Source organism: Lentimicrobiaceae bacterium, from assembly GCA_023227965.1.
Classification (GTDB): Bacteria; Bacteroidota; Bacteroidia; order Bacteroidales; family JALOCA01; genus JALOCA01.
Window position 1 is genome coordinate 1 of sequence record JALOCA010000018.1, and the last position, 57,671, is coordinate 57,671.

General features: G+C 37.6%; 47 protein-coding genes and 2 tRNA genes (1 of these 49 running past the window's edge). 14 read left to right on the forward strand and 35 right to left on the reverse strand.

Going from position 1 to position 57,671, the window contains the following annotated elements; translation table 11 throughout:
* The 6 genes from M0R21_07520 to M0R21_07545 all read left to right on the forward strand — a co-directional run.
* On the forward strand, window positions 1–180 hold a 180-nt coding region (locus M0R21_07520), incomplete at its 5' end, for a hypothetical protein (GenBank protein MCK9617672.1).
* A 231-nt stretch (window positions 181–411) separates the two neighbouring features.
* Window positions 412–4,932: a C25 family cysteine peptidase gene (locus tag M0R21_07525; GenBank protein MCK9617673.1), complete on the forward strand. Its 4,521-nt coding sequence runs from the start codon at window positions 412–414 to the stop codon at window positions 4,930–4,932.
* Between the two features lie 260 nt (window positions 4,933–5,192).
* Window positions 5,193–5,264 (forward strand) — tRNA-Met (locus M0R21_07530).
* A gap of 52 nt (window positions 5,265–5,316) precedes the next feature.
* Complete coding sequence (era, locus tag M0R21_07535; GenBank protein ID MCK9617674.1) at window positions 5,317–6,195, forward strand: GTPase Era; 879 nt, start codon at window positions 5,317–5,319, stop codon at window positions 6,193–6,195.
* 66 nt (window positions 6,196–6,261) lie between these two features.
* A complete protein-coding gene (gene der, locus M0R21_07540) occupies window positions 6,262–7,566 on the forward strand; it encodes a ribosome biogenesis GTPase Der (GenBank protein MCK9617675.1) in 1,305 nt (434 codons plus the stop codon).
* Between the two features lie 86 nt (window positions 7,567–7,652).
* Entirely contained in the window at window positions 7,653–8,033 is a 381-nt protein-coding gene (locus M0R21_07545; protein MCK9617676.1) for an RNA-binding S4 domain-containing protein, read from the forward strand.
* A gap of 29 nt (window positions 8,034–8,062) precedes the next feature.
* On the opposite strand, the gene M0R21_07550 is transcribed toward M0R21_07545, so the two are convergent.
* The 12 genes from M0R21_07550 to M0R21_07605 all read right to left on the reverse strand — a co-directional run bounded on the left by M0R21_07550 (window position 8,063) and on the right by M0R21_07605 (window position 22,356).
* A complete protein-coding gene (locus M0R21_07550; protein MCK9617677.1) occupies window positions 8,063–8,893 on the reverse strand; it encodes a hypothetical protein in 831 nt (276 codons plus the stop codon).
* A gap of 57 nt (window positions 8,894–8,950) precedes the next feature.
* Window positions 8,951–10,696: an amino acid permease gene (locus M0R21_07555; protein ID MCK9617678.1), complete on the reverse strand. Its 1,746-nt coding sequence runs from the start codon at window positions 10,694–10,696 to the stop codon at window positions 8,951–8,953.
* 304 nt (window positions 10,697–11,000) lie between these two features.
* Complete coding sequence (locus M0R21_07560) at window positions 11,001–11,675, reverse strand: DUF5916 domain-containing protein (protein ID MCK9617679.1); 675 nt, start codon at window positions 11,673–11,675, stop codon at window positions 11,001–11,003.
* Between the two features lie 92 nt (window positions 11,676–11,767).
* Window positions 11,768–12,484 (reverse strand): hypothetical protein, encoded by a 717-nt coding sequence (locus M0R21_07565; GenBank protein MCK9617680.1) that lies wholly within the window; start codon window positions 12,482–12,484, stop codon window positions 11,768–11,770.
* A 472-nt stretch (window positions 12,485–12,956) separates the two neighbouring features.
* Window positions 12,957–14,198, reverse strand: coding sequence for a peptidoglycan DD-metalloendopeptidase family protein (locus M0R21_07570; protein ID MCK9617681.1), 1,242 nt, complete (start codon window positions 14,196–14,198; stop codon window positions 12,957–12,959).
* A 73-nt stretch (window positions 14,199–14,271) separates the two neighbouring features.
* Complete coding sequence (locus tag M0R21_07575) at window positions 14,272–14,853, reverse strand: indolepyruvate oxidoreductase subunit beta (GenBank protein MCK9617682.1); 582 nt, start codon at window positions 14,851–14,853, stop codon at window positions 14,272–14,274.
* A 111-nt stretch (window positions 14,854–14,964) separates the two neighbouring features.
* On the reverse strand, window positions 14,965–16,575 hold the full coding sequence (locus M0R21_07580; protein ID MCK9617683.1) for a thiamine pyrophosphate-dependent enzyme: 1,611 nt from the start codon (window positions 16,573–16,575) through the stop codon (window positions 14,965–14,967).
* A 132-nt stretch (window positions 16,576–16,707) separates the two neighbouring features.
* Window positions 16,708–19,686, reverse strand: coding sequence for a translation initiation factor IF-2 (infB, locus tag M0R21_07585; protein ID MCK9617684.1), 2,979 nt, complete (start codon window positions 19,684–19,686; stop codon window positions 16,708–16,710).
* An 83-nt stretch (window positions 19,687–19,769) separates the two neighbouring features.
* Complete coding sequence (nusA, locus tag M0R21_07590; protein MCK9617685.1) at window positions 19,770–21,005, reverse strand: transcription termination factor NusA; 1,236 nt, start codon at window positions 21,003–21,005, stop codon at window positions 19,770–19,772.
* Window positions 21,006–21,020: 15 nt separating this feature from the next.
* Window positions 21,021–21,467 carry a ribosome assembly cofactor RimP gene (gene rimP, locus M0R21_07595; protein MCK9617686.1) on the reverse strand — a complete coding sequence of 149 codons (447 nt, stop codon included), beginning with the start codon at window positions 21,465–21,467 and terminating at the stop codon, window positions 21,021–21,023.
* 85 nt (window positions 21,468–21,552) lie between these two features.
* A tRNA-Gln gene (locus M0R21_07600) sits at window positions 21,553–21,625 on the reverse strand.
* A gap of 146 nt (window positions 21,626–21,771) precedes the next feature.
* A complete protein-coding gene (locus M0R21_07605) occupies window positions 21,772–22,356 on the reverse strand; it encodes a hypothetical protein (GenBank protein MCK9617687.1) in 585 nt (194 codons plus the stop codon).
* A 266-nt stretch (window positions 22,357–22,622) separates the two neighbouring features.
* Between M0R21_07605 and M0R21_07610 the strand changes: the two genes are divergently transcribed.
* The 3 genes from M0R21_07610 to M0R21_07620 all read left to right on the forward strand — a co-directional run bounded on the left by M0R21_07610 (window position 22,623) and on the right by M0R21_07620 (window position 29,993).
* On the forward strand, window positions 22,623–25,814 hold the full coding sequence (locus M0R21_07610; GenBank protein ID MCK9617688.1) for a hypothetical protein: 3,192 nt from the start codon (window positions 22,623–22,625) through the stop codon (window positions 25,812–25,814).
* 278 nt (window positions 25,815–26,092) lie between these two features.
* The gene (locus tag M0R21_07615; protein ID MCK9617689.1) at window positions 26,093–29,155 is read left to right on the forward strand and encodes a DUF2723 domain-containing protein; all 3,063 of its coding nucleotides are present in this window, start codon (window positions 26,093–26,095) and stop codon (window positions 29,153–29,155) included.
* Window positions 29,156–29,324: 169 nt separating this feature from the next.
* Complete coding sequence (locus tag M0R21_07620) at window positions 29,325–29,993, forward strand: acyltransferase (protein MCK9617690.1); 669 nt, start codon at window positions 29,325–29,327, stop codon at window positions 29,991–29,993.
* On the opposite strand, the gene lgt is transcribed toward M0R21_07620, so the two are convergent.
* Both lgt and M0R21_07630 read right to left on the reverse strand, forming a co-directional pair.
* Complete coding sequence (gene lgt / locus M0R21_07625; protein ID MCK9617691.1) at window positions 29,990–30,784, reverse strand: prolipoprotein diacylglyceryl transferase; 795 nt, start codon at window positions 30,782–30,784, stop codon at window positions 29,990–29,992. The two genes, M0R21_07620 and lgt, sit on opposite strands and share 4 nt — an antisense overlap.
* 37 nt (window positions 30,785–30,821) lie before the next feature.
* Window positions 30,822–31,919 (reverse strand): hypothetical protein, encoded by a 1,098-nt coding sequence (locus M0R21_07630; GenBank protein ID MCK9617692.1) that lies wholly within the window; start codon window positions 31,917–31,919, stop codon window positions 30,822–30,824.
* 171 nt (window positions 31,920–32,090) lie between these two features.
* Here M0R21_07630 and dprA point away from each other — a divergent pair, with 171 nt between their 5' ends.
* On the forward strand, window positions 32,091–33,194 hold the full coding sequence (gene dprA, locus M0R21_07635) for a DNA-processing protein DprA (GenBank protein MCK9617693.1): 1,104 nt from the start codon (window positions 32,091–32,093) through the stop codon (window positions 33,192–33,194).
* Here the strand turns inward: dprA and M0R21_07640 are convergent.
* The gene (locus M0R21_07640; GenBank protein ID MCK9617694.1) at window positions 33,179–33,874 is read right to left on the reverse strand and encodes a PrsW family intramembrane metalloprotease; all 696 of its coding nucleotides are present in this window, start codon (window positions 33,872–33,874) and stop codon (window positions 33,179–33,181) included. The genes dprA and M0R21_07640 overlap by 16 nt on opposite strands.
* A 346-nt stretch (window positions 33,875–34,220) precedes the next feature.
* Here M0R21_07640 and rsgA point away from each other — a divergent pair, with 346 nt between their 5' ends.
* The gene (gene rsgA / locus M0R21_07645; GenBank protein ID MCK9617695.1) at window positions 34,221–35,144 is read left to right on the forward strand and encodes a ribosome small subunit-dependent GTPase A; all 924 of its coding nucleotides are present in this window, start codon (window positions 34,221–34,223) and stop codon (window positions 35,142–35,144) included.
* A gap of 10 nt (window positions 35,145–35,154) precedes the next feature.
* Window positions 35,155–35,961: a 4-(cytidine 5'-diphospho)-2-C-methyl-D-erythritol kinase gene (ispE, locus tag M0R21_07650; protein ID MCK9617696.1), complete on the forward strand. Its 807-nt coding sequence runs from the start codon at window positions 35,155–35,157 to the stop codon at window positions 35,959–35,961.
* Here the strand turns inward: ispE and M0R21_07655 are convergent, their stop codons facing one another.
* Complete coding sequence (locus M0R21_07655) at window positions 35,962–37,038, reverse strand: LptF/LptG family permease (GenBank protein ID MCK9617697.1); 1,077 nt, start codon at window positions 37,036–37,038, stop codon at window positions 35,962–35,964. It lies immediately after the preceding gene.
* A complete protein-coding gene (tgt, locus tag M0R21_07660) occupies window positions 37,038–38,168 on the reverse strand; it encodes a tRNA guanosine(34) transglycosylase Tgt (GenBank protein MCK9617698.1) in 1,131 nt (376 codons plus the stop codon). The genes M0R21_07655 and tgt overlap by 1 nt, the downstream gene beginning before the upstream one ends.
* 75 nt (window positions 38,169–38,243) lie before the next feature.
* Between tgt and M0R21_07665 the strand changes: the two genes are divergently transcribed.
* Window positions 38,244–39,377, forward strand: a complete 1,134-nt coding sequence (locus tag M0R21_07665) for a glycosyltransferase (GenBank protein MCK9617699.1) — start codon at window positions 38,244–38,246, stop codon at window positions 39,375–39,377.
* 374 nt (window positions 39,378–39,751) lie between these two features.
* On the opposite strand, the gene M0R21_07670 is transcribed toward M0R21_07665, so the two are convergent.
* From M0R21_07670 to M0R21_07705, 8 genes are all read right to left on the reverse strand, one after another.
* Window positions 39,752–40,426, reverse strand: a complete 675-nt coding sequence (locus M0R21_07670) for a DUF2490 domain-containing protein (protein ID MCK9617700.1) — start codon at window positions 40,424–40,426, stop codon at window positions 39,752–39,754.
* Window positions 40,419–41,138 carry a DUF4956 domain-containing protein gene (locus M0R21_07675; protein ID MCK9617701.1) on the reverse strand — a complete coding sequence of 240 codons (720 nt, stop codon included), beginning with the start codon at window positions 41,136–41,138 and terminating at the stop codon, window positions 40,419–40,421. The genes M0R21_07670 and M0R21_07675 overlap by 8 nt, the downstream gene beginning before the upstream one ends.
* On the reverse strand, window positions 41,125–41,883 hold the full coding sequence (locus M0R21_07680) for a polyphosphate polymerase domain-containing protein (protein ID MCK9617702.1): 759 nt from the start codon (window positions 41,881–41,883) through the stop codon (window positions 41,125–41,127). Before M0R21_07680 ends, M0R21_07675 begins: the two co-directional genes overlap by 14 nt.
* 15 nt (window positions 41,884–41,898) lie before the next feature.
* Window positions 41,899–42,468 (reverse strand): hypothetical protein, encoded by a 570-nt coding sequence (locus M0R21_07685; GenBank protein MCK9617703.1) that lies wholly within the window; start codon window positions 42,466–42,468, stop codon window positions 41,899–41,901.
* Window positions 42,468–42,869 carry a hypothetical protein gene (locus M0R21_07690; protein MCK9617704.1) on the reverse strand — a complete coding sequence of 134 codons (402 nt, stop codon included), beginning with the start codon at window positions 42,867–42,869 and terminating at the stop codon, window positions 42,468–42,470. The genes M0R21_07685 and M0R21_07690 overlap by 1 nt, the downstream gene beginning before the upstream one ends.
* A 452-nt stretch (window positions 42,870–43,321) precedes the next feature.
* Complete coding sequence (locus tag M0R21_07695) at window positions 43,322–43,651, reverse strand: nucleotide pyrophosphohydrolase (protein MCK9617705.1); 330 nt, start codon at window positions 43,649–43,651, stop codon at window positions 43,322–43,324.
* Window positions 43,648–44,358, reverse strand: coding sequence for a response regulator transcription factor (locus M0R21_07700; GenBank protein MCK9617706.1), 711 nt, complete (start codon window positions 44,356–44,358; stop codon window positions 43,648–43,650). Before M0R21_07700 ends, M0R21_07695 begins: the two co-directional genes overlap by 4 nt.
* Before the next feature lie 2 nt (window positions 44,359–44,360).
* Window positions 44,361–45,671, reverse strand: a complete 1,311-nt coding sequence (locus M0R21_07705) for a HAMP domain-containing histidine kinase (protein ID MCK9617707.1) — start codon at window positions 45,669–45,671, stop codon at window positions 44,361–44,363.
* Window positions 45,672–45,951: 280 nt separating this feature from the next.
* Between M0R21_07705 and M0R21_07710 the strand changes: the two genes are divergently transcribed.
* On the forward strand, window positions 45,952–46,335 hold the full coding sequence (locus M0R21_07710; protein MCK9617708.1) for a thioesterase family protein: 384 nt from the start codon (window positions 45,952–45,954) through the stop codon (window positions 46,333–46,335).
* 13 nt (window positions 46,336–46,348) lie between these two features.
* On the opposite strand, the gene M0R21_07715 is transcribed toward M0R21_07710, so the two are convergent.
* The 10 genes from M0R21_07715 to M0R21_07760 form a co-directional block, all read right to left on the reverse strand.
* Entirely contained in the window at window positions 46,349–47,218 is an 870-nt protein-coding gene (locus tag M0R21_07715) for a PhzF family phenazine biosynthesis protein (protein ID MCK9617709.1), read from the reverse strand.
* The gene (locus M0R21_07720; GenBank protein MCK9617710.1) at window positions 47,215–47,565 is read right to left on the reverse strand and encodes a DUF3795 domain-containing protein; all 351 of its coding nucleotides are present in this window, start codon (window positions 47,563–47,565) and stop codon (window positions 47,215–47,217) included. The genes M0R21_07715 and M0R21_07720 overlap by 4 nt, the downstream gene beginning before the upstream one ends.
* Before the next feature lie 11 nt (window positions 47,566–47,576).
* A complete protein-coding gene (locus tag M0R21_07725) occupies window positions 47,577–48,110 on the reverse strand; it encodes an N-acetyltransferase (GenBank protein ID MCK9617711.1) in 534 nt (177 codons plus the stop codon).
* Between the two features lie 2 nt (window positions 48,111–48,112).
* Window positions 48,113–48,634, reverse strand: a complete 522-nt coding sequence (locus tag M0R21_07730; GenBank protein ID MCK9617712.1) for a hypothetical protein — start codon at window positions 48,632–48,634, stop codon at window positions 48,113–48,115.
* A gap of 90 nt (window positions 48,635–48,724) precedes the next feature.
* Entirely contained in the window at window positions 48,725–51,106 is a 2,382-nt protein-coding gene (locus M0R21_07735) for an ABC transporter permease (protein ID MCK9617713.1), read from the reverse strand.
* A gap of 22 nt (window positions 51,107–51,128) precedes the next feature.
* Window positions 51,129–53,531: an ABC transporter permease gene (locus tag M0R21_07740; protein MCK9617714.1), complete on the reverse strand. Its 2,403-nt coding sequence runs from the start codon at window positions 53,529–53,531 to the stop codon at window positions 51,129–51,131.
* 9 nt (window positions 53,532–53,540) lie between these two features.
* Entirely contained in the window at window positions 53,541–54,239 is a 699-nt protein-coding gene (locus M0R21_07745; GenBank protein ID MCK9617715.1) for an ABC transporter ATP-binding protein, read from the reverse strand.
* Window positions 54,240–54,263: 24 nt separating this feature from the next.
* Complete coding sequence (locus M0R21_07750) at window positions 54,264–55,514, reverse strand: HlyD family efflux transporter periplasmic adaptor subunit (protein ID MCK9617716.1); 1,251 nt, start codon at window positions 55,512–55,514, stop codon at window positions 54,264–54,266.
* Between the two features lie 399 nt (window positions 55,515–55,913).
* Entirely contained in the window at window positions 55,914–56,597 is a 684-nt protein-coding gene (locus M0R21_07755; protein MCK9617717.1) for an MBL fold metallo-hydrolase, read from the reverse strand.
* Window positions 56,598–57,083: 486 nt separating this feature from the next.
* Window positions 57,084–57,671, reverse strand: the final stretch of a protein-coding gene (locus tag M0R21_07760; protein ID MCK9617718.1) for a S41 family peptidase. It continues 819 nt past the right edge of the window; only the last 588 of its 1,407 coding nucleotides appear in the window; its start codon lies off the right edge, out of view — the gene reads right to left on this strand; its stop codon occupies window positions 57,084–57,086.

The following is a 57,671-nucleotide window of genomic DNA, read 5'->3' on the forward strand; positions in this document are numbered from 1 at the left end:
GGCAGCTCACTCGAAACTAATTATGGCTATCTTACCAACCGTGGATTCAACGACTGCTATGTAAATTGCAGCGGAGAGCTGGATGTAAGAGTCGAAAACGTTGGGAATGTATATTACTCAGGAAATCCGCAGCCAGTAAAATATGTTCGTACCGGAAAAGGGAAATTAGTAAAACAATAAAGTACCTAACGTGAACTAAAGTCTGTCTATGGCAAGTAGGTTTGGAGTGTCGAATGTTTAGTTTATTTAGGCACTGATTCGTTAAATTATTTTTCTGAAAACAGTTTATTATTGTTAAAATTTACCATATTTCGTTAAAAAAGTTGCAAATATCCTTTTTATATATAGATTTGTAGCTCTTTATTTTAAAAAAATAAACAACTATTATTAATTATAACAATTTACTAATCAATGAAGAAACACTTACTTTTTACCGGAATCAAAGGTTTATTGATTCCGGCTATGGCATGTATTCTGTTACTTTCCTCTTCGGTTTTTGCAACTAATGTAAAACTGATTGCCAATGGCAAAACCAAACTGGAAGTAAAAGAAAATACCTACAACACACTGAAAGTGGAAAATTCTCTTTCCAGCATCAATTTTTTTGATGTAAAAACCGAAATGGGCAATTTTACCGAACTCTCAGCCGAAGGTTACACCTTCAGCATGGAAATTGGATGCCCCAAACTACCCGTGAACCATAAACTGATAGAAATTCCTTTCGGAGCTACGGCAGACGTAAAGGTACTCAGCTATGAGGTGAAGGACTACAATCTTTCCGATCTTGGAATAAAATTCAGGCTGATGCCATACCAGGGACCCGTGTCGAAAAACACTGCCGATGTTAAACCATTTCAGTATAATGCAGCAGCTTATAGCCGTAACGGCTTTGGCGACGCTCCACTTGCCACAGTTGACATCATCGGAACTTTACGCGGTACCCGCCTTGGCAGATTGAACATTGCCCCTGTGCAGTACAACCCGGCAACTAATACTCTTCGTGTTTACTATAACATTTCTGTTCAGGTAAATTTTGCCAATGCAAATATTTCCCAAACAAAGGAAATGAAAAAAATGAACAACAACTCTTACTTTAAAGCCATTGACAAACAATTGCTGAACAGTAAGGCTGATAAAACCCGCGACACCCTTACCAAATATCCAATAAAATATGTGATTGTATCTGCTCCTATGTTTCACGATGCTCTCCAGCCTTTTATCCAATGGAAAACGAAAAAGGGCTTTACAGTAATTGAAGCTTATACCAACGACCCGGCAGTAGGAACAACTACTACCTCCATTAAAAATTATTTACAAGGTTTGTACGAAAACAGCACTCCATCCGATCCTGCTCCTACCTTTGTGTTGTTTGTAGGTGATGTAGCTCAGGTCCCTGCTTTTTCCGGTGAAACCGACTCTCATGTAACCGACCTGTACTATTGCGAATATTCAGGAGATGTTTTACCTGAAATTTACTATGGAAGATTTTCTGCCACTACTGTTGACCAATTGCAACCACAGATTGACAAAACCCTCGAATACGAACAATACCTGATGCCCGACCCAAGCTATCTGAACGAATGCGTAATGATAGCTGGTGTAGATGGATCAGGGCATTCTCCTACCTATGCTAATGGACAGATTAACTATGGAACTACCTATTATTTTAATGAGGCTCATGGACTGGCACCTCACGCCTATCTGTTTCCTCAATCAGGAAGCAGTGCGGCACAAATTATCCAGAACGTAAGCGACGGCGTTTGCTATGCCAATTATACTGCACACGGAAGTCCAAGTGGCTGGGCAGATCCTGAATTTTCCATTTCCGACATTGCCACCCTGCAAAATAATCATAAATTTGGGTTAATGGTTGGCAACTGTTGCGAAACCAGCCCTTATGATGGCGATTGTTTTGCTGAAGAACTTCTCCGGGCAAACGGCAAAGGCGCCCTTGGCTATATCGGAGGATCCAACAGTACTTACTGGGACGAAGACTACTGGTGGGGTGTTGGACACAAAGATGTTGTAACAAATCCTGTTTATGATGCAAATCACCTTGGAGCTTACGACCGTACTTTCCACGATCAGGGCGAACCTGCTACCGAATTTTATACTACCCAGGATGAAATGATTTTTGCAGGAAATTTGGCTGTTACAGAATCAGGTTCTGACCTAGTCGAATACTACTGGGAAATCTACTGCCTGATGGGCGACCCCTCACTCTCAGTTTATTTTTCCCAACCCGATGCAATGAACATTACTTACCAGGGATTGATGCCATTGGCTTCCACTACCTTTACCGTAAATGCCGAACCTTATGCCTATGTTGCTATTTCTAAAGACGGAGTTCTTTATGGCACTGCTCAGGTTGGCGAAAGTGGAATCGTGGATGTACCCCTTACTCCCATTACAGTTCCCGGCACAGCCGACATAGTGGTAACCAAACAAAACCGTCAACCATTTATTGGGACTGTAACAGTTGCCTCACCCGACGGACCTTATGTATTGTACAATGAATATGCCATTGACGATGCCAGCGGAAACAACAATCAACTTGCCGACTATGGCGAAAACATCATGCTGAATTTGACTTTGGAAAACGTTGGTAACGGCAATGCTACAAACGTTTCTGCAACCCTTGCTTCCACCGATGAATATGTAACTATTACGGATGACAACGCAAACTGGGGCGATATTGCCAGCCAGCAAACCTCAACACAAAACGGAGCCTTTGCCGTTACTGTAAGCGAAAACTGCCCCGACCAGCATAATACCACATTTGACATTACCGTTACCGACGGTACCGAAAGCTGGGTTTCTCACTTCAGCATGAAACTGCATGCCCCTGTTCTAGGTGCAGGAAGTCTTGCCATTGCCGATCCTTCAGGAAATAATAACGGAAGATTAGACCCGGGTGAAACTGCCGATCTTTCCATGATAGTTGCCAATTCGGGAAGCAGCGACATCAGCAATTTAACCGCTACACTTACTTCCACAAGCAGTTACGTTACTGTTAACAATGGCACTTCAAATATTGCTTCCATACCACAGGGTGGAAATGCTACTCCGGTATTCAATGTTTCGGTAAATGCAGAAACACCAATCGGAACCGTAATTGATTTTTCACTTACAGTTACCAATGGAAACATTTCATACAATAAAACTTATTATACTCCAGCAGGCCTTATCCTTGAAGATTGGGAAAGCGGAGACTTCAGTAACTATCCATGGACATTCCTGGGAACTCCATGGACAGTAGCAAATACAGGTGCTTATGAAGGAAGTTATACCGCTGTTTCCGGTGATGTTGACGATAACGAAGGCTCTGAAATGATACTAAATTATACCGTAGCCGCCGACGACAGCATTTCATTTTATTACAAGGTATCTTCCGAACCTGATTATGATTATCTGCAATTCTATATTGATGATACACAAATTGCAGAATGGAGTGGTGAAGTTAGCTGGTCGAGAGCAATTTATCCTGTAACAGCAGGAGCACATACTTTCAAATGGTATTATTCAAAAGATGTTTCGCAAAGCAATGGCAGCGATTGCGGATGGGTAGATTATATCATCCTGCCTCCTCCTGTAAATACTGCCCCAACTGCTTATGCCGGTCAGGATGCTACAATATGCGAAGGCGAAACCTACCAGCTTAATGGTGCTGCTACCAATTTTGCTTCAGTTTTATGGACAACTTCAGGAAGCGGTAGTTTTGATGACTCTGGTATTTTAAATCCTGTTTATACTCCCAGCCAGGCTGATATTGATGCTGGTGGAATTGTTCTTACTCTTAGTGTAACAGGAAATGGAAAATCAAGCGCAACCGACAATCTAACGCTTACTATCAATAAAACTGCAACTGCCGGTGCAGGTACCGACATAACTATATGTTCAGGGAATACCGTGCTTATCAATGATGCGGTTGCCTCCAACTATTCTACCATCGAATGGACAACTTCCGGAACAGGTACATTTGATAATGCTACTATTCTGAATCCGACTTATACCCCAAGTGCAGAAGATATTACTGCCGGAACAGTAACACTTAATCTTACAGCAAACGGTTTTGGTGATTGCGGAAATGCCACTGATGATATGCTAATTACTATTAATCAGCTTCCTTCTGCTACTATAAATGGTAATGCCGATATTTGTACAGGTGAATCGGCTGAATTGCAGATAGCACTTACGGGTTCAGCTCCATGGTCGGTGATTACTTCCGATGATCAAACATTAATCATTACTGAATCTCCCTACACATGGACTGTTACACCTACTTCCAATACTTTGTTTTCACTTGTAAGTGTAAATGATAATTATTGCGAAGGAACAGTTTCGGGGGAAGCAACTGTAAATGTAAAATCAATACCCGAAGTTCCTGCTATGCCTGCTAATGCTGTATTAACTGATTCATTGGATTTGGTTTATAATACTACCCTCGATTATTCTATAAATGAAGTTACGGATGCCACAAGTTACGAATGGATGATTGAACCTGCCAGTGCAGGAACAATAACTCAACAGGATTTAACGGCTACTGTTACCTGGAACCAGGATTTCCGTGGAATATCAGCAGTAAGTGTTAAAGCCATAAACGATTGCGGCGAAAGTGCTTTTTCCGATGCCAAAGAAGTAAAAATCTATTCTACTACTGGTATTAATAATCCTTCTGCTATGATAGGTGTAAATATTTATCCGAATCCCAATAATGGTGAATTCAAATTAAATATCTATTCAAATGAATTACAAATTGCAGATATTCGACTTGTTAATACTTCCGGTAATATAGTATTTGAGCAAAAAAATGTTACAATCACCACAAACTTTTCACAACAATTAAATTTGAACAACCTGAAACAAGGTGTTTATTATTTAATGATTGAAAATTCTTCTATAAGAGCTGTGCGGAAAATGATTGTATATTAAAATATTGGTTTTCATCTTTAAACCCTCTGCACTTGCTACAGAGGGTTTTTTATTTCTATCAATTAAATAATTTTATCCGGGTTACCGGATTATTAGACATATCTTTTTTAAAAATATTTTTTTTCGTTATAAATAAAATACCTTTTCATTATAATTTATTTCTATTGAGAGAAATACATAATTTAAAGTAAAATTTGGAAAACCGGAAAAAAGCATTACTTTTGCGGGCTCAAACAGAAACAAGAATATAAAAGATATACTGCGGGGTGGAGCAGAGGCAGCTCGTTGGGCTCATAACCCAAAGGTCGTAGGTTCGAATCCTGCCCCCGCTACTAAAAAAGGCTACTGAGTTTCAGTAGCCTTTTATGCATTAATCTTCGCTCCATGAATCATAAAGCAGGTTTTATCAGCATTTTAGGCAGTCCAAACGTAGGGAAGTCAACCCTGATGAACGCTTTAGTAGGCGAAAAACTGTCTATCATCACCTCTAAAGCACAAACCACACGCCACCGGATTATGGGTATAGTAAATGGCGATGATTTTCAAATAGTGTATTCCGATACACCAGGCATTATCACTCCTCATTATCTTTTGCACAAAGCAATGATGAAATTCATTGACAAAGCAATGGAAGATTCCGACCTGTTTTTGCTGGTAACCGAAATGCACGAAGACTTTCCGCATCAGGACTTTCTCGAAAAACTAAAAAGCCTTAGCATTCCGGTGATAGTTCTGATAAACAAAATTGACCTTTCCGACCCTGCCGGGGTAGAAAAAAAGTTTACAGAATGGCATGAAAAACTTCCCCAAGCCGACATCATACCCGTTTCGGCTCTTTATAAAGCAAATCTGGAAAAAGTACTCGAAATAATCCTCGAAAAACTCCCTGAAAATCCACCTTTTTTTCCTAAAGATGAACTTACCGACCGCAGTATGCGCTTTTTCGTTTCGGAGATGATACGCGAAAAAATACTCCTGCTTTACAAAAAAGAGATACCCTATTGCACCGAAATAGCAATTGATTCATTTAAAGAAGAAGAAAAAATAACCCGGATTTCGGCTACCATTTTCGTAGCCCGTGATTCGCAAAAACCTATTTTGATAGGGCACCAGGGCAATGCCATCAAAAAATTGGGAACAGAAGCCCGTAAAGAAATTGAAGCCTTCCTCGAAAAACATATCTTTCTCGAACTAAGTGTGAAAGTAAATAAAGACTGGCGCGACAGCGAACGCGAACTGAAACGCTTCGGTTACGAAAGTTAGTATCTTTGTTTGTAAATACCCGTAAACAAATAAGTTTCCATTACAATAATTTGTGAAAATCAACACATGAGCAATATAGTAGCCATAGTAGGACGACCCAACGTTGGGAAATCCACCCTTTTTAATCGCCTTACGGGTAGCCGCGAAGCAATTGTTGACCCTACCAGTGGTGTAACACGCGACCGGCATTACGGAAAATCGGACTGGAATGGCATAGATTTTTCGGTGATAGATACCGGGGGATACATCACCGATTCCGACGATATCTTTGAAGAAGAAATCAGCAAACAAGTGCAGCTTGCCATAGATGAAGCCGACATCATTCTTTTCATGGTTGACGTAAGAGAAGGGCTCACCGCTATGGATGAAGATGTTGCCCACTTAATCCGTAAAAGCAAGAAAAAAGCCTTCCTCGTTGCCAACAAAGTTGATACTCCTGAACGTATCAACGACGCAGGCGAATTTTACCGGTTGGGTCTTGGAAATGTATTTTGTATATCTGCAGCCACTGGTAGTGGCACCGGCGATTTGCTTGACGAAGTGGTGAAAGAATTTTCAGCCCTTCCCCCCGGAGAAGAAACAAACCTGCCCCGTATTGCTTTTGTAGGAAAGCCCAACGTAGGCAAATCCTCCATGATAAATGCATTGCTGGGTAACGAACGCAACATTGTAACACCCATACCCGGAACAACCCGCGATGCTGTTTTTACACGCTACAATGGCTTTGGCTTCGACTTTATGATGGTAGATACCGCAGGGATACGCAAAAAAGGAAAAGTACACGAAAACATCGAATTTTATTCGGTGATGCGCTCGGTTCGTACTATCGAAAACAGCGACGTCTGCATTTTGATGACCGATGCCATTTCGGGTTTCGAGGCACAGGACCTCAATATTTTCAGCCTTATCCAGCGAAACCACAAGGGAGTGGTAATAGTAGTAAACAAATGGGATTTGATAGAAAAGGAAACCAACACTCACAAGTCATTCGAAGAATATATCCGCAGCCGGATAGCTCCCTTCAGCGATGTACCCATTGTTTTTACTTCCGTACTTAACAAACAGCGTATCCACAAAACGCTCGAAACGGCACTGAAAGTACATGAAAACCGCAGCAGGAAAATCAGCACTTCGCAGCTTAACGAATTACTGCTCCCGATAGTGCACGACACGCCCCCACCCATAAACAAGGGAAAAATGATTAAGGTAAAATACATTACTCAACTACCTACTTACTACCCTTCTTTCGTGTTTTTCTGCAACCTGCCGCAATACATCAAAGATCCCTATAAACGTTTTATCGAAAACCAGCTTCGCAAGCAGTTTGATTTTACAGGAGTGCCCCTGGAAATTTATTTCCGGAAAAAATAATTCTGATGCACGTTTTTTCAAAATGGACAATTTTTCACAGAAACCGGCAATGAAACACTATAATTAATAATACTTTTGCCCTGAAGATGGAAAACACTGTACGCATTGACAAATGGTTATGGGCTGTTCGGATTTACAAAACACGCAACCAGGCTACGGAAGCCTGCAAGGCAGGAAAAGTGAAATGGGAAGAACAAAACTGCAAACCTTCGCACGAAGTAAAACCTGGGGAAATATATACTGTACAAATTACTCCGCTAACAAAAACCATACGAGTGCTGGCATTGCTGACTAACAGAGTGGGTGCAAAATTAGTACCAGAATACCTGGAAGACCTTACACCCCAGGCAGAATACGACAAGCTGAAATTGCCTAAGGAAACATTTTTTGTCCTTCGCGACCCGCGAACTGGCAGGCCTACCAAAAAAGAAAGAAGGGATATTGAAAAGCTTTCTTCCGGGTTGTAAATAATGCTTCACCCCTAAACACATAGTTTTTATTTTTTACTTTCCGGATAAAAATCATACACATAAATGTAGTTACGCATATATTTACTGTCCTGCATGTCGTGTTCTTTAGAAGCAGATAAAAGATTTTTGCTCCCATAACTGAAAACGTCAGTCCACAACAGGTTTCCTAACCTTGCCAGGCTGACTTCGATAAGATTGTTTTGTGCATCAAAGAAGTAAACATAGGTATTTATCAACACCCAATCCTCTTCAAACCATTTAAACACCAGGCGTTTATTTATATTATTCATGACATCGTAACTATAATTGGTCATATTCTGCAGGCTGCTGTCGCCTGAATAAGAATAACTTTCAATCAGAAATCTCTTTTCGTTATATTTAAAGGAAGAAATCAGTGAAATACTTCCATCAGATGCAAACTGGACAGTTTTTTCTTTCAAACCCGTTTCGTCATATGAATACTCAGTGTAATAAGTTTCCGTGGTGTCGGCTAAGGCAAAAGTGGTGCGTTCGCTTGTTAGCCGCATCGTATTGTCGTAAATGAATTGAGTTTCCGATTCTGTATTTCCCTTGTCAGAATATATTGTTTTTTTGATAATATTTCCCTTAGCGTCGAAAAACCATTCCTTTGCCACATTTTTATCTGCACTGTTTATGGCTTTAACACTCCTGATATGATTTTTTAATATCTTGTTTCGTTCGGAAACCGGATTGAAACTGCTATCATCATAAGGGTTTACCTGCTGGGCATAGCCGTGCAATACCGGCAAAAATAAAATCATTGTTAAAACTATAAATAACCGCATCCTGTTCTCAATATAGAGAAAAGTGTTTGTCCGGGAGAAAATATTTTCCATGATACTGATTTTTCTATTGCAGAAATAACAAGAGTGCACACATAAAATAAATTACTATCAGGTATGTACCTCCCTGAGTTTGCTGTGTTTGTTTCCATAGGTAAAATACAAAACCAGTCCAATGGCAAGCCAAATCAGGAAACGCAGCCAATTGGTAATTCCAAGCTCCGACATCAGGTAAAGGTTAGTAAGTAAGCCCAGCATTGGAATCAGAGAAAAGGATTTTATCACAGCAAAAATGGTTAAAACAAGAGCAATACAAAAATACATTAAAGTTGGTATTTTATGTTTAATGCTGCTCCAGGTAAAAAATGTATCGCTTTGGTTTTGATTAAAGGCAAAATATTTTCGGATACCTTCTTCATTTACAGAAAACAAAATGACCATAGTGATAATCCACAACAATGGCAGCCAAAAGCGGCTGCTAATATAAGGAACATGAAAACTCCCTTTGTATTTATTGGAATGGTCAGGGCTATCCATTAGTAAAACTCCACCTGAAACCAAAACGAATGCGAACAAAGTTCCAATGCTGGTAAGGTCAGTAACTTCGGTAAGATTAAGAAAAAGAGAGGGAACGGCAACCAAAATTCCGGCAATCACGGTAGAAAAAGCAGGAGTTCGGAAACGCGGATGCAACCTCGAAAAACGTTTGGGGAGCAATCCGTCGCGACTCATGCTCATCCAAATCCTGGGTTGCCCCACCTGGAACACAAGTAACACGCTTGCCATTGCTATAATGGCACTTACAGCTATTACTCCCGAAAGTTTTGTAAGATGAAGTTTTGAGAAAGCATAAGCCAGAGGATCGCCAACACCCAGTTCGCTGTAATGCACCATGCCTGTAAGTACCAGGCTGATGAGTACATATAAAACAGTGGTGATGCCAAGTGAAAGTATCATTGCCTTAGGCAAATCCTTACGTGGATTTTTACATTCCTCGGCAGTGGTTGAGATGGCATCAAAGCCAATGTAAGCAAAGAAAACTCCGGCAACTCCTTTCAACACACCACCTATGCCGTTTGGGGCAAAAGGGCTCCAGTTTTCGGCTTTCACATAAAAACAACCCACACCGATAATCATTAGCAAAACGGCAAGTTTCAATGCTACCATTAGGTTGCTGGCAACCTTGGTTTCATAAATCCCGATGTAAACCAGGGTAGAAATACAAACCACGATAGAAAAAGCGGGTAGATCGGCAATGATGCGTATTCCACCAATTACCGGAGCTTCGGTCCAGGCATGCCATGCTTCCTGAAGTGCAAACGACAATTCGTTGAATGGTATTCCTTTTGACATTTCCTGCAGGGTTTGGTGATATCCTCTCGAGGCAGTAAGAAAATCAACTGTAAAATATTCAGGGATATGAATACCCAGTCCGCTGGTTAAACCGGTGAAATAGTCGGACCAGGAAATTGCAACGGCAATGTTTCCCACTGCATATTCCATTATTAAATCCCAGCCTATAATCCAGGCTATCAGCTCCCCGAAGCTAGCATAGGCATAGGTGTAAGCACTTCCGCTGATGGGAATCACCGACGAAAATTGCGCATAACACAATGCCGAAAAGCCACAGGCAATGGCAGTAAAAACAAAAAGCAGCGAAACTGCGGGTCCACCATGGGCTGCAGCAGTGCCGATGGTACTAAAAATTCCGGCTCCCACTACGGCAGCTATTCCCATCGCAGTAAGGTCCCTTACGTTAAGATTACGCCGCAAACCGGTATCCCTGCCTTTTTCTTCCTGTGCATCATGCAGGATACGGTCTATGGTTTTTCTGCGAAAAAGTTCTCTGGCAGACATGCACTGGTAATTTCGGCTAAAATATCATGTTTTTATTAATTTTAACCAACACACGGATTTTTATCCCGAAAATAATTCAGAAAACCTTCCTATCCATTAAAAAACCATTCCTGATAGGTACTCCTGCCAAAGGCTTATACCCTGAAACGGTAGGATAATTTAATAAGGAAGATATTGTAAGGATATATTCTGAAGACATCCTTCATATCGCTGTCGAAGGCAAAATTGCCATTACTCCATGAATCGCTGCGGTTTTGCGACCAAACCAGAAAGAGGGTTGAACCGGGAATGTATTCCCAACGGATTACGAGATTAGATAAAAAATCAAGAGCCTTGAAATCGGGTTTATCGAATGTATAGTCAGTGGTACGGTATTTTCAATTCTGCTATCCAGCCCAGACTGTCTACCGTAGTTTTTACATACCAGATGGGGTCGAAGGTCATATCTTTCTTCCTTACCATATTGAACATTGTCAATATATTGAATTTCTGATTTATTGATATTATACGAAGGAGAAAGGCTAAACCTGAGAGCATCCACAGGGCGATAACTGATGCCGATGCCGAAATCGTAATTATGAGTCCAGTCGTCGAAATCAAAGTAAGCAGAGTTATTAAAATCGAAGGTAAGTTTTTTACGACTATCGGTAGAAACCGACCACCAATAGTTCCATCCACCCGGTACATACATTGACGGTCCTCCCCTCAGGATGGAGTTATCACGGTTGTTCCCGTCAATATTTACACCCCCGTTTGCCCACCAATAATTGGTAAACTGAGAACCTAAATTAACATTTCCGCCATAATAGGTATTGTATCCGCCAAAATCCCAACCTGTCCATTGGTTAAAGTTAAGGTTTATCTGGCGGAAAATGCTGAAAGGAGTGTACTGAGTATGAAATATTGCCATCAGCAGAGAGATCATATTATGATCCTGAATCAGGCAAGTTTTATCTACATTATTATTACGTTGGAGCATCAGGAAACAGGGTAATGGACGAAGAATATACCCCGCTATAAATTTCTTTTTCCTTAATCATAAAAAAGCCGCTCTTTACCGGGCGGCTTTTTTTATTCTTCTGCCTTTGGCTTGTTTTCGCTTTTCCGCTTTACTTTTCTTCCATGATACAGAATGTAAATTTTTCGGTGTGCTTCATCTTCGGCAAATGCAAGCTTGGCAGCCCTGCATATAGGAGCTATGGTATCGTAAAGCGCATTAAGGGCAGCAACCCGGTGCTGTGTATCGCTTAGCCTGATTTTTTTCCCTTGTTCCTGCAGAGTGCTTTCACCGCTAAGGTTTTGATTTATCACTTCGAGATCCGTTATGAGTGTAGCTTTCATCCCTGCCTGCAACATTACCTCCCGGTATTTTTTTATGGTAAGAATAAGCTGCGTTAAAAAAGGCATCATCAGTAGCTGGCTGGCACGTACTTTCCCATAGTCCGAAGCCCCAAACTCATTCCATATGGCAGGTTGTCCGGGGAATGCTTTGGTAAAATAAAATTTTGCAGTGCCATACAGCCTTCGGGCTTCTGCCATCATGCTGTTAATATTGGTAGTCTTTAATTTGGTTTCACATACAACAATCTCATCTAATCCTTTTTCTTTTATATTTTTTATTTGTTCTTCGGCAAAAGTTAGATAATTTTCGTTGAGAGAAGGGTCTATATCCTTTATAGCATCTATATCCTCTTTAAATTTTGAAATAATAGAGTCGGCTTTAAATCTGAAGTGAATATCTTTTATGTTATATTTTCTATGAAGACGTTTTGTTTGTTTATTTTTCATGATTCATTGGTATTAAAAAGATTTTTATAGTTAAGAATTGTTTTTTTATATATAAAACAATAATAATCTGATATTGTTCAATAGATAATTAGATTTATATTAATAAATTAATAAATATATTAATAAATATTAAATATAAGATATTGATTATTATATAATAAAAAATAATCAATAGTCATTAATTAATATATTTATGCCAAGAATAAATATTTTGTAAATAGTTGTATAATGATCAATAAATATTGCCTTAAAAATAAAATATTATTTCAGATTATTAAAAATAGATGTCGAAATTATAAAATAATAAGACGTATGAATAGAAAAATTAATCAAATAGTATAAAAATACTATTGTATGATTAAAAATTAATAATATATGTGTGGAACAAATATTTGTAATGAACTAAATGATATTTGTAATGTCGGAAAATGAATGAATCTATCTTCGGTTTGTATTGGTATTATTCTTATGGTTATTTCATTATTTTAATACCATCCAATTGCAACTTCATTTTATCGCGCAACATTGTAAAACTGTCGAAGCATTCTTTTTTAACAGGTTTGCCCGGCGGAGAATCCATTTTTATAGGGTTAATAGCGCTTCCGCTTTTGTAAACCCTAAAATCGAGATGCGAACCTGTTGACAAACCCGAACTGCCGACATAGCCAATCACCTGCCCCTGCGATATATGTGTGCCGCGACTTATTCCGGCTGCAAACTTCGACAAATGCATGTAAGAGGTGGTGTAAACGGCATTATGACGTATTTTAATGAGCCGGCCAGCACCGCCTGCAAAACCGGCACTTACAACGGTTCCACTGCCTATACTGTAAACGGGTGTGCCTCTCGGGGCAGCATAATCCACGCCAAGATGCGGGCGGTATATTTTAAGAATAGGATGTCTGCGACTGTAAGAAAAACCGGAACTTATACGCGAAAATTTCAACGGGGCTTTCAGGAATGCACGCTTCATGCTGTTGCCTTTTTCGTCGAAATAATCTCCTTTATCATCCTGCTGGAAATAGAATGCATAATAGGGTTTCCCGTTGTGTAGAAACCATGCTGAAAGTATTTTATCAACTCCTATAGTTTCCTTGTCAACAGACAGTTCTTCGTAAACCACTTTAAACTGGTCGCCTTCCTGTATGCCGTAAAAGTCAATAGTCCATGCAAACACTTCGGAGAGGTTAACTATCAGTCCGGGGTCGGCTCCGGCACTGCTCATTGCATTCCATAGCGAGGAAGTAATGGTTCCGGATATTTTTTTACAATGTTTTTCTACGTTGCGTTCAACAAAATGAAAATGCATCGAATCGCGGAAATCGTAAGCAAGGTATGAAGTATCAGAATTTTCATAAATAAAATAATGTACTTTTTTCAGGCTGTCTTTGCTTGTAAATATAGTATAAGGTTTGCCGGCTCTTAGTTTCCGGAAATCAAAAACGGTGTCTGATTTTTTCAGGATTTCGTTGATGGTACTCCCATCAACGCCATATTTGCCAAGCAACTGCGAAAGATTCTCACCGCTTTTAACCACATCTTTTACCACTATAAGCGAGTCAACCACTATTCCGTATTCGGTTTTTTCGGCTACAATAATTTTTTCTTCTTCAAGGGTTTTTACAGGAATAAAAAAGAAATCAATGATTATGTATGCTATACCTGATATTACAAAAAGAATAAAAATATTGGTTAAACGACGTTTCCACTTCATTTGCAGGTAATTTTAATAAATAATGAAAAGAATTAGCGTAATTATTCCGCTATAAAAAAGAGGGTTGATAAAATTAGGAGTTTTCCAATGCAAATTTTCTTCCTGCAATAAATGCGTCGAGGTTGAGTTGTACCATTTCTTCTCCTTTTTTCCCAAAAATTGTCCGAATGGCATTCTCTATCCTTTCAACCGGTATTTCGAGGAATGGCGACGCAGCACCCAAAATAACAATATTTGCTGCTTTTACCGAACCGATTTGTGTAGCAACGGCATCAGCATCTAAAGCAATGTGCCTTGGAAAAGATTTTATTTCCTGGATAATTTTATCCATTTCGGGATAGTTGGGAATGTTTACAAAGGGTTGAGTATTCGTAATCAGCCAACCCTGTGAGCAAAGCATTGGTACATACCGCAGCGATTCCATGGGCTCCACTGAGATTATCATATCGGCTTTTCCGCAGGGAATAAGGTCAGAAGCTATTTCTTTATCCGAAAGCCTTAGGTTCGACTGTACATCGCCGCCGCGCTGGCTCATACCGTGCACTTCTGCCTGTTTAAGGTACAAGCCCGATTCAAGGGCTGCATATCCTATTACTGCTGCAATGGAAAGTATCCCCTGACCGCCTACACCGGCAAGAATTATATCTTTTTTCATTCGTTATTATTTATTTGTTATTAGTCTTATTTTTCTCTAACCCCTTCTATTCTCCGGCAAACATCTGGTCTCTTTGGCTTGCTCCGCACATCTCTGTATCAGGAGGGTAAACTATTTCTTTTCCTTGAATTTGTCACGCATACGTTTGTTAAGCGTTTGGATACATTCTCGACGGGGAATAACCACCGAAATACCTTTGTAAGCCAGTTCTTCCCTGAAAATAGCGGTATTTTCATCATGCTTGTTATGCAAAGGCTTTAGTACCCTGATGTGTTCGGGCTCGACGCCTACTCCTTTGCAGATGTCTTCAACTTTACCGAGTGCAGCCGAAGGCTGCCCCCCAGTCATTGCTGTAGTTGAATTATCAAGAATTACTATAGTAATAGGGCTTTTCTGGTTAACAGCATCAAGCAGCCCGGTAATTCCGGAATGTGTGAAGGTAGAATCGCCAATAACCGCAACGGCAGGAAACAAGCCGGCATCGGCAGCACCTTTTGCCATTGTGATGGAAGCACCCATGTCAACACAACTGTTTACGGCTTCCAGAGGAGGAAGTGCCGCCAGGGTATAACAACCAATATCGCTGAAAATATTGCCTTTGGTTTCATATTCACCTAATGCGGTTTTTAAAGCCTGGAAAGAATCGGTATGCGGGCATCCTTTGCACAATGAAGGGGGACGTGCTACAACTAATCCGGAAACCTTTATTTCAGGAGTATCTTCCATTCCAAGAGTTTTTGCAACAAGGTTGGGATTCAATTCACCATCAAGTGGCAGAGTTCCATCAAGCCTTCCTTTTATTATTTTTCCCCAGCCTAAATAGCCTTTTAATGCTTCTTCAACAACAGGATACCCCTCTTCAAGAATAAGCAGGCTTTCGCATTCGGAAGCTATTTTTTCCACCAATTTCCGGGGCAGAGGATATTGATCAATCTTAAGCACAGGATACGGAACTTTCCGCCCGGGATAGTTTTCCATCAGATAATTGTAGGCAATCCCACAACTGATAATACCCATAGTTTTGTCGTCCCCATCAATGTAAGTATTGAATCCTGAGGTTTCCGATGCCTTTTCGAAGGCTTGCTGTTGTTGCAGCAATACTTTGTATTGTTTGCGGGCGATGGCAGGCAGCAACACAAACTGGCGGAGGTTTTTGGGTAACGAAAGCAGGTTTTGGCTCTTCTCTTTTTTGCGAACTACGCCCGAACGGGAATGTGCCATACGGGTAGTTATCCTGAACATTACCGGAATTTTAAATTGTTCTGAAAGGTCGAAACCATAGTGTACCATGTCGTAGGCTTCCTGCTGGTTGGAGGGTTCCAGCACGGGAATCATGGCAAATTTCCCGTAAAAACGTGAATCCTGCTCATTTTGCGATGAATGCATTGAAGGGTCGTCGGCAGAAACTATAATGAGACCTCCGTTAGCGCCGGTTATAGCTGAATTAATAAACGGATCGGCAGCAACATTTAAACCTACATGTTTCATGCAAACCATAGCCCTTTTTCCGGCATAGCTCATGCCAAGAGCTGCTTCCATGGCTGTTTTTTCGTTTACAGCCCATGTATAATGGATATTTAATTCCCGTGCCTGTTTTGAATGAGAAACATATTCGGTAATTTCTGTTGAAGGAGTTCCGGGGTAGGCATAAATACCTGACATTCCCGCATCAATAGCTCCCTGGGCAATGGCTTCGTCGCCAAGCAACATGAGTTTTTGCATCTTATATTTTGATTTTATGTAAGTTAAAAAATAAAAAAAGTGGGTCGTATGACCCACAAAGCTATAAAAATATTTTTGAATTAAAAGAAAGGGAAGTGAATAAAACTATGGAAACCTGTTTTGTGAATGCATTTATAGTTTCCTCTTAGTTTCTATTTCTTCGTATCCTTCTACGATGTCGCCAACTCTGATATCATTGAAGTTGTTAATGCTCAGCCCACACTCCTGGCCAACAACGGCTTCTTTTACATCGTCTTTAAATCGTTTCAATGAGCTCAGCAGTCCCGAAAGAGTAACAATACCATCGCGTATCAGTCGTATTTTGGTATTACGGGTTATTTTTCCGTCTAACACCATACATCCGGCAACTGTACCCACTTTTGTAATTTTGAATACTTCACGTACTTCCACATTGCAGGTAATTTTTTCTTCAATTTCGGGAGAAAGCATACCTTCAATGGCATCTTTAATTTCGTTGATCGCATTGTAAATAATAGAATACAAACGAATATCAATTTGTTCCTGTTCTGCCAGTTTGCGTGCATTTACCGAAGGACGAACCTGGAATGCAACGATAATAGCATTGGAAGCAGAAGCGAGTAGGACATCTGATTCGGTTACTGCTCCTACAGATTTGTGGATAATATTTACCTGTACCTGGGGGTTTGAAAGCTTAAGTAAGGAGTCGGATAAGGCTTCAATCGAACCATCCACATCACCTTTTACAATAATATTCAGTTCTTTAAAATCTCCAATGGCAATACGGCGGCCAATTTCGTCTAAGGTTATATGTTTTTGTGTTCGTAAACCCTGTTCACGTTGCAATTGTTGACGTTTCACTGCAATATTTTTTGCTTCGCGTTCGTCAGTCATCACGTTGAAGGTATCTCCGGCTTGGGGAGCGCCGTTCAAACCAAGCAGCAGTAAAGGTGTAGCAGGACCGGCAACTTTTATTTGCTGATTACGTTCGTTAAACATCGCTTTTACTTTCCCCATGGTGGATCCAGCCAAAACAAAATCCCCTACTTTAAGGCTGCCGTTTTGTACAAGAATCTTCGCCACGTAGCCTTTTCCTTTGTCGAGTGAAGATTCGATAACGGTTCCAAAAGCAGGGCGTTTACTATTGGCTCTCAGGTCAAGCATTTCTGCTTCGAGGAGCACTTTTTCCAATAAAAGGTCAACGTTTATTCCTTTTTTTGCCGAAATTTCCTGACTTTGGTATTTTCCACCCCAGTCTTCTACCAGAATATTGATTTTTGAAAGTTCTTCCTTAATTTTTTCAGGATTGGCATTGGGTTTATCTATTTTATTGATAGCAAATACTATGGGAACGCCTGCGGCATGTGCATGGTTGATGGCTTCTACGGTTTGCGGCATCACGGTATCATCGGCAGCAACCACAATGATTGCCACATCAGTTATTTTTGCACCACGTGCACGCATGGCGGTAAAAGCTTCGTGTCCGGGGGTATCGAGGAAAGTGATTTTTTTTCCATTGCTAAGTTTCACCTCGTAAGCTCCGATATGTTGTGTAATTCCACCGGCTTCGCCGGCAATGACGTTTGCATTTCGGATGTAGTCAAGCAATGATGTTTTACCATGGTCAACATGCCCCATAACGGTAGCAATCGGGGCTCTTGGGGATAAGTCTTCCGGGCTGTCTGGCTCTTCTACTTCCCTGATAGCCTCCTGCACTTCAACACTTACGAACTCAACTTTATATCCGAACTCGTCAGCAACGAGAACCAGTGTTTCGGCATCAAGGCGTTGATTGATGGAAACAAACATATCGAGAGACATAAATGTTGAAATAACTTGGTTTACAGAAACATTCATCATTGTTGCCAGTTCGTTTGCAGTAACAAACTCTGTAACTTTCAAAATATTTTTGTCTTCTTCGTGCTTAATTTGTTCTTCAAGCATCTGCTGACTGATATGCGCTCTTTTTTCACGGCGGTATTTGGAAGTTTTGGATTTACCTGTTCCGCTTAGTCTTTGCAGTGTTTCTTTTATCTGGCGTTGAATTTCCTCATCGGAAATTTCCGGTTTAATAATGTCGCGTTTTCCTTTTTTATCTCTGACTTTTCCTTTTCCCTTGTCGGGTTTTGCAGTTTCTGGTGGAGGAGAAACAACAGCTTCTCCTTGTTTTTTAATGCGTTTCCTTTTTTTCTTTTTAGATTTGAGGATTTCGTCAGAAGAGGAAGCAACCGGTTTTTTGGGTTCGGGTTTTTTAGGTTCGGGAAGTTTCATAGAACCCAGAATAGTGGGTCCTTCCAATTTACGAACTTCTGTTTTTATAAAATTATAAGGTTTTCCTTCGGGTATTTCTGCATCAGGAACGTCTGTTTCTTTTTCGGGAATTTTAATTTCGATGGGCGTTTCTTCCTGAGCAACAACTTCTTCCAAAACTTCAGCCGGTGGCATGATAGCAGGAGTGTCTTCTGGCAATGGGGTATCGCCTTTTTGTTTTTTCTCTTTTTGAGGTTCTGGCTTCTTTTTCTTTGTTTCTTTTGTTTTGGCTTTGGGCTTCTTTTCAAAAGATTCAATATCAATTTTCCCCAAAATTTTTATCTGGGAATCTCTAACTACCTCTATGGCAGGTTCTTCCTTGACTGTCTCCTGCTTTAATGGCTGGGGCTCCGGTGGAGTTTCTGCAACAGGCTCAGCAATTATTTCGGTAATTGTAGTTTTAGGAGGTTCTTCTGTTTTTTCGTCCAGGACTAAGGCTTGTGATTTTTCGGGTAAAGGAACAACGCTAACTTCAGGGGCAGGTTTTTCCGGCTTCTTTACCTCGCGTTGTTTGTCAGCTTGTTCAAAAATGGAAGTACGAACAGTAATTTCTTCTGTTTCCTTTTCCCATTCATATTCATCGCTATAACGACTTTTTTTGTCATCGAGTGAAAGTGTTTCGTGGTGTGCACCTATTTCAATTTTTTTGGCAAGTTCTTTTTCTGATTTATCTTTCTGGTATTCTTTTGCCAGAAGGTCATACATCTCGGGGGTAATCTTGGTATTTGGGTTATGATCAAGTTTAAAACCCTTTTTGCCAAGGAATTCAAGTATGGTAGGTAGCCCCACGTTAAATTCTTTTGCCGCCTTTGATAATCTCATTATTTTACTGACTTCTTCCATGCTTAATGTGTAGATATTGCTGAAATGCTTGCCTTTAATTTTTTGCAAAGGTATGATTATTCTTATTCAAATTCTGATTTAAGAATTCTGATTACTTCGCGGATAGTTTCTTCTTCCAAGTCTGTACGTTTTACCAGTTCTTCCACCGGGAGTTCAAGAACACTTTTAGCGGTATCACAACCAATGCCTTTAAGTTCATCAATAATCCACTGGTCAATTTCATCGGAAAATTCCGCCAAGTCAACATCTTCATTATCTGTATCCGTGTCGCGATATACATCAATTTCGTATCCTGTAAGTTTTCCGGCTAATTTTATATTATGACCTCCTTTGCCTATGGCTAAAGAAACCTGGTCGGGTTTCATATACACATCGGCACGTTTGTTGGCTTCATCAATAAGGATGGAGCTGATTTTAGCGGGACTTAACGACCTTTGAATAAAAAGTGAAGGGTTGGATGTAAAATTTATCACATCAATATTTTCATTTCTTAGTTCGCGAACAATACCGTGTATGCGCGAGCCTTTCATTCCAACGCATGCGCCAACAGGATCAATACGATCATCATACGATTCCACGGCAATCTTTGCTCTTTCGCCTGGTTCACGTACGATTTTTTTAATGGTTATCAACCCGTCGTAAACTTCAGGAACCTCAGCCTCGAACAAACGTTCAAGAAAAACAGGAGATGTACGCGATAAGATAATAACCGGAGAATTGTTGCGAATATCCACTTTTGAAACAACAGCCCTGATTGTATCGCCTTTCCGGTAAAAATCGGAAGGAATTTGCTCTGATTTAGGTATAATGAGTTCGATATTCTCGTCGTCCAACACCATAATTTCTTTCTTCCAGGTTTGGTACACTTCGCCGGTAACAATTTCGCCGATACGGTCTTTGTATTTACGATATACGTTATCTTTCTCGTATTCCTGAATTTTTGAGACAAGATTTTGGCGAATGGCAAGGATTTCCCTTCTTCCGAAATCTACCATTTTTATTTCTTCCGAAACATCTTCGCCAATTTCAAAGTCGGGTTCAATTTTAATAGCTTCGGAATAAGCAATTTCCTTATTTGGGTCCTGCAGTTCACTATCTTCCACTATGATACGATTTCTCCAGATTTCAAGATCGCCTTTATCTATATTTACAATAATGTCAATGTTTTCGTCGGTACCATATTTTTTTAATAGCATATGGCGAAATACATCCTCAAGGATGCGCATCATGGTTTCACGGTCAATATTTTTGAATTCTTTAAATTCAGAAAAAGTTTCGACTAAATTGATATGTTCCATTTTAGTATTTTTTAATTATTTAAATGCAATAATGCAACGAGATTGCCTAATATTTTTAAAATCTATGCGTTGCACAGTTTCTGTTTTATTTTTTTTCGTTTTAGGTAATATAATTTCAATAACATCAGCATCAGCAAAGGTAAGCAAACCTGTGATTTTTTCTCCATTGATCAACTGAATTTCTATATGTTTACCTATGTTTTTCCGGTATTGACGCAAATTAACAAAAGGATTTTCCAAACCTGAAGAAGATACATTGAGAGAAAAATCTTCAACTTCACGATCAAAATGGTTTTCAATGTGTTTACTTATCTTGATACAATCGTCAATGGTTACACCCTGATCTCCATCAATAAAAACAGAAATGGTATTGTCGGGAGTAATGCTGATATGTACGCAAAACAAGTTTGTGTCTTCCAGGAAAGTATCTACGAGTTGTTGTATGTAGTTTTTATCAACCATTTTTATAAAACGTTAAAAAGAAAGGGGACAAAAGTCCCCTTTCCTAAACATATCTCCTTGTTAAAGTGCCTTAACCGGCTCTCTGTTGTCCGACCAGGGCTCGAACCTGGACTCTTCTGAACCAAAATCAGACGTGTTGCCAGTTACACTATCGGACAGCGTTGTACCAAAAAGGACTGCAAAGGTAAAAATATTTTTAAATTTCAAAACAAACCTGCCAAAAATTTAAAATATTGTTTTCCTTGTGGCAAATGAACAATTATTCTACGGCATTTGAAATGCGATATTGCTGGTTATTTAACTTTTAAAATTCTTTATGGTATCCAATGGAGATGGCAACCGGCAGAGGTTCGTTAAGTTTTTCTACGTTCGGGTCGTTTTTTATCGTATTGTAATGGCTCCAAAAACCCGGAGTACGTAACGGGAAGTTAAGGTCAACATCCATGCCGTGTTTTTTGTTTCTGCCAAAACGCATTTCCAAACCACAGCCAGGAGTAAAACCCGTAAATTGACGGTTATATTCCGATTTTCCTTCGATATAAAAGGAAGAATTAATACCATACATTATTTTTATATTAGGCCGGAATGTATGATTCGACATCACGGGCAGAATATGCCAGGTAATGCCGGTATTCCAGCCTATTCCGCCTAACTGGATTCCTACTCCACCAAACACAGATAAAAAAGGTACAGGAATAAAAGCACATTTAGCCCCAATAATTCCACCGTAATCCAACCCAAGTCCTAACCCGAGGTCGTGCTTATGGAGTTCCATTTTTTTAATCACGGTTATTTTTTGTATTGTGTCCTGTGCCGATATTTTATTTTCAAAGATAAAAACCAATGAAATATAAAATAATATAATACTTATAGCTTTGATATTTTTCATTTGTTGCTTTATTTTGAACGCAAATATCTAAAATTTATCAACCAATATTTACATTGGAATAAAAAAATTAAAAATTTCTTTTTGTTAGCAAATGATAAAAATAATTTTTCGACATACGCAAAATTGCATGAAATTACTAATTTAATTGTTTGTTTAAAATAATATACATTATATGCGAAATATTAATTTAATAAAAAATGAAATTTAGTACAGATAGCAATCTAAATTTTATTACTACATTTGTGAATTATAAAAATTATAACAGCATGAGAAAACTATTACTTTATTTTTCCTTTTTAACCTTATTTCTGATGTTATCGGTGATTGCAAATTCGCAATCCGTTGTAACTGATAGCCTAAACACGACTATTTACAACTCAGATTTTAACAAATACCCTGTAAATAGTTTACAGAATATGTTGTTGTTATATCCAGGAAATTATTATTTGGGGCGAAATTTAATATGTAATTCAGGAATATTTACTGATAATTATAGCACCTATCTTGACGGAATGCAGTTGGAAAATGCAAGCGGTTTTTCTTTTCACAGTATTGGCAGTTTTTCTTATATCAATAAAAATATGCCGCTATCACTTGGATATTCTCCGGCAGGAATCATTCAATTAACAACTCCGGAATCAGATAAAGTTGTATTTAATGGCTTTTTAGATACTAATATTCCGTTTGTTGCCGGCAGAGAAGGCAATCCGGTACTGGAAAATTCTGCATTTAATTATCAAACGGTTGAATTAAATATGAGCACCCCGATTCCATTGAAGAATAAAGCAAAAAAACTATGGCCACATTTTTTTCTTGCTGCCAATTTTTATTTAGGTAAAGATTCGGGACCCTCTTTTGCAAAAAAACAAAAGGTAAAAGGTAGTGTTTATGACGAATTAGTAGCAAACCCATATTCAAATAATGGTTTTTATCCTATCTTAAATTCTGAAGTAATTGATAAAAATGATGTAGAAGAAGTAAGTTTTACGCCAGGTACCAGCCAGAAAAATGGCAGTTTCTACGGTAAATTCAGCATTCCACTTTCAAATGCCATGAAGGTGGAAAGTGGCCTTTACTACTACTTCGAAAATAATAATGTGGACATTTTGCAAAACAGAATGTTCAACTATTGCATGAACCCAGAAGAAAAGGTTCACCAATATAATGGTTTTCTCCGTTTCAATCATATACTTGCAGAAAAAAAAGATTTTAAGTTAGAATATAAACTTCAGGCAGAATATTATACTTACAATTACATATTACAAGACAAAAATCATAAAGGCAACCTCTTTGATTATGGATATATAGGGAAATTTTCTACAGAAAGAGTTCCCGTATTTTCTTCACAGGCAAATTATGATCCTGTTTTAGGAAAAGATGTATATCAGATGGTTGGCATGTACAGCACCGGATTAACTTTCGCTCCCGGTGAAGCAAACCCGATTCTTGCCAATTACACATCAACAATTTTAAACATGTTTCCTAATGAAATTAATAATATTGATGAGCTTCTTTCCAATAGGGGATTGGCTAATGGATACATGCCTGAAGATGTTTATGATTTGTACAATAGCCAGGGAACGGTGTATGATCAATATGTAAAATCCAACAGAAATCGGCTTGATTTTTCGGGTGTTATAAACATGAGCTATGGAAAAAACAATATGGAGTTAGGCTTTTCGTATGAAAAAAGCACCAGAAGGTATTATTCCATCTCTCCGGTTAGCCTTTATCAATGCATGGTTCCACTAACAAATAATCAGCTTAGTAGTTTAGATATGAGCGATCCCACACTGTTAGTTATTAATGGAAGAGTTACAGATAGTGCTATTTACCACTTTGCTTATAATGCTGAAGGACAAACAGAGTTTGATAAAAAACTACGCAACAAGCTTGGTTTGCAAGTTAATGGAACTGAATGGATTGATATTAATTCATATGATGCTAAAAATCACACCATAGATTATTATGACGAAAATTATGAAAAGCATACTATTAATGTTGGAAAAGATTTGTTTTCACTGGATCTTTTTAATGAAAGTGAAATGTCGCGTTTAATATCTGGATATGGCTATGATTATAAAGGCAATAAAGTAAAAGCAGGCAGTAACGATCTTTCTTATTTTGATACTTATATGAAACCAGCTTTTGCCCCGGTAGATTATGCAGCGTGGATTTCGTACAAAAGGAATATCTTACCAGGATTAAAGGTAGAAGCAGGATTAAGAGCGGAAGTTTATGATGCAGGATTGAATGTTTTAAAAGATCCTTATACTTTATCGCCCATTAAAACAGTAGCAGAAGTAACAGAATTTACGCATCCTGACAATATTGGGAAAAATTACGTAGTTTATATTGATAGTTACGAAAATCCGACCGCAGTTACAGGCTATCGTAATGAAAATACATGGTACGACCACAATGGATTAGTTATTAATGATCCTTCAAATGCATTAGATTATGGGAATGGCGTAATTCCATATCTTAAAAATCATACCATAAGCAAAAATGCCTACCGTAAAGATAAGAATACATTTTATTTGCTGCCAAAATTAATGATAAGCTATAACATCACCCCGAATTTCCTTTTGTATGCTGATTATTCATCTGCAACGAAGCATCCTTATTATGAACTATTAGAAAATAGGATATTAAATCCTTCATATTATTATCAGAACTGCTATATAAACGAATTGAAACCTATGTTTTTTAACAAATCTACCTTAGGATTTAATACGAAGCCAGCTAAAAACTGGAAATTGGGATTGAGTTTTATGGAACAGCAAATCAAGAACCTTATTACCCCATATTATTATTCACCAGCATGGCCCACATCTTATATAGGATACAAAAACAGGAACAAAACTGTTAACAATGTTTTTCTTGAATTTAATACCAGTTATACCACACCAGATCGTTTTCTTACGGCTGGAGCAAATTATACCCATGGATGGTATGATAAAGATATTAAAAAGAATGGATTACAGCAATATTATCTGACGACCTCCGAAAATATTGCCAATCTTTTTGCAATGATAAATTTTGATAAATGGTCAAAGGGTTTAAGCATTGCTTTTACGGAACATTACCGTTCCGGAATACCTTATATGGAAACTATAGCTAATGTATTATTAGTAGGTTATGCAAAAATGGATGATTTTTATTCTACCAATATTAAGATTCAAAAAACAATGGTTTTGTATAAAAAAAGTCCCTTATACCTTACCATTTATTTGCAGGTAAACAATGTTTTCAACAGGGAAAATACATTTAATGTATATTCATCCACCGGAAAAGTAGATGATGATGGTTATTTAGCAGCCCCTGAAAATCAATATAAGATTAGCCAGAAATTGTCTCCTGATACATACCGTTTGCTTTATGCAAATGCTTTGGATAACCCCACTTATTATGACTCACCAAGAACTCTACACCTAGGTATTAAAATAAATTTTTAAAGTAACTAAAAAAGAAGCTCTTATCAGAACTCCTTTTTTTATTTAATTTTTTATCAGTCTTTTACACATAACTTAATTTAAGACCATTGCAAAATACCGCGAGGGTCAGTAAGGGAGTATAAACACTTTCAAAAACCTTAATTTGTTAGCAAATAATAAAAATAATCCTTCACTATACGCAAAATTACAGGAAATTACTAATTTCGCTGTTTGTTTCCAAAAGCTTGTTGAAAGCTGAAAATTTTTTAAAAAACTTAATTTCAAATAAATATTAAAAAATGAACAACTACCGAAAGTTAAACAATCTGTTAGGGTGGTTAAGTTTTGCTATTGCCTCGACGGTATATTTGCTTACAGCCGAACCTACGGTAAGCTGGTGGGATTGCGGAGAGTATATCTCAACGGCATATAAACTGCAAGTGGGACATCCTCCCGGAGCCCCGTTTTTCCAAATGCTGGGAAGATTTTTCTCTTTATTTGCTTTTGGCGATGTTTCAAAAGTGGCATTCATGATTAATGCCATGTCGGCATTGTCAAGTGGTTTTACAATTTTATTTCTTTTCTGGACTATTACAGCTATCGCAAAAAAAATCGCAGCACCCAACGGCGAAGAAATGCCAATAGGAAACAAATGGGCAGTCTTAGGAAGTGGCTTAGTGGGTGCATTAGCCTATACTTTTACCGATTCTTTCTGGTTTTCAGCAGTGGAAGGTGAAGTATATGCCATGTCATCTTTTTTCACCGCTTTGGTATTCTGGTCAATATTGAAATGGGAAGCGGTTTCGGAAGAAAAACATGCTAACCGTTGGATACTGTTTATCACATTTCAGATTGGACTTTCTATTGGTGTTCACTTGCTCAATCTTCTTGCGATTCCGGCTATTGCCTTTGTATATTATTTTAAAAAATACAAAGTCAGCACTAAAGGAGTAATCATTACGGCACTAACCTCTTTGTTCTTATTGGCTGCGGTTATGTATATTATTATTCCCTGGATAGTGAAAATTGCCGGGAATTTTGAATTATTTTTTGTAAATACTGTTGGAATGCCCTTCAACTCAGGGACAATTATTTATTTTCTCCTGCTCATTAGTGGCATTGCCTGGGGTATTTATTTTACCCAAAAAAGAAAAAAAGTACTTGCCAATACCATATTGTTGTGTTTCACTTTTATTCTCATCGGGTATTCATCTTTTTTTATGTTAGTTATCAGGGCTAATGCCAATACTCCCATCAACGAAAACGATCCCGATGATGCCATCAGCCTGCTGTCGTATCTTAACAGAGAACAGTATGGCGACTGGCCCATATTTTACGGACAGTATTACAATGCACCGATTATTGAATACAAAGATGCATCTCCCGTTTATGTAAAAGACGTAAAAAAAGGGAAATACATCATCACCGACGACAGGAAACAATCCATTTCGGTGTATGACCCCAAATTCTGTACAATTTTCCCCAGAATGTGGAGTAATCAGAAACAAAGCCATATCAATCTTTATAAACAATATGGGAAAATTCATGGAATTCCTGTAAGTACCACCGACAACAACGGCAACACACAAACCCTGTACAAGCCAACTTTTGGCGAAAACCTCCGGTTCTTTTTTACTTACCAGGTAGGACACATGTATTTGCGTTATTTCATGTGGAATTTTGTTGGACGCCAAAACGAAATTGAAAGCCAGGGGTCTTTTGATGAGGGAAACTGGAAAAGTGGTATTAGTATATTGGATAACTGGAGATTAGGCGATCAGGACAATCTTCCCCAGAGTATGCAAAGCCATGCCAACAATTCATTTTATTTTCTTCCGCTCATTTTAGGACTTCTCGGCTTTATTTTTCATTTAAACCGTAATCACAAGGATACCACCATTGTTGCCTTATTATTCTTTATGACCGGTATAGCAATAGTAGTTTACCTTAACCAATATCCGCTCCAGCCACGCGAAAGAGATTATTCCTATGCCGGTTCGTTTTATGCCTTTGCCATCTGGATAGGAATAGGTGTGCTTGCTATTTACGAATATGTTAAAAAGATGATGAAGCCCCAGCTGGCAGCAATTTTTACAACTTTGGTTTGCCTGTTACTTGTTCCGACAATTATGGCAAAGGAAGGCTGGGACGACCACGACCGCTCAGGAAGATACGCAACCCTTGATTACGCTGCCAATTACTTAAATTCATGCGCACCCAATGCCATACTTATTACCAACGGTGATAACGACACGTTCCCTCTGTGGTATGCACAGGAAGTAGAAGGTATTCGTCGCGACGTGAGGGTAGTATGTTATATGTTAGCCTCTGGCGATTGGTACATCCATCAGTTAGGCAGAAAAACTTATGAATCGGATAAAATTCCATTTACACTTTCGCCTGAACAGTACAATAAAGGAATTAACGAATATGTAGCGTTCTACGACGTAGGAATTTCCGAAAGGGTGGAGTTAAAAGACATGATTGACCTGATAGCTAGCGACAATCCCGACAGTAAACTTTCCTTGCAAGATGGCAAACTACTGGCTTTCTTCCCTTCAAAAAAAGTACAACTCACTGTTGATTCAGCGGCAGTACTTGCCAATGGAATTGTACCCAAACGGTTCGCAAACAAAATTGTAAAAACGGTTGAATGGGATATTAAATCCAACTATTTATTCAAAAACGACCTGATGCTACTCGACTTCCTGGCAACCAATTTGTGGAAACGCCCATTATATTTTTCCAGTCCTGCTACAACCGAAAAAATTTTCGGAGTAAACAATTATTGTCATCTTGAAGGATGGGTATATAAATTCATGCCGGTAGCAGCCGAAAATTATGTTGAGGGAATGGGTGGTGTTGACAGCGAGGGCTCCTACGATATTCTGATGAACAAATGCAAATGGGGAAATCTGAATAACTCGCATGTATATGTTGATCGTGAAAGTTCACGGAATTCGCTTATCCCGAGGAATAATTTCATGCGGCTTGCTCAGGCATTGGTGGAAGAAGGTAAAAATGACTCCGCTATTAAAGTTCTCGATCGTTGCCTCGAAGTATTCCCCAACAATAAAATTCCTTTCGATATTTACATGGCTCCTTTTTCTGAAATTTATTACAAAGCCGGTGCCATTGAAAAAGGTGACAGGATTACCGAACAACTCTCAAAAGTGTATATTGACAACTTAAACTACTACTTTTCGTTGTCTCCTAAATTTTCTGTTAACTACGATACCCAAAAACAACAGCACTTAGCCATGCTTCATCGCCTGGCTATGGTAGCCAAAGAAAACAAACGCACTGTTCTGAGTAAAAAGATTGAGGACTATGTCAATCAAAAAATTGCCCTGCTGAATTAATTGTTCTGCAATTATATATTGAAAAGGTTGGCTTTTTCGAGTCAGCCTTTTTCTTTTTCATTGGGAATAACTTTCCATGAATTCCTCAGGAAAAAGACATAAAAATTGCCTGACGACAGGTTTTTTTATATGTTTGTATTTTTGATTGAATTTGTTAAACTCCCAATTCATGAATATTCGGGACACAATACATATTTTAAGGTCAATTCCTAAAACGCTGTACTTCAATTTTCAGTATTTTAAATGGAAAGATGCCATACAATTGCCAGTATTTATTTCTCATAGGGTTGTTTTACGAGAAACGAAGGGTAAAATTACCATTTCTAATGAGAAAAAAATGGCAATGATCCGGATAGGATTCGGCGATGTGGGTCATTTTGATCGCCGTCGTTCCCGTTCGATATGGCAGGTAAGCGGAGAAATAAATTTCAGGGGAAAAGCAAATATCGGACATGGTTCAAAAATTTCCTGTCGGGGAAAACTTACTGTCGGCGAAAATTTTAACATTACCGCCGAATCTACCCTGCTATGCGCAAAGGAAATTACTTTTGGAAATAACTGCCTGTTAAGCTGGGATGTACTAGTGATGGATACTGATTTTCACCCTGTTTTCGACAAAAATAAATCCCGGGTAAACCCTGACAAGGCTGTAGTAGTTGGTAACGATGTTTGGATAGGTTGCCGTTCCACCATTTTAAAAGGGACTATAATTGATAATAATACCGTCGTTGCAGCCAATACGGTTATTGGCAAAAAAATTGAAGGGGGAAACCAGGTAATCGGTGGAAATCCTCCGGCGGTTATAAAAAAAGAAATCTACTGGTCGGGCAACGTTTAGCTCTTAGCCGAAGGCTTGTGATACTTTATCCATACAAGTAACCCTATACCCAGCGCAATAAACGGAATACTAAGTGACTGACCGAGATTTAAAGTCAGCGATTTTTCAAATTCTACCTGGGGCACTTTCAAAAATTCTATCTGGAAACGTACGGAAAACAAGCCGATTAAAAACCAACTAAAAATAATTCCTGATTGGGGTGCACCCTTCTTTTTGTAATAATACCAAAGCAGAATAAAAAACAGAATAAGATACGAAAGAGCTTCATAAATTTGGGTAGGATGCCGGGGTATATCATTATCACGGATAAATATAAAAGCCCATGGCAAACCGGTCGGATTTCCGAAAATTTCAGAATTCATAAGATTGCCCGTCCGGATAAAAACCCCGGCTAAAGCCACCACGATCACTATGCGGTCGAGTATCCAGAAATACGTTTTTTTATGTTTACGGCAAAACAGGTACAAAGCGATAAGAATTCCCACTGCTGCCCCATGACTGGCAAGACCGCCCTTCCATATTTGAATAATTTCGAGTGGGTGGCTAAGATACCAGTCGGCTTCGTAAAAAAAAACATGCCCCAGCCTTGCACCAATCACTGTCCCGAAAATCATGTAGTAAGTAAGACTGTCGAGCACTTTAACAGGCACATTTTCTTTTTTAAAAAATCGTAACATTATTACGTACCCTGCATAAAAAGCAAAAGCAAACAAAAGCCCATACCATCTTACTTCAAGATTCCCGATGTGAAAAATTGCGGGATTAACGTTCCAAACGATGTAATTTAACATACCAGATGAATTATGATGCAAAAATAGCAATTTGATGTTAACTTATTTTTTCTATTAACGATGCTATTTGGCGCAACAGGAGGGTTTCGTCAGGAGATAACGCTATTCCATGGTATTCCGGCAAATGATGTTGAGCCTCAGTTAATGAAAATTTACTTTGACTTACCGAATAAAAAAAAATTCTTTCCTTATGGTATCTTGCAAGGTACTTTTGTTCTGTTTGACCGGGAGTAGGCACCAGTATTGCCTGTTTTTTAAAAACAGCCAGATCCATAAGGGTTGAATATCCTGCACGGGCTATAATAAGTTGTGAACGTTGAATTAAAATCTCCAGTTCCGTGGTGGTTTGAAACGATAATAAAGTAACGTGCGGAAGTAGATTTTTTATCGTTTTTTCACCCGTAATTCCCTGTACAATAACCGTACGCAGCGAAGTTCCAGCAACTTGTTTCAGAATAATTTTTTCGAAAATGCTACGCTGTGGTTCGGGACCCGACAGGATAGCTAATACGTCAATATCGTTACCTCCGGAATGTATTTCCTTCGTTTTATGGGAAAAACGCGAAAGAGGACCAATAAAAAACACCTTTGCGTCCGGTTGTTTCTTGTGCGATAAATTGCCCGATAAATTAAAGAAACCTTCGGTATCTGGCACCCAACATTCGGTAAATCTTTTAATAAGGAATTTAACTAATGAATCAACAGGCTTTTGTAACCATTTAACGGCTATCGGAAGTTGAACATACAGTTGATGCGTAATAAATATGCAAGGAATTTTTTTCGACCAAAGTCCATACCGGTTATCCGATATTATGGCATCAATTGCGTGTTTTTCAATAATTTTTTTTAGCTGGCGGTTTTCCTTAACTATACTCCACAACATCCATGGAAGAGCAATTGCCATTTTAATCACAAAAAATGGGCTGTAACGGGCATACCGTACGTTGAACCCTGGAAAATAAATATGGGTAAGATGGGGAAATTCCTCCTTCAACAATTTGCCCGACCTGCCACCAGCCGCAATTACCACATGGACATTAAAAAGTAACAAATAATTAATCAGTGGGATACAACGTGTTGCATGACCCAAACCCCAGTCAAGCGGGCAAATTAAAATGTTTTTTTTTGAGTTCAACCCGGTTTTATGAATCCAACAAGGTGTAAAGATACTACAATTTGTTTTTCCTTGTTTTGAACATTTATGTAGTAATCAATTATCAGTTTTCAAAAAATATGAAAAAAATGGGGTTATACCCATAGATTGATGTTTTTTTCTTAAATTTACCTGATTTTAAATTATTCAAATGTGAATAATTCATTATTACAATACAAGGTTGCATTGACCTTTTTGCCTGGAATAGGCGACATTACCGCAAAAAAGCTAATAGCCTATTGCGGGAGTGTGGAGGCCGTTTTTAAAGAAAAAAAAAGAAACCTGCTGAAAATTCCGGGAATTGGTGAAGTACTTGCCGAAGCTGTTACCGGCAACCAGGTTTTGTATAAAGCAGAAGAGGAAATGTCTTTTATTGAAAAGCATCAAATTATTACTTTATTTTATCTTGATGATAACTATCCGAACCGCTTAAAACACTGCATTGACAGCCCTATACTTTTATATTACAAAGGGAAAGCACAACTGAACACACACAAAGTGCTGAGTGTGGTTGGCACCCGTAATGCGACAGAATACGGCAAGCAGGTTACCCATGAAATTATTAAAGGGCTGAAATGTGATGGCTTACTTATCGTCAGTGGGTTAGCATACGGAATTGATTCGGCAGCCCACCGGGCATCACTCGAAGTCCATGTACCTACCGTTGCTGTGTTAGCCCATGGTTTGGATACTATATATCCTTCATTGCATAAATCACTTGCTGAAAAAATGCTATCAGAAGGAGGATTGTTAACCGATTTCCCCAGCCGGACTAATCCCGACAGGGAGAACTTTCCCAAACGAAACCGGATCATTGCCGGTTTATCCGATGCTGTTGTGGTAGTAGAAGCCGGTGCCAGAGGAGGAGCCCTCATTACAGCCAATATAGCCAATTCGTATAATCGTGATGTTTTTGCCGTTCCTGGCAGGATTAAGGATACTTTTTCAGAAGGGTGTAATAATTTGATTAAAAATAATATAGCTGCACTTATTCAATCGGCTGATGATATTAAATATATGTTAGGATGGAAAAATTCTCTGCAAAAAAATACAAAAATACAAAAGGAGCTCTTCATCAGTCTCAATAAAGACGAAGAGATAATCATCCAGATTTTGCAAACTCAGGGAGATACCGGGATTGATTTTCTATGCGAAAAAACCCAACTGGGACCTACAAAAGTATCTTCCACCTTATTGCATCTTGAATTTGAAGGAATAATTAAAAGCCTGCCGGGTAAAATTTACAGACTGCTTTGATTTCCCTCTGCCGTTTGATCATTATAAAATGTCTTCAGAGCATTTACATACAAAAGTACCGCAATGATAATAACCCCTATGGAAAAAATCCAGAGCAATTGTATATCGTTTGTATATAAACAAAATTCATATACTCCCTGTGAAAAAGCAGCGACACTAAGCCCCGACATTAATAAAACGTAACGCATATTTTTGAATTTGCTAATTCCAAAAAAGAATCCTAATAAAATGCCAAAAACAAAATGCGCCGGAACAGAAGTATATCCTTTTAGTAAAATAAAATCCTTACCTCCGTTATTCATCACATTTACTACATTCTCTGCGGTTACCATTCCCAACCCCATCATAATAGCAAAAAGAAGACCATGATATGACCGTGAAAATCCTTTTTGCCTGAAAAAAATCAATTGTAATAATACTATCATAATCAATTGTTCCATTCCGGCTTTTACAATAAAGGAAGTGAACAAAATCCTATTAAGGGTTCTGATGGTATTTAAATCATAATATGCAAACAACTGCTCAGCCAACCATGCCAAACCAAAACCAACAATACCTGCTACGTAGCAAACCCTTATCAAGAAAAGTGTTTCTTTGTTGAGATCACTATGAAAAAGGCGATACGAAAAAAAAGCGACAATAGGCGCAATAGAAATAATTATAAAAGGAACGGGGCTCATTTGCGGGGTTTTGTTAATTTTGTTGGTAAATTTATAAAAAAAAACATTGCTAATAAATAATAACCGATGTATGAAAAAAATAATTAAAGAAACATTAAGCAAAGAAGAAATCAAACGCCGTTGCATAAGGAGCTGATTTATACGGGAAAAAGAAATTTCACGTTTTTCCCCAACTTATACTGAAGAGAAAGAATGTTTGATTATTGAAGAGAAAATTACTATTCATACCGATGATGGGATAACATATTTGGCAATCGGTGATTTTGTTACGTTTAAAAATGGATTGCATTGCGTTTGGGAAATAAAAAACCTGTAAAAAATATTATAATTTTAAATAAATTCAGTTTTGAAGGGTGTAGTCGTAAAATCTACAGGTAGTTGGTTCAATGTTTTACAGGAAGATGGGTCCATAATTTCCTGCAAACTCCGGGGAAATTTCAGAATTAAAGGATTGAAAGCTACCAATCCGATAGCCGTTGGGGACAGGGTGGAATTCCAAGTTACGGGAAACGCAAATATCGGACAAATCAACAACATCCTCCCCCGTTTCAATTATATTATTCGCAAGGCAACTAATCTATCGAAAGTTTTTCACATCATCGCTGCCAATATTGACCAGGCAATGCTGGTGATTACCGTAGCCCAGCCCCGGACATCCCAGGGTTTCATTGACCGCTTCCTTACTACCGCCGAAGCTTACCATATTCCCGCTTACCTTGTTTTTAATAAAACTGATATTTACAACAAGGAATTACAAAATATTCATAATGAATATATTCACATTTACAGCACGGTAGGCTACCCCTGTATTTCTATTTCGGCAGTAACCGGAAACAATCTGCAGCAACTACGGCAACTGTTTGCTAATAAAGTTACCCTTTTTTCTGGACATTCCGGAGTGGGGAAAACCGCCATCCTTAACGCTCTTGACCCTGCTTTGGGGCTAAGAGAAGGAGAAATTTCGAGTTACCATGCCAAAGGTGTGCATACCACTACCTTTGCCGAAATGCACGCACTTTCGTCAGGAGGATTGATTATTGACACCCCGGGAATCAAAGAATTCGGGTTAATTGATTTTAATAAAAATGAAATAGCGGAACGTTTTCCTGAAATGCGGGCATTAATGCATCTTTGCCATTTTAGTAATTGTACTCACATTCATGAACCCGGCTGTGCGGTAAAATCGGCTCTGAAGGAAGGAAAAATTTTTCCTTCCAGATATTATAATTATCTGAGTATCTATAACGGAGAGGATTTTCCCTCTTTCTAACTTGAATTTTATGCTCTGTTTTCCAAATGCTAAAATAAACCTTGGTCTTTCCGTTACAGGAAAAAGAAGTGATGGCTTTCATAATATCGAAACCATTTTTTATCCCATCCCTCTTTGCGACATACTGGAGGTTATCAATTCGCCCGATGGTACTTTTACTTTTACCATGAGTGGTCTCCAAATTGATGGTGATCCTTTGTCCAACCTGTGTGTAAAGGCTTACCAACTGCTAAGCAATCAATTTACTATTCCTGCTGTAAAAATTCATCTCCATAAAGTTATACCTGCTGGCGCCGGCTTGGGTGGAGGTTCTTCTGACGGGACATTTATCCTTAAACTGTTAAACAATCTTTTTCAATTAGATATAAATATTCTTGATTTGCAAAAATATGCATCCATCTTAGGTAGCGATTGTGTGTTTTTTATTGAAAATAAACCAGCTTTAGCTTCCGGAAAGGGAGAAGTGTTGCAGCCCTGCTCTGTAAATCTTAAAAAATATCATTTTGTAATAGTGAAACCCAATGTTCATATTACTACCGTATGGGCGTACTCACAAATTACACCTCAAAAACCTAAATTTCCGGTAGAAGCAGTTGTTTCGTTGCCTATTGAAAAATGGAAGAGTATGCTTTTCAATGATTTTGAAGAACCTGTAATAGAAAAATTTCCTGTCATAGGCGAGATTAAACAAGCATTGTATAGCCAGGGTGCAATTTTTGCAGCCATGGCCGGAAGCGGTTCGGCGGTTTATGGTATTTTTAAAAAACAAATTCAACCGCAACCGTTGTTTCCTGGCTGTTTTGTATGGAGTTACTGATTATTTGGGAGCTTTCTTAATCAGGTATAACCCCAAGATTCCGAAGAGTATATTCGGAATCCAGACTGCTATAAATGGTGGCATATTACCAAATGCGGCAAAAACAGAAAAAATCTGCATAAATAAAATAAAGGTAAAACTGATTGTAATACCTAGCCCCAGATGCAAACCTATACCCCCTCTCACCTTTCGGCTCGATAATGCATATCCAATGATAGTCAAAACAATTGTAGCGAAAGGAAATGCAATTCGTTTGTGCTTTTCCAGTTCAAACTGTGTAACAATTTTGGTCCCTCTTAACTTTTCTCTTGCAATTGCCTCGCGAAGTTCTTCATAAGTAAAGGTTTTAAGATCGTGCACCGACATCGAAAAGTCGGTAGGTTTAACCCTAAGGGTAGTATCATAAGTGCCAAGGTACGAAAACGATTCGTTCATTCCATTTATTTTCCGCTCATATGCATTCATTATTTTCCACTTCTTTTGGATACTGTCCCATCGGATTAAGTCGGAATTCAACCGGTAAAACAAGCCCGATTTGTTGATTTTTTCAATGGAAAAGCGGTAACCGGTATTGGTTTGATTATTGTACGATTCTATAAATACATATGTTACAGAGTCAATCTGCATGTGGATATTGATGTCTTTATTGCGAATCGGATCTTTAATATACACTTTTTCAAAAGCAAGCATCCGCTTGTTGGTATGTGGAATTACAAAATTGGCAAGTACAAACGAAAGCAACGACAGGGTCAGTGCCGAAATAAGGTAGGGACGTAGCAACCTGTTAAAGCTGATACCACTGTTCAACATGGCAACAATTTCAGTATTGGCAGCCAGTTTAGAGGTAAAAAATATTACCGAAATAAATGTAAAAAGTGCGCTGAAAAGATTGATAAAGTAGGGCAGAAAATTCAGGTAATAAGAAAAAACTATCTCCCGCACAGGTGCCTGCCTTTCAAGAAAATCATCTACCTTTTCAGAAAAATCGAAAATGATAATAATAACGGCAAGCATACTGATGGCATAGAAAAAAGTGCCCAGAAACTTCTTTATTATGTATATATCAAGTTTTTTCATTATAATCGGGTGGATAATTGTTTAATCATTACCGTTTTCCAACTGGCAAAAGTACCTTCAGCAATGTGTAATCTTGCCTGCTTCATCAGCCAGAGATAAAAAGCAAGATTATGCATACTAACTATCATCGGACCGTTCATCTCGTTTGAAATAAAAAGATGCCGGAGATAAGCTTTTGAATATTGCCTGTCAACAAAGCAGGTATCTTCTTCATCGAGCAGTGAAAAATCATTTTTCCATTTTTCATTCCTGATGTTGATGATACCTTGTGCTGTAAAAATCATGCCATTACGCCCATTACGTGTAGGCATCACACAGTCAAACATATCAATACCTAAAGCAATATTTTCTAAAATATTTACCGGAGTACCCACACCCATCAGGTAGCGGGGTTTTTCACGGGGTAAAATTCCGCAAACTAATTCCGTCATTTCGTACATCACTTCAGCAGGTTCGCCTACTGAAAGACCGCCTATGGCATAACCGCCGGAAGGGTAAGAAGCAATGGTTTCTGCCGAAAATTTCCGCAAATCACGATACACACTACCCTGAACTATAGGAAATAATTCTTGATGGTAGCCATAACTGCACTGAGTTTCGTTGTAGCGTTGCATACACCTTCCGAGCCATTGATGAGTAATTTCAAGCGATTTTTCGGCATATTCCCTATCGCAGGGAAATGGTGTGCATTCGTCGAAAGCCATCATGATGTCGGCTCCTATTGCACGCTGGATGTCAATCACGTATTCTGGAGTAAAATGATGTCTCGAACCATCAATATGAGACTGGAAAACCACTCCTTCAGGGTTAAGTTTACGGCGATGTGCAAGCGAATATACCTGATAACCACCACTATCGGTAAGAATTGGTTTATCCCAGCCGGAAAAACGATGCAAACCGCCGGCTTTCGTTAGTACAGAAATCCCCGGTCGGAGGTAAAGATGGTAGGTATTTCCCAGTATGATTTGCGCATGAATATCATCTTTCAGGTTTTTATGATGGACAGCTTTAACGGCACCGGCTGTGCCTACTGGCATAAAAATGGGGGTTTCAATGGTCCCGTGTGCTGTTGTAAGTATCCCTGTTCGGGCAGAAGTTTTGTTATCAGTATATTGGATGGTAAATGCCAATGTTCATAAAATTTTGCCAAAGATAGTTGATATTCCTTTGGGAATAAATAATTTTGTTTGTCCAATTTCGGTAGTATGCTGTTTGATATTGAATTGTCAGATCCCTTGGTTATGGGCATTGCCCTTGTTTTTTCGTTTTCCTTTTTAGTACAATTGTTTTATTACTGGTTTTTTTTCAGCAGGCTGGCATTTCATCGCCAAAAACCTTTCCAATCTACTGACCATCAGGTATCTGTGGTTATCTGTGCAAGAAACGAATATTATAATCTCGAACGCAATTTGCCGATAATTCTCGAACAGGATTATCCCGATTTTGAAGTTGTTGTGGTAAACGACTGTTCCGATGACGATACTTTTTACCTGCTGAACGACATGGCTGAAAAGTACAAAAATCTTAAGATAGTTAATATTAATCAAACTCTTAACTTCTTTTCTGGAAAAAAATTCCCTCTTTCTATCGGAATCAAATCGGCAAAAAATGAACTGCTCCTGCTCACAGATGCCGACTGCAATCCCAGAAGTCGGCAGTGGATACGGCAAATGCAAAGCCAATTCGATAATAAAACGGAAATAGTGCTGGGATATGGCGGTTATGAATGTATTAAAGGACTACTCAATAAATTAATCCGTTATGACACCCTGCAGGTTGCCATGCAATACCTTTCACTGGCAAAGGCAGGCTTACCCTATATGGGTGTCGGCAGAAATCTTGCGTATCGCAAATCGCTTTTCTATAAAAACAATGGATTTATCTCTCACTACCGCATACAGTCGGGCGACGACGACCTTTTTATAAATCGTGTTGCTCATCGCAAAAATACCCGCGTGGAAGTATCGTTGCACAGTCACACGATTTCTGTAGCCAAAACATCATTTCGTGACTGGATGCGGCAAAAAAAACGCCACTTGAGTACCGGAAGATATTATAAAACTCGCCATAAAATAGTGCTCGGACTATTTTCGTCAACACGTTTTCTGTTTTTTCTTACTCTCGCCTGGCTTTTGTGTTCAGGGTTCAATTATTATGTAGTTTTACTTGCCTTGTTGCTTCGCATGATTTCACAATTGATAATAACCCGACATTGCATGAAACAACTTTCGGAAAAGCAATTTCTTTTTCTTACACCAATTTTCGAAATATTTTTATTCTTTACCAACGCAACGGCAGGTTTCTTGACAATTTTCAGCAGGAAACAGGTTTGGAAATAGCTTTTTTTAGAAATTTAAATTTATAGATAATTTTACTTAATGTAAGTTCGACATAATTTTTAATAAACCACCTATAGAATTATTATAGATGAATCACTTATCTCTGATGATAATACTATTGTGAATTTCTACCAAACTTAGATGTAATCAATAATAATAACATTATTGCTTCAATTTGTTATTATTTTTCAGTGTATTTGAAGGCAAATTTAAAATGGTCTCCTTTTTCAGAAAAAAATCAAAGACGGTTTGATTTTACCCATGAACGGGTTACTTATGTGTTTTTGGGAACTATGATTTGATAAATAGTAATACATCTATCTAACTACTAATGTATTGCTGTATTTTAACATTATCAAAAGACAGTATGCCCCTTACAAATACAGAAAATATCCAATACCCATTATATAATCTGTACGGGGATTGGGCTTGTTATATTCTTTCTGTATAAGATAAAAAATATCTATTGTATGCAAACGATTGAAACTGTACTCAAAGCCCCCGCTATACCGTATTCTGTTAAATTGTTCGTATTGGACATTATTTAACCGGAAATATACTTCAGTATAAAAATAAGGTGTATATTTTTTATCAAGATCAATTTTTATAGTAGCTTTCTCCCTGATATAATTAGCAGGCATCCTTCCATCTGGAGAAGAATTGTAATCGGTATATTGTGACTGGAATCTCGATCTGACAGAAAAAACAATAGGCTTCATTTTTTCTTTTAATATTATATCAAAATAATATCTATGCCTGTTATTATAGGAATCATCAAGCCTTCTTTTATTTGAAAAGCGATAATTTGCAGATATCTTAATATTTTTATTTATTTTATAAGCCAACCCCAGGTCGCTGAGTATTGTTCCGGCTTCAGTACAATTTTCATTTAAGCGAAGTTCTTCAGTAAATGTGGCTGATAAATCGGAAAAAATACTTTTCTCAATATTTATACTCATCCAGGCTCCGGCATCATTTACTTGTGCCAGCGTATGTAATCTACAAATAAAAAAAGTAATTACAATAAATATTTTAATAAATTTATTCATAATAGTAAATACGAATATTAGCCGTATCCTTTAAAAAATCAAGTTTATTTATAGCTATTCGATGTATGTTAAGCCCAGTCCGTTTTTTCAGGTCTTCCATCAGTGCTTCATGTTGTTCCGGTTTAATTAATTCAATATTATCATATTGAACATTTTTTGTAAGTTCTCTTTTGATAAATACATTTCCATCCAGAATAAATGTGCTGGCTACAATAATTGCATTAATGATTCCGGTTTCCTGTAATTCAAGTCGTATTGCATTCAGCAAACCGGTAGCGATGAAAATAAAAAGGTAGGTCATGTCCTTCATCGAAATTCCATCGGTACGGTATCGGAGCATGGAAAAAACAGCAAACAATCCGAATGCCGCCCCCATTGAAATTTTGACCTCATTTAGCACATAAGTTAATAAAAAAATTATAATATTAAAAATAAAGTATGTAAATATATAATCTTTTTTCCTATTATTTGGATAATATATTAAAGTTATTATTATTAAAACTGCGACTACATTAATAGCAAGGTTTATATAAAATGTATTATCTATTTCTATTATATCTTTTACTTTTTTCTTATCAGTTTTTTTATCTGTTACTGAAGTTTCTAAACTGTGTATTTCTTCATCTACTGTTTGCTGTGCAATGCTTACACGTCCTGGGATACAAAGAAAAAGAAACAGGACTAATGTAGCAATGGTTTTAATTCGTATCATGATAATATTTATTTATATATGCTATTTTTTCTTTAAAATTATTAATTTTAACAGTGTTATTAGTACAAATAATGCCAAAACAATATTTACTTATACCTTTTTTTTGTATATGATGTTGATGCATTATCTGAATAAAAGGTGAAACTGCAGATTTTGATTGTTTTACTTCTGCAATAACTAATTCAGGATAAGATTTTGTTTTTTCTTTGTTTTTATAGTGCAAACCTATATCAATGGTCAATCTTTCAGGAGAATTTTTATTTATCAGCGTAATCCGGGAATACAGTACCCATAAAACCGGGCGTAACCTATCTGCCAGTCCGGGGATTTTAGCATTAAGCCATTCTCTGGTTTTTCCATTCAGTTCTTCACTACTATTTTCGGATCTTTTTATCCTGTTTTTTATTGTTCTGCCTTTATTGTTTTTCAACTTTATTTCAAAAAAACGTGTATCAGCATCTACATATCTCCTTATACGCACCTTGTAACGGTTCATTTTCCCATTATGGTGCTGCAAATATAGGCGGTAGTCACTTGTATCGAAATAAAGCGTTTCATACCTGCAAAGCCTTGTTCCATTTATTTCCAACACCCTGTATTGGTTTTGAATCATGGTCAGTAACTCTGGCAACTGATTGATATTAAATATATATTTTGTATCAATCCTGTCGAGAAGCTTTACGGTATCCATTTCTTCAAGTGTAATAGATGAGAATTGATTAACAATATTTTTTACAGCATCCATTTGTTTACTACCTGGTTAATGATACTCATACGACCATTTTTTCAACGATTTAAGCACATTTTTGCTATTTAATGTTTGCCTTTCCGTTTTTAAATGTTTGGCATTGTAACTATATTGTATTTTTTTAATCAGTTCTCCCGAAGCATTATACACTGTTTCTGTAGCTTTATCACCATTTAATTTATAAGTAATAGTTGTTCTTTTTATAATTTTTCCTAAGGAATTGTACTCCACTTCTTCTATTTTTTCATTCTTTGCATTATATTTAAATATTTTTTTAACATTTATTTTATCCTTCAAATCAAATTGTGTTTCTTCAATTTTATTTAAATATTTATCGTATTTTGCAGTTTCTTTTTTTGTAACGGTTCCATTTTTATCGTATTCTATCAGTGCTGTAGGGTTCCCATTTTTATCATATTCCTCATAACTTTCTTTATATGATGTACTCTCTCCGTTTGCAATATCGGTTTGCCATACGGTTATTGTTTTTATTTTATTCTTTTTAACGTCCTTTTTCCCCTGACAAAAAACGACAAACGGTAAAAGCAATAAAAGAGAAATTATTTTAAATGTTTTCATCATTAATTAAAAATTGTGATATCCGGAACTTTAACATTTTGATTATTTTTTGTAATTTTAACGGTATCTATCATTGGAATTATACCGGAAGGGCTATGCAGCGTTGAGTCCTTGGAATACACATAGATAATGTATGTACCCTGGCGGAGATATTTGAATGAATAAACACCTTTGTAATTGGTTCTCGTACGATCGCTAAAACCCTTATCATCATCATAAATGATATAAACATCATCATCCTGAGATAAATAATAAGCATTTAGCACAGTAAAAGAGCTATTATAGTCCTTTACCCAAATAGTTCCATAAATGGAAGAATTTCCGCCTTCACCAGCTTCTTTTGAGCAGGAAACGAAAAAGATAGTTAATATAATAACTACATAAATGATTAATTGTTTTTTCATTAATTTATTATTATTTTATTAGTTAATACTTTATCTTCACAAATGACTCTCATAAAATAAATTTCCGACAAATTTAATGAAGTTATAATAAGAAAAACATAAAAAGGGTTTAACTGGTAAATTTCTACAAACATTTTTTGTCCACTCAAACTAAATAAACCAAAGAATAAAGGTTGCAGCAAAGCATCTATCTCTGAATAAAGATTGTTTTTGCCGGATTTGGATAAATAATAACCATGTTATTAATAAATGTTCCAATGGCATTATACTATGAATAATATGGTTGCGCTGTTACAAAAGAACCAATATTGTTAAGATAGCGTCCAAAGGATTTTTCGGCATATGTAAAATGAACTCAAATTATTTATTAGAAGCAGGGTGAACTAATAAAATAATTGGGTTTAGTATATCGTACAGGAAAAGATCAAAAATTTTTAACAAAATTTGGAGTTTTATCTTTGTAATTTTAGATTTTCTTTATGGCGACGGGCATCGCGAAGAGTTTTCTTTTCAAGGTTCTTTTGGAAAGCCTCCGTTAGGTTTATTTCCGTTTGGTTAGCAAGGCAGATTAAAACAAACAACACGTCAGCTAATTCATCGGCAAGATCGAGGTTATTATCAGAAAGCTTATTGGATTGCTCTCCAAAACGGCGGGCAATTATTCTTGCAACTTCTCCTACTTCTTCAGTAAGAAGAGCCATATTAGTAAGTTCGTTAAAATAGCGGACACCCGTTATGGCAATCCATTGGTCAACCATATTCTGTGCTTGTTCTAAAGTCATATTGAAAGATTATTTTCGGGTATTTCGAGCAAAAATCCTATTCCATGCATGGTGATAAGATTTATGGAGCTATCTTCTTTCAGGTACTTGCGCAAACGGGCAATAAAAACATCCATACTCCTTCCCAGAAAATAATCATTGGAACCCCAGATTTTTTTCAGGGCGTTTTCACGAGTTACCAGTGTATTTTTGTTTTCACACAATAGTTGCAACAGAGATGCTTCTTTATGCGTGAGTTTCTGCTTCTTTACTCCGTTATCCAAAATACGGTTCTGTATATCAAAAGCATATATACCTATTGGAAAAATATTTCTAATGTTTTCTTCTTTAGGAATGTAACAACGTCTTAAAACAGCTTCTATCCTCAGACTCAGTTCTTCGCTACTAAAGGGTTTGATGATATAATCGTCGCAACCTAAGCGGAAACCTTTTATCCTGTCTTCCTCCAGCCCTTTGGCTGTAAGAAAAATTATAGGGGTAGTTTTATCCTTTTCTCTGATTTCACAGGCAAGTGTAAAGCCATCTTTCCGAGGCATCATCACATCCAGTACACAGAGATCAAATTGCTGTTTGTTAAACAAATGTATTCCGCTTTCTCCGTCAGGAGCCACGTTACAATCATATCCAAGCAATTCAAAATAATCGGCAAGAACCGAACTGAGGTTAGGATCGTCTTCGGCAAGTAAAATTCTATATTTCCGGGGGATGTTCATTGCTTTTTATCAAAATTAGATTCAAAAGGGAAAAAAATGGTAAACCTGCTGCCTTTCCTGATTTCGCTCCTGAGCGTAACATATCCGCCATGGGTTTCAACTATGGTTTGCACGTAATACAAACCCAATCCGAAGCCTTTAACATCGTGGAGATTACCCGTGGGAACCCGGAATAATTTTTTGAAAACATGTTTATGGTATTCAGGGCTGATACCTACCCCCTTGTCTTCAATTGTAATAAGAATTCCTTTGGCATTATTTTCAGTAATTACAGTAATTTCGGGTGCAAGAGGTGAATATTTCTCTGCATTGTCGAGTAGGTTATACAAAATATTTTCCAGGTGATGGCTATCGGCTCTGATTATAAAGTGTTGAGCATGCGGTTGAAAATGTATTATCCCGTCGCGTTCTTTTATTCTTAGCCCAAAGTTGCCGATAACAGTTACAAGTAACTTATGAATATCTACTTCAGAAAATATAAGCGTAAATTCACCTTTTTCGAGTAGGGCAACTTGTAATACATGCTCCACCTGGTTTTTCAATCGTAGATTTTCATCGTATATAATACGGGCATATCGTTGTATTTTTTCATCCGACTCTATTATTGCAGGTTTCAGCAGCATTTCGCTTGCCAATGAAACTGTAGCAATAGGCGTTTTAAATTCGTGCGTCATATTGTTCACAAAATCCGTTTTAATATCCGCAAGTTTCTTTTGCTTTACGAGTGAAAGTACAGTAACCGAAAATCCAACGACTAAAACAAGCAGAAAAATCACCGACAAAATAAGCCAGAAAGCAATGCTATGCAAAATGATGTTTCGCTCCTGGGGAAAATACACTGCCAAAATTAATGCATCAGTCTTATACAAACAGGTAAGAGATACATTATGTGGACTTTTGAGAAGCTCTGCCTGATGGTTTTTATAATTACCCAATATAAAATGTCCGGTATTTTTTACAAAAATTCCATATTCGTAATCCCTACTAATCCGCATACAGGTAAATTCATCGCTGATGAGAGAATTAAGCAATTTAGGGCTTACTATTTTCAAAATATTATGGTGTTGCAAATTACAAGAAAATAAACGGTCATTTACGGAACTTCCTACTTCATTATTACACTGATGAATGAAAATCCTATTGGCTACCGTCTTAATTGCAATCTTTACCCGGCTGTTGAATTGTTCTTCTTTAAGTTTTAAAGCATTTTTTACCCAGTACGATTGGGTAAAAACCATTCCTGACAATGCTATACTCGTAATTATAATGATATAATTAACCGCCCTTTTTTTAATATGCGCATTCATCGAACAAAAATAAATAAAAAGACTGGTTATGAATAAATTTAACAAATTTTTAACCAAATATGCCCTGCAAATAACAAATTATATAATGCAAATCAGAATCCCACCCTGCAGATCGCCAGATTTTTTTCGACAAAAACACAATTATATAACTATAAAATATCATCTTCGGTTTGTATGAGCATTATTCTTATAAATATTTCATCTGAACGACGTACATATGTCTCAATGTTGCCTTCCAAGATAAGGTACAATGTAGTATTTTTGCCGTAAAATGCGAAATATGGAATTCACTATCCCTGAAAACCTGAAAAATACGATTGAGACTACGGTTGATTTTGAAAAAACGGCTACACGCTATGACAGCGGTCTTGCCGAAGTATTTGCCACGCCGGCTCTCATTGCCATTATGGAACAATGTGCCCACGAAGCCGTGCAGGCTTTTTTACCGGAAGGTTTTATTACCGTAGGTACAGAAGTGAATATTAAACATTTGAAAGCAACTGCTGTAGGTCAAAAAGTTACCTGCTATGCCACCCTTGTCAACCGCGACCGGAGAGAGTTGTTTTTTGACGTCGAGGCATACGATGAAACGGGACTAATCGGGAAAGGCAACCATGCGCGGTTTATTGTGAATAAGGAACATTTCATGCAGAAAATTTCCTAATCGCCCTTGGTTTTTACCACCAGCCCTTTGCAACAGGATACACCTTACCTCCCACCCGAACATCTATACCGGAATCCGTTTGTACTGCTTTTACTGCCAATTGCGACGGACGTCCCATTTCATAACCCTGCCCGATACGAATATCAATAGCAGAAGTGTTGGAATACCGGTTTTTTACCAACCAGGCACCTAAACACCCACTGCCACTGCCTGTAGCAGGATCTTCAGGTATTCCAAGGTAATGTACGAATACCCGAGTAGCCAACTGCTGATCGGGAGCATGGCTTTCGGGACAAAAAATTAAAATACCCTTAGCATGAACTTGTTTTATAAATAGTTCATTATAAGCATCAATATTTACAGTAGCTTTAGCCAAAGCCTTTTTATTTTTCAGTGCAACGATGGTAAAAGGCAATCCGGTAGAAACCTCTTCTGCAGGAAAATTTGTGTCAAAATCGTTATCGTCGAGCCCAAGAGTTGTAGCCAGCAATTCAAAATTTACCTGTTTCCCAAAAACTGGCTGTTTTTGCTGCATCCATAATTCATCATCCTGAAAATCTACTTTGATATCGCCAGTTTTTAAATGTAATATTATTTGTTTAGCAGATTGCTTAACTAAATGCTTGTTTATCAGGTAAGCCGTTCCCAGTGTTGGATGCCCAGCAAATTCTATTTCCGCTTTAGGAGTAAATATTCTTACCGTAAAGCCATCATTTACACTACCTCCCTGATATACAAATGTTGTTTCTGAAAAATTAATTTCTCTTGCACGGTTTTGCATTTCCGTATCCGTTAATTTGTCTGCATCGAAAAAAGTAGCCAACGGGTTACCGGAATACGGGGCATTTGTAAAAACATCCGTAATAAAAAAAGGTATTTTCATTTCTTTTTTATTGTTTGCCATTCGTTTTCTACCATCAAAGTTACAAAGCTATCGTAGCCTACCTTTTTTATAGTTTCAATACAGGCATTTCGGTCGGAATTGAATAAAAAACCAAATATCTTCGAAATGAAATTATTAAACTTTTTACAATCCATTGCATTTGTATATTCCCTGCAATCGGCACAACTGTTGTAACCATTGTTCATACAACAGCTTCGTACAGAACACCATCCGGCTTTATCATTTTCAATGCAACCGGGACATTTGTCCGTTAAATATTTTTTACATGCTCCGCAATATAATCCGCAAAAAGCAACAAGGCTTTTGTCTTTAACAACGTTTTTCATTATGATAAGGATTAAGGGTTAAAAAATTCATTGGGATATATTACTGTGCCTGAAACATTTTTCAATGCATCGGGAACCAGTTCCAATGCCATAAAAGCTTCATCAGGAACTTCAAACGGGGAAAAAATTCCAAAGGTTGATGCCAGAGAAAAGCCAAACCTGGGATAATAATCTGGATGTCCAACTACTATAACCGAGGTAAATCCTATTGAGCAGGCTATTTCAAGGACATCATGTATAAGACGGCTGCCAACACCCATGCGCTGCCAACCGGGGTGCACTGAAACTGGAGCTAATGTAAGTGTTGGATATGTTGACGTATTGCTTTTTATGATAGCTTCTGTCAATAAAATGTGTCCTATGAGTTTTCCTTCCGTTTCAGCTACCAATGACAATTCGGGAATAAAAGACCGGCTTTTGCGCAAGCGATTTACCAGAAAGCATTCGTCACCATCGGAAATTGGTAATTCTACAAAAGCATCCCTTACCAATTCAAATACAGCATTGTAATCTTTTTTTTCTTCTTCACGAACTGTAATTTCCATTGTCAGTATTCTTTAACATCAGTTTTTTTTCCTAAAATTAATTTCAGCGAGTACACTATCGTTTGAATTCCCGTTACAAAAATGGAAATAAAAATAATTATTTTAATCATTTTGTCGAGCCAATGGATACTTATGGTGTTGAATACAAAAGGGTACATCACATACAATGAAATGAGCATAATAAATCCCATGAGATGGAATATAGTGTTGGCAAGATTTCTGAACCATCGTTCAGAGTACAACAGCAGGAAAAAATTTCCGAGCACCCGTACTGCAAAATTGATATTCATTATCCAGAGGGCTGCAGTATATCCTCCGGTAATAAAACCGGGCTCCCAACGGGGCAGAGCATTGATTACATATAAAATAATGATATTAACTATTATAGCCCCCAGGTAGTCTCCCCTTTTTTTCTTTTTAAGCATGGCATTATATTCGGGATGTTTGCAAAAGTGGCACTGACTGAAAGTTTCAGCATTTTTTACCCACGTGGTAAATTTATCTTCCTGTGTTTCTGTAACCATATTATACCTTATTAAATTGCAAATTTATCAGCAAACAGTATTGTTTCCTAAAAAAACAGATTAAACACCGGATTCAGATAACTGAATAGTTTATTCATACTTGAGAGCTTTTACAGGATTAATTTTCATGGCTTTGTTTACCTGGTAACCTATGGTGATTATTCCTGAGAGCAAAACTATGCCTGCTGTGTATACAAATATTTTCCAATCGGGAGCCTTGTTATAGGCAAAAGTTTCGAGCCATCGCAATACTGCAAAATAAGCTAACGGGCTTGCAATCATTATAGAAACCAATATCCATGGGAAAAAATCGCGTATTATGGTTATAAATATTTTATAACCAGAACCACCGAAAATTTTTCTTATGCCTATCTCGCGTGTTTTTTGTTCAACTGTAAACATGGTTAGTCCTAATAAACCCATGCAACCGATCAAAATAGCCAAAACAGTAAAAACGAGGATAATTTTTGCAAGCCGTTCTTCAGTACCATACATGCGATCAAGTGTCGCATCCAGAAAGCGGTAGTTGAAAGGTTGTGTTGGCTCAATTTCTTTCCATTTTTTTTCAATGAACGCAATTGTTTCTTTAAAATTACCCGGCTCAATTTTTATATTGAGAAAATGAAACAATTCAGGAACAGTGTTTAAAGTAATAATAAGCGGTTCAGTAGTGTTATGAAGAGATTCAAAATGAAAGTCTTTAACCACCCCCACTACAATTCCATGCTTGTCTTGGATATCAATTTGTCCATTCACACCTTCATTCAGTTCAAGTTTTTTGACAGCCTGTTCATTCAATAAAAATGCTGTTTCACAATCTTTTGGACTATTTTGCAGGAAATCTCTTCCTGCTTTTATCTTCAGGTTAAATGTTTTGACAAAATCCGGGTCAACCATGTAAGTAACCATCGTTGTATATTCTTTCATTTTGGGTGTTTTTACATTCCAAAGACCACCTCCGCGTCCGATTATGTAAAAACTGGCAGAAACATGTTTTATTTCAGGATTTTGCAATAACTCTTGCTTCAATGTTTTAAGTTTATTTTTTACATTAGGGGAATTCAATTCCAGGAAAATCATGTTTTCTTTATCAAATCCAAGATCGCAATTTTTCATGTAATGTAACTGGCGGTAAACGCTGAGCGAAGTAACAATAAGAAAAACCGAAACGCTAAACTGAAAAACTACTAATATTTTACGGATTACACTTTGTCCTTTATATGATACTATTTTCCCTTTCAACACTATTACCGGCTGGCAGCCTGAAAGATAAAAGGCTGACCATGCTCCGGCTATGCTTCCTGTAACAAAAGAAACTCCCAATAAGAATAGTAAAAATTTCCACTCAAAAATTGCCGGCAAATACAATGGTTTCTGGGTGATGTTACGAAAAACAGGCAAACATATTTCGGCTAACGATATCGCAATAATAAAAGCAAAGAAAGTGAACACCAGCGATTCGGCAAAAAAACTCTTCATTATTTGCCCTCTTGTTGCCCCCATTACCTTGCGGATACCAACTTCACGTGCTCTCAGGTCAGAACGGGCAGTAGCCAGGTTCATGTAATTAATACATGCCAGTAATAGAATAAAAATTCCCGTTAAAGTAAATATTTTTATATAATCAAGATTTACAATGCTTAATTCCTTAGAAGAACTTTTTTGAGGATTTAAATGAATAGAAGTTATAGGTTCAAGAAAGGGCAGGAATTTTTTTAATCCATCCTTTCCAAAATATTTTTCAATAAATACTGGGAATTTTTTTTCCAACTGTGCGGCTTTCCCAGCATCTTTTAATAAAAGGTAAGTATAATTATTATGTGATTCCCAACTATTCAGACCCTCCTGTCCTATAAGCATTGTGTCGGTCAGGGTTTCGAAAGAAACCAAAACATCGAAGCTCATGTGTGAATTATGGGGAACATCTTCAAAGACCCCGTCAACTTTTAAAGCAATATTCCCATTGTACGAAATGATTTTCCCGACAGGGTTTTCGTCTCCAAAAAATTTACGGGCAAAGGTTTGCGAGAGTGTAACGGTATTTTTTTCCCTGAGTGCAGCAGAAGAGTTTCCATACACCATTGGCAACGTAAAAATGTTGAAAATGCTGGCATCAGCAAAATAAGGATACTCACTAAAACTTTTATCATTGTAATGTAAAGTGGCTTTAAACCAGGGCATAATACGCACAGCATCTTCCACTTCAGGATAATCGTGAATCATGGCAGGCCCCATAGGCGCCGAAGTCATTGTAGTTTTATCCCATTTCCCCGTCCAGTTTACATTTTCCGACATACGGAAAATACGGTCTGCCTTGGTATGGAAACGGTCGTAACTCCATTCATCATTAATAAACAGTGCTATAAGTATAAAAACCGCTAACCCGGTTGCCAACCCAATAATATTTATTAGTGTATAACTTTTTTGCCGTTTGAAAGTCCGAAAGATAATTTTGATAATATTTTTTAGCATAATTGCATAAATAGAATATTATTTACTCGTATTTTAACGCAAAAACAGGATTGGCTGATGCAACCTTAGCAGCTTTTATTCCAACAGTTATAAGAGCTATCAGTAAAACTGAAAATATAGAATAAATGAAATAAAATACTGTAATTTGTATATGATATGCAAAATTATTAAGCAGATTATTTGAAAGAACAAAAGCGACAGGGCTTCCGATTACGCCGGCAAGTATTACAAGTACTAAGAAATCCTGTATCATAAGTTTTCCTATTTGGAAAATACTTCCTCCCACCACCTTACGTATGCCTATCTCACGTGTGCGCTGTTCGAGTACCAGCGAAGCAAGCCCGTACAAACCCATGCAGGAGATAACCAGCGAAAGGAAAGTAAAATAAATGAATACAATTAGCACATTTTCTTCAGTAGTGTACTGGCTGTGTATCTGTTGTTTAATAAAAAAATATTCAAAAGGCGATTCCGGAAAGTTTTTCTTCCAAATATTTTCTATCCTTGTAATTGTAGCATTAGGCTTGTGATCATTTATTTTTACAAGCAAGGTGTTAAACCTTTCAGGATAAATAAAAAAAGCAGCCGGTTCTATTACCGAATGCAGCGAATAGTAATGGTAATTGCGAATTACACCCACAACGGTGAACTCATCGGGAACCTCGTCACCAATAAATTTGATTTTTTTACCCAGTGGTTTATCCCAGCCAAATTCCCGTACAACAGCCTCGTTTACAATTACAGCAGCCGTACTGTCGGTGGCAAATTCCGGTTGAAAATATCTTCCTTCCACCAATGGAATTTCCATCATTTTGAAAAAATTGTAATCCACAAACCCATAACGTACCATGCAACGTTTACGTATTGAATCACTGGTATAAACGCCTCCCTGCGTACCACTGGCTCCATTGGCATTGGAAGAAAATGCCACACTCTTAACCGAGGGATTTTTCAGGATTTCGTTTTTCAGGATTTCTGACTTCTGCAGGGCTTTGGCTTCATATATGGGAATACCTACAACATTTTCAGGATTATAACCTAAATCTTTTACCGAAGTAAACCGTAATTGCGCTACAATTACCAACACCGAAAATATCATGATTACCGAAATAGAGAACTGAAAAACTACAAGAGTTTTCTGCAGAAATTTCGCCTTGTTTTTCCCCCTGTAACTTCCTTTTAACACCACGGCAGGGCTGAACTTTGAAAGGTAAAAAGCCGGATAGCTACCCGAAAGCAGGCTTGTTACAATAACTATCAGTAACAGCCCGTAATTGAACAGTCCGTTATGTACAAAATCAATTAACAAATGGGTTCCCAGCACAGCATTAAAGCGTGGAAGCAGTAATTCGACAAGCCCCACAGATAAAAAAACAGAAAATATTGTGATTATCAACGATTCACCTATAAAATGGTAAATCAGGTTGCTCCTGTTTGCGCCTAAAACTTTTCGCATCCCGACTTCCTTCGACCGCTTTACCGAACGTGCAATTGCTATATTGATAAAATTAACACATGCAACTAAGAGCACCAGAACAGCAATAAACGAAAAAAGATGTACCCACTTGATATTACCCTGTTTATGCTGAATCTGAAATTTTATATGGTTGGAATGCAGGTGAATATCTTTCAACGGTTGCAAGTACATATCAAGCGAACTGTACTCCTCGTCGTTATCGGTGATATGCCGTTTGATAAAAACAGGAAGTTTTGTTTCCAGTCGGTTTACATCGGCGCCCTCACGAAGTAGCACATATGTTATCAGTGAATTATTACCCCAGTCTTTCAACCAGTCGAATTCTTTTTCCTTTTCGAACGTACGCAACGCAATAAACATGCTACATTGCAGGTGGCAGTTCTCCGGGAAATTCTGCATTACCCCTGTTACAGTGAAAGTTTCTTTATTGAGTATCCGTAAAGGTTTCCCCATTGCGGCAGCCACCGAACCGAAATAACGTTTCGCCAATATTTCGGAAATAATAACAGAATGGGCTTCAGTAAGTGCAGTATTTCGGTTCCCTGCCAGCAACTGAATATTAAAAATGGGTATTATTGAAGCATCTGTTATAAAGCAATTATCTTCATTAAATTGTTTACTACCGTATTGTACAGGAATTTTGCCGGTTAATAATAGCCTTACCGTGTTTTCCACTTCCGGAAAATCAGAACGTAGGGCAGCAGCCAGTGGTCCCATGGTAATGGCAACATGCTGTTCGCCTACACCTTCTTCGTTTTGAATCTCCACAACACGAAAAATACGTTCGTTTTTCGGGATATACCTGTCAAAACCTGTTTCGTGCTGCACATACAACGTGATGAGTAAAAACGAGGTAATACCAAAGGTAAGTCCTATGATATTGATAAGAGAATAAAAACGCTGGCGGGCAAGGTTGCGAAGAGCAATCTTTAAATAATTCCTGAACATATCTCTCGTCTAAACAATCGTTTCAACAAAAGAAGATCGGATATTTTCGTTGATGATTTGTCCGTCGAACAAACGAACAATCCGGTGTGCATATTCTGCATCGCGCTGTGAATGCGTTACCATAACTATGGTGGTGCCTTTGCGGTTGAGGTCGTCGAGCAGGTTCATTACTTCCTCGCCATGTGCCGAATCGAGATTGCCGGTGGGTTCGTCGGCAAGTATCAGGTGAGGCTTGGCAACCACAGCACGGGCAACAGCTACTCTTTGCTGTTGTCCTCCCGATAGTTGCAGTGGGAAATGTTTTTTCCGGTGCATGATTTGCATTTGTTCCAGCACATCCTCTATCCTTTTCCGGCGTTCGGAGGCACTCATCCCCAGATAAATAAGTGGAAGCTCCACATTTTCATACACATTCAGTTCGTCTATGAGATTAAAATTCTGAAAAACAAAACCGATATTGTGTTTACGCATTCCAGCCCTTTGTTTTTCTGATGCCTTGGCTATTTCATTTTCGAGGAAATAATATTTCCCCGAAGTAGGGTTATCGAGTAAGCCTAAAATATTCAGCAAGGTAGATTTCCCACACCCTGAGGGACCCATGATAGCAACGAATTCACCCTCTTTAATTTCGAATGATACATTGTTGAGTGCAGTAGTTTCTACTTCATCGGTTCGGAAAATTTTTGATAAATTTACAGTTCGAATCATAACAGTCTTTTATAAATATTTTGTTTATTTCAGTATAAGTTTGTCTTTATTGCCGAAACCGTCGTACGACGACACTATCACCTGTTCGCCGGGTTCAAGTCCTTCGAGTACTTCGTAAAAGTTGGTGTTCTGGCGGCCCAGCTTAATATTTCGTTTTAGAGCCGTATTTCCTGTTTTATCAAGAATATAAATCCAGTTTCCTCCCGTTTCCTGGAAAAATCCGCCGCGTTTGATGATGATGGCATCGGTAAGGCTGCTAAACTTGAGACGAAGCTGGATAGTTTGTCCGCGTTTGATGTCTTTGGGTGTATCATCGGTAAAAAACATGTCCACCTGAAACGAGCCATTGGTAACGTTGCTGTAAATTTTATGTACTTTCAGCAGGTACAACTTCCCGTCAAGGTCGAATTCGGCTTCCTGTCCGCTAAAAACCCGCGAAATATACCTTTCATCAATATTGGCACGAAGTTTAAAGCCACCTTGGATATTAATTTCGCCCAGGTGTTCGCCCGGCTGTTTGGTTTCGCCTATTTCCACCATGAATGAAGAAAGCTGACCGTCGGCAGGAGCCTTAACTACTAAGTTTTCGAGGTTGCACCGCAGTAGTCCCAGGTTGGAATTCATTCTCTCCATTGAAGAATGAATTTGTTTGCTTTGACTGACTCCCGAAACGGAGTCGAGACGCTGCAAGCCCAGCGCAATCTGCATCTGGCGGAGTGAAAACTCGTAATCCCTCTTTGCATCTTCATATTCCTTGTGCGAGATAAGTCCCTGTTTGTAAAACCCATCTTTACGCTGAAAATCAAGGACAAGTTTATCAATTTCGTACTGCAAACTGGTTATTTCGCGTTGGCGGTTATATTTGTTTTGTTCCAGGCTGATTTTGGTATTGGCAAGGTTGTTTATAGCGTCATACATACGGGTTTCCTGATCCATATAGCTGAGTTCCATTTCTGTATTCGACAGCTTCAGAATGGGGTCACCTTTTTTCAGCATGGCTCCATCCTCCACATACACTTTTTCCACAATTCCACCCTGTACGGCATCAATGTACACAGTATTTTCCGGGTACACTATCCCATCAACCGGGATAAATTCCTGGAACTTCCCTTTTTCAACCCTTGCTATGGTTACCTGTTCCTTATCAATGTACAAACGGCTGCTTTTATCACGCAGAAAGATAAGATAAATAATAAAAAATAAAAAGATTCCGATTCCGCTCAGAATGAGTATTCTGTTTGTTGTCCACTTCTTTTTCTCTATGATTCTGTCCATGTAAAGTTTTTTTCTATAAGTCTCTAATATTGTGCCAATATTACCTATTTATTGTTTTTAAGATAGTTACATTTTTATTTTACAAAAATGTTAAAAAATATGTTCATATACAACTGTGTATTGTTCACATACGAACATTCGCAATCCCAAAAACCAGTTATTATTTGCTAACGGTTATGGGGTCTGATGTAGGTTGAAAGATAATGGATGCGGAGTGGAATTCAAATTCTTTTTTTATTTTTTAATTTATTTTTTCAACAAATTGATCTTAATAACTTTCCCTCGTTAAGTTGATGCATATACGATAATGTGTTGCTTGTAGAACCATATGCCGTAATACCTTTCGCTAAGCAGTAAATCCTTATCAGCATTGGTTTTACAGGCATATTAGCCATAGGATCATTTTAGTTCAATTTTTTGATTTTGACTTGGTATTATTATTTTTTCATCCTCGGTAGTAATATTATCCCTGGTTTTATGATGACATAGAATTATTTTTTTGGTATCAATTTTTAAATTTCTATTGAAGGCATCCATAATCACCCAATACGGGGTAATTACTAAATCTATATTCTTCATTTTGCATACATTATCAGCGGTTTCTGCATCACCAGAGATATAAATTCGTTTGCCATTCCATACAATTAAATAAGAACAATTTCTGAATGAAAAACTGTGTTTAGTTTTAAATTCTGTAATAAAAAAACTTGGTATAGAGTCATTAATCGCTTTCAATTTATATTTTTGCTTACCTGATAAGTAAAGTGTAATAGGCCATGGTCCATATAGTTTCTGATTTGTTTTTTTAAAAAGTTTTTTGCTGTAATGGTCAGCATGTGCATGTGTGTATAAAAATATTGAATAGTCCTGAATGCTGTCTAACAATTTAAAGTCATAAGTCATATAATCATGAGCACCTGATTTATAAGGAAAGTCAACATAAATATTCATTTTCCCATCAGTCATGAAAAATCCACAATTTCCAATAAATGTTATGTCAATATTTTCGGATTGTGAAAATGAAAAGAAAGAGATTAAGCTAAAAATTACTGTCAGAATAACTTTATTTAATTCAATTTTCATGATACTCTTCTTTTTTTTATATTATAGTTAAATACAATTTCTGCTATGTTTTTTATTAATCAGTAAAGTAAACAAATTCATTATAATTATTTCGTATGTATTTACTAATCTGTTTCAATGTATTTGGAATTATCTCATTGTATTTTTTATTAAGGTTGTTAACAGTCAATTGAAAATCTGAGCTAACACCTTTTTTTCTTGGATGTAATAGTCATACAAATTTTCTGCTTTCATTTATTTTATATTGCTTTTAATTTTTATTTTTTATCCTGCAGAAATGCATCCCGAGTATTCTCAAAACCGCTATGTTCCGGGCGGCAAAACATTTGCCGCTGAGCCGGGGGATTGCCTATAACGGTGGCAATATGGACAGAAAGGAATTGCGGAGAACGTCACTGTCTGCCGACACCGAAGTTTGAGCTGGGCAGAATGTTTAAATTACCACTAAAACCCTTATTGCATATAGCCTTTATTGGCGGTAGTTTTTCATTGTTCCAAATAATTTTTTGCATATTCAATCCAGTCATTTACAAATCTATCCAAAAATATGTCGGGTTGAATTCCTATATTGTCTAACGGATAGTCAGGCAATCTCATCATTCTCACAGTTGGCATATATAATGAATAATTTGGGCAATCAATCTTGAATTCCATAACAGAGACATAATCAATAGCACCATAAGTGGTTGTTCCCATTATTTTGACTTTTTTGCTTTGTTTTGCATTAAGAACAAATTTTTCTGTTGAACTGCCACATTTTTTATCAACTAATATCACAACTTCTTTTGGGTAAGGATAGATTGAATCTTGTTTTGTGAATCCAAAATTTTCGTTTTCGCTATACGGTATGAATTTTCCAATGTTCGGCTTCATTCTCTCAATATCTTTTCTAACTGAAAAGATTTCTTCAGAATTCTTTGCTGTGTCAGCCGTATTAGCCCACCTTTCTAAATTGTCAATAAGCGTTTTACTCACAAGATATTCTCCGCTCAGGTACCTAACTGGATTAGTATAAATATACGGAAGCAAGGGTTTATATGCATTGTCTGTTCCACCGCCGTTACCACGCAAATC

Excerpts from the sequence above, each read along its gene's own strand:
- M0R21_07655 (MCK9617697.1), bottom strand. The coding sequence starts at position 37,038 with ATGAAAAAACTTGATATATACATAATAAAGAAGTTTCTGGGCACTTTT.
- M0R21_07580 (MCK9617683.1), bottom strand. The coding sequence starts at position 16,575 with ATGCAAAAACTCATGTTGCTTGGCGACGAAGCCATTGCCCAGGGAGCT.
- M0R21_07615 (MCK9617689.1), top strand. The coding sequence starts at position 26,093 with ATGAACAACTACCGAAAGTTAAACAATCTGTTAGGGTGGTTAAGTTTT.
- M0R21_07525 (MCK9617673.1), top strand. The coding sequence starts at position 412 with ATGAAGAAACACTTACTTTTTACCGGAATCAAAGGTTTATTGATTCCG.
- M0R21_07565 (MCK9617680.1), bottom strand. The coding sequence starts at position 12,484 with ATGAAAAATAAACAAACAAAACGTCTTCATAGAAAATATAACATAAAA.
- M0R21_07695 (MCK9617705.1), bottom strand. The coding sequence starts at position 43,651 with ATGACTTTAGAACAAGCACAGAATATGGTTGACCAATGGATTGCCATA.
- M0R21_07750 (MCK9617716.1), bottom strand. The coding sequence starts at position 55,514 with ATGGACAGAATCATAGAGAAAAAGAAGTGGACAACAAACAGAATACTC.
- M0R21_07745 (MCK9617715.1), bottom strand. The coding sequence starts at position 54,239 with ATGATTCGAACTGTAAATTTATCAAAAATTTTCCGAACCGATGAAGTA.
- M0R21_07680 (MCK9617702.1), bottom strand. The coding sequence starts at position 41,883 with ATGGATGCTGTAAAAAATATTGTTAATCAATTCTCATCTATTACACTT.
- M0R21_07560 (MCK9617679.1), bottom strand. The coding sequence starts at position 11,675 with ATGCTCCAACGTAATAATAATGTAGATAAAACTTGCCTGATTCAGGAT.
- nusA (MCK9617685.1), bottom strand. The coding sequence starts at position 21,005 with ATGGAACATATCAATTTAGTCGAAACTTTTTCTGAATTTAAAGAATTC.
- era (MCK9617674.1), top strand. The coding sequence starts at position 5,317 with ATGAATCATAAAGCAGGTTTTATCAGCATTTTAGGCAGTCCAAACGTA.
- M0R21_07685 (MCK9617703.1), bottom strand. The coding sequence starts at position 42,468 with ATGATGAAAACATTTAAAATAATTTCTCTTTTATTGCTTTTACCGTTT.
- rimP (MCK9617686.1), bottom strand. The coding sequence starts at position 21,467 with ATGGTTGATAAAAACTACATACAACAACTCGTAGATACTTTCCTGGAA.
- M0R21_07730 (MCK9617712.1), bottom strand. The coding sequence starts at position 48,634 with ATGGTTACAGAAACACAGGAAGATAAATTTACCACGTGGGTAAAAAAT.
- ispE (MCK9617696.1), top strand. The coding sequence starts at position 35,155 with ATGCTCTGTTTTCCAAATGCTAAAATAAACCTTGGTCTTTCCGTTACA.
- M0R21_07720 (MCK9617710.1), bottom strand. The coding sequence starts at position 47,565 with ATGAAAAACGTTGTTAAAGACAAAAGCCTTGTTGCTTTTTGCGGATTA.
- M0R21_07735 (MCK9617713.1), bottom strand. The coding sequence starts at position 51,106 with ATGCTAAAAAATATTATCAAAATTATCTTTCGGACTTTCAAACGGCAA.
- M0R21_07575 (MCK9617682.1), bottom strand. The coding sequence starts at position 14,853 with ATGAAAAAAGATATAATTCTTGCCGGTGTAGGCGGTCAGGGGATACTT.
- M0R21_07740 (MCK9617714.1), bottom strand. The coding sequence starts at position 53,531 with ATGTTCAGGAATTATTTAAAGATTGCTCTTCGCAACCTTGCCCGCCAG.
- M0R21_07725 (MCK9617711.1), bottom strand. The coding sequence starts at position 48,110 with ATGGAAATTACAGTTCGTGAAGAAGAAAAAAAAGATTACAATGCTGTA.
- M0R21_07640 (MCK9617694.1), bottom strand. The coding sequence starts at position 33,874 with ATGAGCCCCGTTCCTTTTATAATTATTTCTATTGCGCCTATTGTCGCT.
- M0R21_07670 (MCK9617700.1), bottom strand. The coding sequence starts at position 40,426 with ATGAATAAATTTATTAAAATATTTATTGTAATTACTTTTTTTATTTGT.
- M0R21_07555 (MCK9617678.1), bottom strand. The coding sequence starts at position 10,696 with ATGTCTGCCAGAGAACTTTTTCGCAGAAAAACCATAGACCGTATCCTG.
- infB (MCK9617684.1), bottom strand. The coding sequence starts at position 19,686 with ATGAGATTATCAAAGGCGGCAAAAGAATTTAACGTGGGGCTACCTACC.
- M0R21_07550 (MCK9617677.1), bottom strand. The coding sequence starts at position 8,893 with ATGGAAAATATTTTCTCCCGGACAAACACTTTTCTCTATATTGAGAAC.
- M0R21_07570 (MCK9617681.1), bottom strand. The coding sequence starts at position 14,198 with ATGAAGTGGAAACGTCGTTTAACCAATATTTTTATTCTTTTTGTAATA.
- M0R21_07690 (MCK9617704.1), bottom strand. The coding sequence starts at position 42,869 with ATGAAAAAACAATTAATCATTTATGTAGTTATTATATTAACTATCTTT.
- M0R21_07545 (MCK9617676.1), top strand. The coding sequence starts at position 7,653 with ATGGAAAACACTGTACGCATTGACAAATGGTTATGGGCTGTTCGGATT.
- M0R21_07715 (MCK9617709.1), bottom strand. The coding sequence starts at position 47,218 with ATGAAAATACCTTTTTTTATTACGGATGTTTTTACAAATGCCCCGTAT.
- M0R21_07755 (MCK9617717.1), bottom strand. The coding sequence starts at position 56,597 with ATGAAAATTGAATTAAATAAAGTTATTCTGACAGTAATTTTTAGCTTA.
- M0R21_07620 (MCK9617690.1), top strand. The coding sequence starts at position 29,325 with ATGAATATTCGGGACACAATACATATTTTAAGGTCAATTCCTAAAACG.
- M0R21_07705 (MCK9617707.1), bottom strand. The coding sequence starts at position 45,671 with ATGAATGCGCATATTAAAAAAAGGGCGGTTAATTATATCATTATAATT.
- M0R21_07610 (MCK9617688.1), top strand. The coding sequence starts at position 22,623 with ATGAGAAAACTATTACTTTATTTTTCCTTTTTAACCTTATTTCTGATG.
- lgt (MCK9617691.1), bottom strand. The coding sequence starts at position 30,784 with ATGTTAAATTACATCGTTTGGAACGTTAATCCCGCAATTTTTCACATC.
- M0R21_07605 (MCK9617687.1), bottom strand. The coding sequence starts at position 22,356 with ATGAAAAATATCAAAGCTATAAGTATTATATTATTTTATATTTCATTG.
- der (MCK9617675.1), top strand. The coding sequence starts at position 6,262 with ATGAGCAATATAGTAGCCATAGTAGGACGACCCAACGTTGGGAAATCC.
- M0R21_07665 (MCK9617699.1), top strand. The coding sequence starts at position 38,244 with ATGCTGTTTGATATTGAATTGTCAGATCCCTTGGTTATGGGCATTGCC.
- M0R21_07710 (MCK9617708.1), top strand. The coding sequence starts at position 45,952 with ATGGAATTCACTATCCCTGAAAACCTGAAAAATACGATTGAGACTACG.
- M0R21_07675 (MCK9617701.1), bottom strand. The coding sequence starts at position 41,138 with ATGATACGAATTAAAACCATTGCTACATTAGTCCTGTTTCTTTTTCTT.